This is a genomic window from Corynebacterium sp. 51B (assembly GCF_008930785.1).
Lineage (GTDB): Bacteria > Actinomycetota > Actinomycetes > Mycobacteriales > Mycobacteriaceae > Corynebacterium > Corynebacterium megadyptis.
This window is the reverse complement of the sequence record NZ_PQMK01000001.1, coordinates 115,344-173,014: the sequence shown is the minus strand read 5'-3', so window position 1 is coordinate 173,014 and position 57,671 is coordinate 115,344. Positions and strand designations below refer to the sequence as shown.

The 57,671-nt window shown below is 63.8% G+C and carries 50 protein-coding genes (2 of these 50 cut by a window edge); 32 read left to right on the top strand and 18 right to left on the bottom strand.

Annotated features, from left to right (window positions below; all coding sequences use genetic code 11):
• From GBB14_RS00755 to secG, 15 genes are all read left to right on the top strand, one after another.
• On the top strand, nt 1-917 hold the 3' portion of the coding sequence (locus GBB14_RS00755; RefSeq protein WP_151528717.1) for an RsmB/NOP family class I SAM-dependent RNA methyltransferase. 670 nt of this gene lie to the left of the window's left edge; only the last 917 of its 1,587 coding nucleotides appear in the window; the start codon falls outside the window, past its left edge; it ends in the stop codon at nt 915-917.
• A gap of 20 nt (nt 918-937) precedes the next feature.
• The gene (gene rpe, locus GBB14_RS00750; RefSeq protein ID WP_151528718.1) at nt 938-1,600 is read left to right on the top strand and encodes a ribulose-phosphate 3-epimerase; all 663 of its coding nucleotides are present in this window, start codon (nt 938-940) and stop codon (nt 1,598-1,600) included.
• A gap of 12 nt (nt 1,601-1,612) precedes the next feature.
• Nucleotides 1,613-2,641: a bifunctional diaminohydroxyphosphoribosylaminopyrimidine deaminase/5-amino-6-(5-phosphoribosylamino)uracil reductase RibD gene (gene ribD / locus GBB14_RS00745; RefSeq protein WP_151528719.1), complete on the top strand. Its 1,029-nt coding sequence runs from the start codon at nt 1,613-1,615 to the stop codon at nt 2,639-2,641.
• Nucleotides 2,642-3,268: a riboflavin synthase gene (locus GBB14_RS00740; protein WP_151528720.1), complete on the top strand. Its 627-nt coding sequence runs from the start codon at nt 2,642-2,644 to the stop codon at nt 3,266-3,268.
• A complete protein-coding gene (locus GBB14_RS00735; RefSeq protein WP_151528721.1) occupies nt 3,261-4,538 on the top strand; it encodes a bifunctional 3,4-dihydroxy-2-butanone-4-phosphate synthase/GTP cyclohydrolase II in 1,278 nt (425 codons plus the stop codon). The genes GBB14_RS00740 and GBB14_RS00735 overlap by 8 nt, the downstream gene beginning before the upstream one ends.
• 3 nt (nt 4,539-4,541) lie before the next feature.
• Nucleotides 4,542-5,012 (top strand): 6,7-dimethyl-8-ribityllumazine synthase, encoded by a 471-nt coding sequence (ribH, locus tag GBB14_RS00730; RefSeq protein ID WP_151528722.1) that lies wholly within the window; start codon nt 4,542-4,544, stop codon nt 5,010-5,012.
• 137 nt (nt 5,013-5,149) lie between these two features.
• Complete coding sequence (locus tag GBB14_RS00725; protein WP_151528723.1) at nt 5,150-5,656, top strand: PH domain-containing protein; 507 nt, start codon at nt 5,150-5,152, stop codon at nt 5,654-5,656.
• A gap of 73 nt (nt 5,657-5,729) precedes the next feature.
• Nucleotides 5,730-7,784: an excinuclease ABC subunit UvrC gene (uvrC, locus tag GBB14_RS00720; RefSeq protein WP_151528724.1), complete on the top strand. Its 2,055-nt coding sequence runs from the start codon at nt 5,730-5,732 to the stop codon at nt 7,782-7,784.
• A 170-nt stretch (nt 7,785-7,954) separates the two neighbouring features.
• The gene (gene rapZ / locus GBB14_RS00715) at nt 7,955-8,821 is read left to right on the top strand and encodes an RNase adapter RapZ (protein WP_192796099.1); all 867 of its coding nucleotides are present in this window, start codon (nt 7,955-7,957) and stop codon (nt 8,819-8,821) included.
• Between the two features lie 63 nt (nt 8,822-8,884).
• Nucleotides 8,885-9,856 carry a uridine diphosphate-N-acetylglucosamine-binding protein YvcK gene (gene yvcK, locus GBB14_RS00710; RefSeq protein WP_151528726.1) on the top strand — a complete coding sequence of 324 codons (972 nt, stop codon included), beginning with the start codon at nt 8,885-8,887 and terminating at the stop codon, nt 9,854-9,856.
• A 34-nt stretch (nt 9,857-9,890) separates the two neighbouring features.
• On the top strand, nt 9,891-10,877 hold the full coding sequence (whiA, locus tag GBB14_RS00705; RefSeq protein ID WP_151528727.1) for a DNA-binding protein WhiA: 987 nt from the start codon (nt 9,891-9,893) through the stop codon (nt 10,875-10,877).
• A 482-nt stretch (nt 10,878-11,359) separates the two neighbouring features.
• Nucleotides 11,360-12,367 carry a type I glyceraldehyde-3-phosphate dehydrogenase gene (gene gap / locus GBB14_RS00700; RefSeq protein ID WP_151528728.1) on the top strand — a complete coding sequence of 336 codons (1,008 nt, stop codon included), beginning with the start codon at nt 11,360-11,362 and terminating at the stop codon, nt 12,365-12,367.
• Between the two features lie 243 nt (nt 12,368-12,610).
• On the top strand, nt 12,611-13,822 hold the full coding sequence (gene pgk / locus GBB14_RS00695) for a phosphoglycerate kinase (protein WP_151528729.1): 1,212 nt from the start codon (nt 12,611-12,613) through the stop codon (nt 13,820-13,822).
• A gap of 119 nt (nt 13,823-13,941) precedes the next feature.
• Complete coding sequence (gene tpiA, locus GBB14_RS00690; protein WP_151528730.1) at nt 13,942-14,727, top strand: triose-phosphate isomerase; 786 nt, start codon at nt 13,942-13,944, stop codon at nt 14,725-14,727.
• A 135-nt stretch (nt 14,728-14,862) separates the two neighbouring features.
• On the top strand, nt 14,863-15,099 hold the full coding sequence (gene secG, locus GBB14_RS00685) for a preprotein translocase subunit SecG (protein WP_018019764.1): 237 nt from the start codon (nt 14,863-14,865) through the stop codon (nt 15,097-15,099).
• Nucleotides 15,100-15,234: 135 nt separating this feature from the next.
• Here the strand turns inward: secG and pgl are convergent, their stop codons facing one another.
• The 5 genes from pgl to tkt all read right to left on the bottom strand — a co-directional run bounded on the left by pgl (nt 15,235) and on the right by tkt (nt 22,021).
• Entirely contained in the window at nt 15,235-15,939 is a 705-nt protein-coding gene (pgl, locus tag GBB14_RS00680; RefSeq protein ID WP_151528731.1) for a 6-phosphogluconolactonase, read from the bottom strand.
• Between the two features lie 28 nt (nt 15,940-15,967).
• Nucleotides 15,968-16,939 carry a glucose-6-phosphate dehydrogenase assembly protein OpcA gene (locus GBB14_RS00675; RefSeq protein WP_151528732.1) on the bottom strand — a complete coding sequence of 324 codons (972 nt, stop codon included), beginning with the start codon at nt 16,937-16,939 and terminating at the stop codon, nt 15,968-15,970.
• A gap of 73 nt (nt 16,940-17,012) precedes the next feature.
• Nucleotides 17,013-18,545: a glucose-6-phosphate dehydrogenase gene (gene zwf / locus GBB14_RS00670; RefSeq protein WP_151528733.1), complete on the bottom strand. Its 1,533-nt coding sequence runs from the start codon at nt 18,543-18,545 to the stop codon at nt 17,013-17,015.
• Nucleotides 18,546-18,737: 192 nt separating this feature from the next.
• Nucleotides 18,738-19,814, bottom strand: a complete 1,077-nt coding sequence (tal, locus tag GBB14_RS00665) for a transaldolase (RefSeq protein ID WP_151528734.1) — start codon at nt 19,812-19,814, stop codon at nt 18,738-18,740.
• Nucleotides 19,815-19,930: 116 nt separating this feature from the next.
• Nucleotides 19,931-22,021, bottom strand: a complete 2,091-nt coding sequence (tkt, locus tag GBB14_RS00660) for a transketolase (RefSeq protein WP_192796074.1) — start codon at nt 22,019-22,021, stop codon at nt 19,931-19,933.
• A 611-nt stretch (nt 22,022-22,632) separates the two neighbouring features.
• Between tkt and GBB14_RS00655 the strand changes: the two genes are divergently transcribed.
• Entirely contained in the window at nt 22,633-23,565 is a 933-nt protein-coding gene (locus tag GBB14_RS00655) for a heme o synthase (RefSeq protein WP_151528735.1), read from the top strand.
• A 110-nt stretch (nt 23,566-23,675) separates the two neighbouring features.
• Here GBB14_RS00655 and GBB14_RS00650 read toward each other — a convergent pair whose 3' ends face one another.
• The 5 genes from GBB14_RS00650 to mptB form a co-directional block, all read right to left on the bottom strand.
• Entirely contained in the window at nt 23,676-24,635 is a 960-nt protein-coding gene (locus tag GBB14_RS00650) for a quinone oxidoreductase (protein ID WP_151528867.1), read from the bottom strand.
• Nucleotides 24,636-24,767: 132 nt separating this feature from the next.
• The gene (locus GBB14_RS00645; RefSeq protein WP_151528868.1) at nt 24,768-25,757 is read right to left on the bottom strand and encodes a heme A synthase; all 990 of its coding nucleotides are present in this window, start codon (nt 25,755-25,757) and stop codon (nt 24,768-24,770) included.
• 130 nt (nt 25,758-25,887) lie between these two features.
• A complete protein-coding gene (locus tag GBB14_RS00640) occupies nt 25,888-26,658 on the bottom strand; it encodes an ABC transporter permease (protein ID WP_151528736.1) in 771 nt (256 codons plus the stop codon).
• A 58-nt stretch (nt 26,659-26,716) separates the two neighbouring features.
• Nucleotides 26,717-27,667, bottom strand: a complete 951-nt coding sequence (locus GBB14_RS00635; protein WP_151528737.1) for an ABC transporter ATP-binding protein — start codon at nt 27,665-27,667, stop codon at nt 26,717-26,719.
• Between the two features lie 81 nt (nt 27,668-27,748).
• Complete coding sequence (gene mptB / locus GBB14_RS00630; RefSeq protein WP_151528738.1) at nt 27,749-29,500, bottom strand: polyprenol phosphomannose-dependent alpha 1,6 mannosyltransferase MptB; 1,752 nt, start codon at nt 29,498-29,500, stop codon at nt 27,749-27,751.
• A 156-nt stretch (nt 29,501-29,656) separates the two neighbouring features.
• On the opposite strand from mptB, the gene GBB14_RS00625 reads away from it, so the two are divergent.
• From GBB14_RS00625 to GBB14_RS00595, 7 genes are all read left to right on the top strand, one after another.
• A complete protein-coding gene (locus GBB14_RS00625; protein WP_370451571.1) occupies nt 29,657-30,436 on the top strand; it encodes a helix-turn-helix transcriptional regulator in 780 nt (259 codons plus the stop codon).
• A 2-nt stretch (nt 30,437-30,438) separates the two neighbouring features.
• Complete coding sequence (sufB, locus tag GBB14_RS00620; RefSeq protein WP_151528739.1) at nt 30,439-31,872, top strand: Fe-S cluster assembly protein SufB; 1,434 nt, start codon at nt 30,439-30,441, stop codon at nt 31,870-31,872.
• A gap of 5 nt (nt 31,873-31,877) precedes the next feature.
• Nucleotides 31,878-33,074 (top strand): Fe-S cluster assembly protein SufD, encoded by a 1,197-nt coding sequence (gene sufD / locus GBB14_RS00615; protein ID WP_151528740.1) that lies wholly within the window; start codon nt 31,878-31,880, stop codon nt 33,072-33,074.
• Between the two features lie 97 nt (nt 33,075-33,171).
• The gene (sufC, locus tag GBB14_RS00610; RefSeq protein WP_151528741.1) at nt 33,172-33,930 is read left to right on the top strand and encodes a Fe-S cluster assembly ATPase SufC; all 759 of its coding nucleotides are present in this window, start codon (nt 33,172-33,174) and stop codon (nt 33,928-33,930) included.
• Between the two features lie 66 nt (nt 33,931-33,996).
• Nucleotides 33,997-35,256, top strand: coding sequence for a cysteine desulfurase (locus tag GBB14_RS00605; protein WP_151528742.1), 1,260 nt, complete (start codon nt 33,997-33,999; stop codon nt 35,254-35,256).
• A gap of 148 nt (nt 35,257-35,404) precedes the next feature.
• Entirely contained in the window at nt 35,405-35,857 is a 453-nt protein-coding gene (sufU, locus tag GBB14_RS00600; protein ID WP_151528743.1) for a Fe-S cluster assembly sulfur transfer protein SufU, read from the top strand.
• Nucleotides 35,858-35,905: 48 nt separating this feature from the next.
• Nucleotides 35,906-36,322, top strand: coding sequence for a metal-sulfur cluster assembly factor (locus tag GBB14_RS00595; protein ID WP_151528744.1), 417 nt, complete (start codon nt 35,906-35,908; stop codon nt 36,320-36,322).
• Between the two features lie 41 nt (nt 36,323-36,363).
• Here the strand turns inward: GBB14_RS00595 and GBB14_RS00590 are convergent, their stop codons facing one another.
• Complete coding sequence (locus GBB14_RS00590) at nt 36,364-37,536, bottom strand: lycopene cyclase family protein (protein WP_151528745.1); 1,173 nt, start codon at nt 37,534-37,536, stop codon at nt 36,364-36,366.
• Between the two features lie 156 nt (nt 37,537-37,692).
• Between GBB14_RS00590 and GBB14_RS00585 the strand changes: the two genes are divergently transcribed.
• Nucleotides 37,693-39,324, top strand: coding sequence for an ABC-F family ATP-binding cassette domain-containing protein (locus GBB14_RS00585; RefSeq protein ID WP_151528746.1), 1,632 nt, complete (start codon nt 37,693-37,695; stop codon nt 39,322-39,324).
• Nucleotides 39,325-39,404: 80 nt separating this feature from the next.
• Here the strand turns inward: GBB14_RS00585 and GBB14_RS00580 are convergent, their stop codons facing one another.
• From GBB14_RS00580 to GBB14_RS00570, 3 genes are all read right to left on the bottom strand, one after another.
• On the bottom strand, nt 39,405-40,778 hold the full coding sequence (locus tag GBB14_RS00580) for a PFL family protein (protein WP_151528747.1): 1,374 nt from the start codon (nt 40,776-40,778) through the stop codon (nt 39,405-39,407).
• Between the two features lie 48 nt (nt 40,779-40,826).
• Entirely contained in the window at nt 40,827-41,096 is a 270-nt protein-coding gene (locus GBB14_RS00575; protein ID WP_151528870.1) for an ACT domain-containing protein, read from the bottom strand.
• Between the two features lie 92 nt (nt 41,097-41,188).
• Entirely contained in the window at nt 41,189-41,941 is a 753-nt protein-coding gene (locus GBB14_RS00570; RefSeq protein WP_192796073.1) for a glutamine amidotransferase, read from the bottom strand.
• 75 nt (nt 41,942-42,016) lie between these two features.
• Between GBB14_RS00570 and GBB14_RS00565 the strand changes: the two genes are divergently transcribed.
• The gene (locus tag GBB14_RS00565; RefSeq protein ID WP_151528749.1) at nt 42,017-43,696 is read left to right on the top strand and encodes a formate--tetrahydrofolate ligase; all 1,680 of its coding nucleotides are present in this window, start codon (nt 42,017-42,019) and stop codon (nt 43,694-43,696) included.
• On the opposite strand, the gene GBB14_RS00560 is transcribed toward GBB14_RS00565, so the two are convergent.
• Together GBB14_RS00560 and acnA are read right to left on the bottom strand one after the other, a co-directional pair.
• Nucleotides 43,693-44,256 (bottom strand): TetR/AcrR family transcriptional regulator, encoded by a 564-nt coding sequence (locus tag GBB14_RS00560; RefSeq protein ID WP_151528750.1) that lies wholly within the window; start codon nt 44,254-44,256, stop codon nt 43,693-43,695. The genes GBB14_RS00565 and GBB14_RS00560 overlap by 4 nt on opposite strands.
• 87 nt (nt 44,257-44,343) lie before the next feature.
• On the bottom strand, nt 44,344-47,148 hold the full coding sequence (acnA, locus tag GBB14_RS00555) for an aconitate hydratase AcnA (RefSeq protein WP_151528751.1): 2,805 nt from the start codon (nt 47,146-47,148) through the stop codon (nt 44,344-44,346).
• Nucleotides 47,149-47,574: 426 nt separating this feature from the next.
• Between acnA and GBB14_RS00550 the strand changes: the two genes are divergently transcribed.
• The 6 genes from GBB14_RS00550 (at nt 47,575) to GBB14_RS00525 (ending at nt 54,399) form a co-directional block, all read left to right on the top strand.
• Nucleotides 47,575-48,096 (top strand): DUF6676 family protein, encoded by a 522-nt coding sequence (locus GBB14_RS00550; RefSeq protein WP_151528752.1) that lies wholly within the window; start codon nt 47,575-47,577, stop codon nt 48,094-48,096.
• Nucleotides 48,097-48,873: 777 nt separating this feature from the next.
• Complete coding sequence (locus GBB14_RS00545) at nt 48,874-50,586, top strand: DIP1281 family NlpC/P60 protein (RefSeq protein ID WP_225976568.1); 1,713 nt, start codon at nt 48,874-48,876, stop codon at nt 50,584-50,586.
• A 161-nt stretch (nt 50,587-50,747) separates the two neighbouring features.
• On the top strand, nt 50,748-51,860 hold the full coding sequence (locus GBB14_RS00540) for a ferrochelatase (protein WP_192796072.1): 1,113 nt from the start codon (nt 50,748-50,750) through the stop codon (nt 51,858-51,860).
• Nucleotide 51,861: 1 nt separating this feature from the next.
• Nucleotides 51,862-52,695: a DUF3097 domain-containing protein gene (locus GBB14_RS00535; RefSeq protein ID WP_151528753.1), complete on the top strand. Its 834-nt coding sequence runs from the start codon at nt 51,862-51,864 to the stop codon at nt 52,693-52,695.
• A gap of 25 nt (nt 52,696-52,720) precedes the next feature.
• A complete protein-coding gene (locus GBB14_RS00530; RefSeq protein WP_151528754.1) occupies nt 52,721-53,155 on the top strand; it encodes an NfeD family protein in 435 nt (144 codons plus the stop codon).
• Between the two features lie 8 nt (nt 53,156-53,163).
• The gene (locus GBB14_RS00525) at nt 53,164-54,399 is read left to right on the top strand and encodes an SPFH domain-containing protein (RefSeq protein WP_151528755.1); all 1,236 of its coding nucleotides are present in this window, start codon (nt 53,164-53,166) and stop codon (nt 54,397-54,399) included.
• 79 nt (nt 54,400-54,478) lie between these two features.
• Here GBB14_RS00525 and GBB14_RS00520 read toward each other — a convergent pair whose 3' ends face one another.
• Together GBB14_RS00520 and GBB14_RS00515 are read right to left on the bottom strand one after the other, a co-directional pair.
• Complete coding sequence (locus GBB14_RS00520; protein ID WP_151528756.1) at nt 54,479-55,057, bottom strand: MarR family transcriptional regulator; 579 nt, start codon at nt 55,055-55,057, stop codon at nt 54,479-54,481.
• 98 nt (nt 55,058-55,155) lie between these two features.
• Nucleotides 55,156-55,890, bottom strand: coding sequence for a TVP38/TMEM64 family protein (locus GBB14_RS00515; RefSeq protein WP_151528757.1), 735 nt, complete (start codon nt 55,888-55,890; stop codon nt 55,156-55,158).
• A gap of 521 nt (nt 55,891-56,411) precedes the next feature.
• Between GBB14_RS00515 and GBB14_RS00510 the strand changes: the two genes are divergently transcribed.
• Nucleotides 56,412-57,671, top strand: partial view of a methylmalonyl-CoA mutase family protein gene (locus tag GBB14_RS00510; RefSeq protein ID WP_370451570.1) — the 5' portion only. Its footprint extends 576 nt past the window's final position; only the first 1,260 of its 1,836 coding nucleotides appear in the window; it begins with the start codon at nt 56,412-56,414; the stop codon falls past the right edge of the window.

Below are 57,671 nucleotides of genomic sequence, written 5' to 3'. Positions count from 1 at the left end.
CCGCCTTCCGCGCCCAGCACCCCACGTGGATCGCTCGCTCTTTCGCGGCGGCGCTGGGGCTGGATGCTGAGGGCCAGGCCACGGAACTTCAGGAGGCCTTGGCGGCCAACTCGGAGCGGCCCACCGTGCACCTGGTGGCCAAGCCGGGGCTGATGAGCGCTGAGGAATTGGCTTTGATCAGCGGCGGTGAGGAGGGCGCTTATAGCCCTTATGCCGTCTACCTGCCCGGGGGTGACCCGGCGGAGTGCCCGCCGGTGCAGGAGAAATTGGCCGCCGTGCAGGACGAAGGCAGCCAGCTCATTGGCCGCGCCCTTACCGAGGCCCCGCTGCTGGGCGAGGACAGCGGCCGCTGGCTGGATCTCTGCGCCGGCCCCGGCGGCAAGGCGGCCCTCATCGCCGCGATTGCTGGTATCGATGGCGCCGCCGTGGACGCGGTGGAGCCGGCCCCGCACCGCGCGAAGCTGGTGCGCACCGCCACCGAGGGGCTGCCGGTCACTGTCCATGAGGCAGATGGCCGCTCCCCGGGGCTACGCCCTGGCTATGACCGCATCCTCGTCGACGCCCCCTGCTCGGGGCTGGGCTCTTTACGACGCCGCCCCGAAGCCCGCTGGACCAAATCGGAGAGCGATATCGCCGAGCTCACCGCCCTGCAAGCGGAGCTGCTGGATTCCGCCGCACACTTGGTTCGGGACGGGGGAGTGATCCTCTATTCCACCTGCTCTCCGGATCTGCGCGAAACCCGAGAGATCGTGGATAAGACGCTGCGGAAGCACCCAGAGCTGGAAGAGCTGGATGTACGGCCCCTGCTGGCGCCCATGGAGCAGGTGGGCGAGTACCTCTCGGCACACATGTGGCCGCACCGTCATGGCACCGACGCGATGTTCTGCGCGGTGCTGCGCAAAAAGAGTGTGTCCTAAGGGTGTCGTATGATCGAGGCATGAGTACCCCGATCATCGCCCCCTCTATTCTTGCCGCCGATTTCACCGCCCTCGGTGCGGAGATTGATCGCGTGGCCAACGCCGATTGGCTGCACGTGGACATCATGGATGGCCACTTTGTGCCCAACCTCTCCTTCGGTCCCGGTGTGACCGCCAATGTCAACGATCACACCGATACCCACCTCGATGTGCACTTGATGATCGAGCGCCCCGAGGCTTGGATCGACACCTACGTCAAGGCCGGCGCCGACTGCATTATTTTCCACGTCGAGGCCGTGGACGATCCCGTGGCCGTGGCCCGCCAGATTCGGGCCCATGGGGTCAAGGCTGGATTCTCCCTGCGACCTGGCACCCCCATTGAACCGCTGCTCAGCGAGCTTGAGCACTTCGATCTCGTGCTGGTGATGAGCGTGGAGCCCGGCTTCGGCGGCCAGTCCTTCATGCCGGAGCAGCTGGAAAAGGTGCGCGCCCTGCGGGCGGAGATCGACTCCCGCGGTCTATCCACTCTCATCGAGATCGATGGCGGTATCGGCGCCGGCACCATCGAGCAGGCCGCGGCCGCAGGCTGCGATGCCTTCGTGGCCGGCTCCGCTGTCTTTGGTGCAGAGGATCCCGGAGCAGAGGTGGATCGGCTTCGCGAGCTGGCCGCTGGCGCCCGCTAAACCACCGCGCCGATGCAGCCAGACCCGGCGGCGCTGCTGCGCCGCGCCATCGAGCTCTCCCGTGCAGTGGCCGGCACGACCGCGCCCAACCCGGCGGTGGGCTGTGTGATCACCGATGCCACCCAGCGCCGCATTCTGGGCGAGGGCGCCACGCAGCCGCCTGGCGGGGACCATGCTGAAATCCAGGCCCTGCGCGCTGCGGGCGCGCCTGCTCGGGGCGGCTGTGCCTTCGTCACTCTCGAACCCTGCAACCACGTTGGCCGCACCGGCCCCTGCGTCGAGGCGCTGCTGGAGGCAGGTATTGCCGAGCTGCACTATATTCACGCCGACCCCAATCCCGTGGCCGCAGGCGGAGTCGAGCGATTGCGCGCTCGCGGTGTGCGAGTGGTGCAGCATCCGCAGCTACGCAGCGACCCACTCGTGCCCTGGCTTCTCAGTACCCGCCTCGGCCGGGCGCACCTCACGCTGAAAACAGCGCATACCCTCGACGGGTTTAGCGCCGCCGCCGATGGCACCAGCCAGTGGATCACCGGCCCGGTCGCCCGCGCCCGAGTCCACGAGGATCGCTCCCGCCGCGATGCCATCGTGGTGGGCACCGGCACGGTGTGGGCCGATAATCCGCGGCTGAGCGCCCGCACCCCCGAGGGCCAGGAGTATTCCCACCAGCCCGAGGCGATCGTGCTCGGCACGCGCGCCCTGCCACCCGAGAGCCACCTGTACCGCCGCAGCGTCCGCCAGTGCGCCAGCATCGAGGAACTGCTGGACTACCTCCGGCAGCGCGGGCACGTGGATGTGCTCATCGAAGGTGGCGCGGCCGTGGCCGGCTCGCTGCTGCGGGCGGGGCTCGTCGACGCCCTCGAGTCCTATACCGCCCCCACGCTGCTCGGCAGCGGCCGCGGAATCAGCACCGGCGAGCTGGCCACCACTATCTCCGAACAGCGTCGTTTTGTGCTTGAATCAAGCGAAGTCCTCGATAACGACGTACTACTTATCGCACGATCCCCGCAGGCCCACCGGCTGCTCGCAACTAGGAAGGAATAAATGTTCACCGGACTCGTCGAAGAAATCGGCCAGGTAGCCGCGATCGACCATGGCAGTGACTCCGCGCGCCTCAGCATCGCCTGCCAGCGTGTGCTCGAGGACGCCACCGCCGGCGCCTCTATTGCCGTCAATGGAGTGTGCTTGACGATCACGGAGTGGAACGCCACGAGCTTCAGCGTGGACGTCATGCAGGAGACCCTAGATCGCTCCAGTATCGGACAGCTCCAAGTGGGCGATGCGGTGAATCTCGAGCGCGCCATGGCCGCCGGCGGTCGATTCGGTGGCCATATCGTGCAGGGGCATGTCGACGGCGTCGCCACGCTGCTCTCGCGCACCCCGGGCGAGCGCTGGGAGGTTGTCCGCTTCAGCCTGCCCGCCCCGTTGGCGCGCTATGTGGTGGAAAAAGGCTCCATCACCGTCAGCGGCACCTCGCTGACCGTCAGCGCCGTGGGGGAGGAGTATTTCGAGGTCTCGCTCATCCCCACCACGCTGCGCGATACCATCTTCGGCGAGCTGCAGCCTGGGGACACGGTGAACCTCGAGGTCGATGTGATCGCCAAGTATGTGGAGAAGATGACTCGCGGTGCTGCGCCCCACGAGGGAAAGGACACCCCGCAGGATGACTGATCATGCAGGCGTGCGTCTGGACTCCGTGGAGGAGGCGCTGCGCGATATCCGCGAGGGTAAAGCCGTGGTGGTCGTGGATGATGAAACCCGCGAGAACGAAGGCGATATTATCTTCGCCGCCGAAAAAGCCACACCCGAGCTCATGGCCTTTATGGTGCGCTATTCCTCCGGCTATATCTGCGCCCCGCTGCCGGCCGCCGACTGCGACCGGCTGGGTTTGCCGCCGATGACCGCGCACAACGAGGACGCCCGCGGCACCGCCTATACCGTGACTGTGGATGCCAATACCGGCACCACCGGTATTTCCGCGAGCTGCCGCGCCGAGACCGTGCGCCGGCTGGCTGATCCCTCCAGTACCCCGGATCACTTCACCCGCCCCGGCCACGTGGTGCCGCTGCGGGCGCGGGCCGGCGGGGTGTTGGTGCGCGCCGGCCACACCGAGGCAGCCGTGGATCTCGCCCGGCTGGCGGGGCTGCGGCCCGCCGGGGTGCTCTGCGAGGTGGTCTCCGAAGACGATCCCACCGATATGGCCCGGGCCCCAGAGCTGCGGCGCTTCTGCGATGAGCAGGGATTGCGCCTGATCTCCATCGAGCAGCTCATCCACTATCGCCGCCGCAAAGAAACACTCATCGAGCGAGTCACCGACACCGTGCTGCCCACCGACTATGGCACCTTCCGCGCGATCGGCTACCGCAGTCTCGTCGATGGGGCCGAGCATGTCGCACTGCTGGTGGGCGATCCCGCCAGCGAGGGCGGTGAGGATGTGCTGGTGCGCATCCACTCCGAATGCCTCACCGGCGATGCCTTCGGCTCGCGGCGCTGTGACTGCGGCCAGCAGCTGCATAGCTCGATGGCGATGGTGCAGCAACGAGGCCGCGGCGTGGTGCTCTACATGCGGGGCCATGAGGGCCGCGGTATCGGGCTGCTCGCCAAGCTCAAGGCCTATCAGCTGCAGGATGGAGGAGCAGATACCGTCGACGCCAATCTCTCCCTCGGCTATCCGGCCGATGCCCGCGAGTACGGCACGGGGGCGCAGATCCTCAAGGACTTAGGCATACGCTCGCTGAACCTCCTGAGCAACAACCCAGCCAAGCGGCATGGGATCGAGGGCCACGGGCTCACTATTGCCGAACGCACCCCCGTGCCGGTCGAGGCCCACGAGGACAATATCCGCTATCTGCGTACCAAGCGCGACCGCATGGGCCACGATCTTCCCGTGGTCGAGCAGTGGGACGCGACCCACCCCAGCACCGAGCCGAGAAGGAGCTAAAACATGGCCAAAGAAGGACTCCCCAGCACCCCGCATATCAAGGCAGAGGGCCTGACTGTGGGCATTGTGAGCGCCACCTGGAATGAGGAGATCTGCGATCAGCTGCACGCCCGCGCCATCGCCCAAGCCAAGGAGCTGGGCGCCAGGGTGATCGAGGCCCGCGTGATGGGCGCCCTCGAGCTGCCCGTGGTGGCCCAGGCGCTGGCCGAGCAGTGTGAGGCCGTCGTTGCGAATGGCTGCGTAATCCAGGGCGGAACCCCGCACTTCGACTACGTCTGCGACTCTGTCACCGAGGGGCTTACCCGCGTCGCCCTCGACGCGGGCACCCCAGTGGGCAATGGGGTGCTGACGACCCACACCGTAGAACAGGCCCGCGAGCGGGCCGGCTTCCCTGAGTCGCTCGAGGACAAGGGCGCAGAGGCCACCGTGGCGGCGCTGCACACTGCAGCAACGCTGGCGCGGCTGCGTCGCTAAGAGGCGGCGGCCGGCGCGCTCGGCTGCCGGAGTTTTTAGCCCTTGAGCATGCAGGCAGGTAAGTTTGGTCTAGTGATAGTGAAGGCGTCGGTTGCACCCCGGTGCCACGCAAAAGTAGAAAGTGGTTGGGAAAGATAGTGACTAGCTCTCGCGAAGAGAACCTTCAGACATATGTCTCGGCGGATGCGGCCACCACTACCGATAAGCCTTGGGAGCTCGTGGTGACGTCTCGGATGTTGCGCGTGATTTCGTGGGCATCCATGGCGGTGGTGCTCGCCGTCCATATCTTCATGGCCTTCGTGGTGGCTGTGGGCGATACCGGCGCCGCCGTCACCCCGATCGACCAATGGGCCTTCGTGGGCATCGGCCTCGTATTCGTGTGGCTGTGCTGGGGCATTCGCCGCCCTCGCGTGCGGGCCAACGCAGATGGGGTAGAGGTACGCAACTTCATCGGCACCCGCTTCTACCCGTGGCAGCTGATCTACGGGCTGTCCTTTCCCAAGAAAAGCCCCGCCGCGCGGCTGGAGCTACCGGACTTCGAGTTCGTTCCCATGTGGGCCTTCTTCGCTCGCGATGGGGAACAGGTGGTGCGCGCCGTCACCGATTTCCGCGAGCTCGAGTCCAGGTATATGCCCCAGGACTAGCCCAGCTCAGCAGCGCCGCTGCGTTCTCTCCTTCCCACTCCAGCAGTTACCTTAAGGTCGCGTCCACACCCCTATGGCTGATCCAGCAACCTATCGCCCCGCCCCCGGCACCATCCCTGTGGACCCGGGGGTGTATAAGTTCCGCGACGAGCATGGCCGCGTGATCTATGTGGGCAAAGCCAAATCGCTGCGCTCGCGGCTGTCCAGCTATTTTCAGGACGTGGCCAACCTGCATCCCCGCACTCGGCACATGGTCTTCGCCGGGGCGAGCGTGGAATGGACGGTGGTATCCAGCGAGGTGGAAGCGCTGCAGCTGGAATATACGTGGATCAAGAAATTCGATCCCCGCTTCAACGTCAAATACCGTGACGATAAAACCTACCCCGTCCTAGCCGTCTCCATGGGGGAGGACTATCCCCGCGCCTTCGTCTACCGCGGCCCGCGCCGCCGACACGTCCGCTACTTTGGCCCCTACTCGCACGCCTGGGCCATCCGCGAGACCCTCGATCTACTCACCCGAGTATTTCCCCTGCGCACCTGCTCCACGGGGGTATTCAAGCGCCACGAAAGCCTCGGGCGACCCTGCCTGCTCGGCTATATCGACAAATGCTGCGCCCCGTGCGTGGCGCGGGTGACCATCCCGGAGTACCGCGAGATCGTCGCCGGTTTTATCGACTTCATGTCCGGCCGCACAGATCAGGTGCTCCGCCGCATCGAAGCCGATATGTACGCCGCCTCCGAGGAGCTGGACTTTGAAAAGGCGGCGCGGCTGCGCGATGATCTCGCCGCCGTCCAGAAGGTGATGGAGCGCCAAGCCGTGGTGCTCGGCGATGGCACCGACTGCGATATCATCGCCGTTTCCACCGATCAGTTGGAGGCGGCAGTACAGCTCTTTCACGTCCGCCAGGGCCGTATCCGTGGCCAGCGTGGATGGATTGTGGAAAAAGACGCCTCGACCGCCAGCAACACCGAGTTCAACGACGCCGCCGACCCGGCCATCCCCGCGCTGCTGGGCACCTTCCTCACCCAGTTCTATGGGGATGCCGCCGAGTCCTCCGAACACGCCGAGCTCGATATGTCCGATAACCGCCGCGGGGTGGATCAGGAATCCCGGGCCACCCCGGAGCGCCAGGCGGTGATCCCCCGCGAGGTGCTGGTGCCAGTCATGCCCGAGGACGCCGAGCAGCTGCGGACCTGGCTCAGCCAGCTGCGCGGGGCGAATGTGGATCTCCGCGTGCCGCAGCGCGGCGATAAGCGCGCCCTCGCCGATACCGTGGCCCGCAATGCCGCCGAGGCCTTGAAGCAGCACAAGCTGAAAAGGATCGGCGATCTCACCGCCCGCTCTGCCGCGCTACACGACATCCAAGACGCCCTCGGGCTCGAGCAGGCGCCGCTGCGCATCGAGTGCACCGATATCTCCCACATCCAGGGCACCGATGTGGTGGCCTCCTTGGTGGTGTTCGAGGACGGCGCCCCGCGCAAGTCGGACTATCGCCGCTACAAAATCAAAGAGGCCGCCGGCGAGGGGCGCTCGGACGATGTCGCCTCCATCGCAGAGGTCACCCGCCGCCGCTTCATGCGCCACAGCACCGATAAATCCGCGGTGCCGCACGAGGAAGAATTCGACGGCTCCACCTTCAGCGATGAAAAGGTCGAGGAACAATCCGCCGAGGCCAAGCGCTTCGCCTACCCACCGCACCTATTCATCGTCGATGGTGGTCTGCCCCAAGTGAATGCTGCCCAGGCCGTCTTCGATGAGCTCGGGGTGGTGGATGTCACTCTGATCGGATTGGCCAAGCGCCTCGAGGAGATCTGGCTGCCCGGCGAGGAGGATCCGCTGATCCTGCCGCGCAACTCCCAGGGACTGTTCTTATTGCAGCAGATCCGCGATGAAGCCCACCGCTTCGCCATTACCTTCCACCGCCAGCAGCGCTCCAAGCGGCTGCGGCACTCCGCCCTAGATTCCATCCCGGGGCTGGGACCGGCCCGCCGGACGGATCTGGTGAAGCATTTTGGCTCGGTGAAAAAGCTCCGCGAGGCCAGTGTGGAGGAGATTCAGGCCGTCAAAGGCTTCGGGCCGAATCTCGCCCAAGCCGTCTATGACGGGCTACATTCCTCCACTACTTAGTGCGCGTGACGACGCCTCTTCCCCTCCTCCGCTCTGTGGCTAGAATGAAAGCCATGGATCGAGCCCCTCACTCCCCGGACCTGACAGACGATTCCCGCCCCGCCGAGGCGGCTGAGAGCCGCAGCGAGAAGGCGTCGACAAGCGCCGTGCACAAGGATGCAGAACGGCCGCTGGAGTCGAAGCCTGTGCTCATCACCGGTATGTCCGGTGCGGGGCTGAATACCGCAGCCCGTGTGCTGGAAGACCTGGGCTATCACGTGGCGCAGAATCTGCCGGCAGCAATGGTGCTGGAGTTTGTGGATCTCTGCTTGCGCGAGGGCTCGCCGGTGTCGAAGTTTGCGGTGGTCACCGATGTGCGCTCCCGCGAGTTCAAAGGCAGCCTCGATCAAACCATCGCGGAGCTGAACGAGCGCGGCAATAATCCCACCGTCTTGTTCATGGAATCCCGCGATGATGTGCTCATCCGTCGTTTCGACTCGGTGCGCCGCACCCACCCCCTGCAGGGCTCCGGCACGCTACAAACCGGCATCGAACGCGAACGCGAGATGCTCTCGGCGGTGAAGGAACAGGCCGATGTGGTCATTGACACCTCCGAGATGTCCGTGCACGATCTGCGCCGCTCCATCGAATCGAGCTTCGCCACCCTGGAACGCCGCCGCCAGCACGTGACCGTGCAATCCTTCGGCTTCAAACATGGCGCGCCCGCGGATGCCGATATCGTGCTGGATGTGCGCTTTTTGCCCAATCCCTATTGGGTGCCGGAGCTGCGGCCCTTCCGCGGCACCGACCAGGCCGTGTCCGATTATGTGCTCTCCCAGCCCGGTGCGGAGGAGTTCATCACCGCCTTTTTGGCTATGCTCACCCCGATGACCACCGGCTATCGCCGCGAGGGAAAGAACTTCATCTCGGTGGCCGTGGGCTGTACCGGCGGGCACCACCGCAGCGTGGCAGTGGCCGAGGAATTGGCGCGCCGCATCCGGAACAACTTCAGCGATGTGGATGTGTCGGTCGCGCACCGTCACTTCAGCCGCAACTAACGGCGGCTCGCCCGCTGTCCTTATACGTTCCTCGTCGTTGCAGAAACGAGTTATACACCAACTATGTCTTCCCAACCTGCTGTGATTACCAGCCTTGGCGGGGGCCACGGCCTCTTCCAGACCCTTCGTGCTGCCCGGCTGTTGGCCACCGACTCCGTCAACGCCGTGGTCACTGTGGCCGATGATGGGGGCTCCTCGGGACGCATCCGCAAGGAGCTCAACCAAGTACCGCCCGGGGATCTCCGCATGGCGCTGGCGGCGCTATCGGCCCGCACCGAACACGGCCAGCTCTGGGAGGAGCTGCTGCAGCACCGCTTCGGCGGCAATGGTGCCCTCGCCGGACATGCCGTGGGCAACCTGCTGCTGGCAGGGCTAGGGGAGATCCTCGACTCGCCGGTGGCCGCCCTCGACACGGTGGCGCAGCTCGTGGGCTGCTCGGGGCGGGTGCTGCCCATGGTGGAAGAGCCCCTCGATATCGAAGCCGACGTGGCGGGGCTGGACGATGATCCGCGGATCATGCACCCCGTGCGCGGCCAGGTGGCTGTGGCCACCACCCCCGGCACGGTGCGGCGGGTGCGCGTGATCCCGGAGGCCCCGCAGGTCAGCGAGCACGCCCGGGAGGCCATTCTGGGCGCCGATATCGTCACCCTGGGCCCGGGCTCGTGGTTTTCCAGCGTGATTCCGCACCTGCTGGTGCCCGGAATCGTCGACGCCATCGCGGAGACGAAGGCGCAACGCATCGTGGTGCTCAACCTGACCTCCGAGCCGGGCGAAACGGCGGGCTTTTCCATCGAGCGCCACATTCACATGCTCTCCCAGCACGCGCCGCGGCTGCAGGTGGATCGCATCATCATCGACGCCGATACCCCCTTCACTCACAACGAGAAAAACTATCTCATCCGCGCTGCGCAGAAGCTCTCTGCGGAGATCGACTTTGCCCCCGTGCGTGGCCGCGATGAGGCCGGCAGGTACCTTGATACCCACGATCCGCAGCGCCTCGCCACGGCTCTCGAGCACGCCTACGCCCAGCGCTAGACGCACCACCACCGCATAGAACACAGGGAGGACCATGGCCTCGCTCACCGCGCGAGTCAAAGAAGAACTCGCCGTTTCCCGTTGTACCCGGCCCCAGGCCCGCGCGGCGGAACTGGCCGCTCTCATCCGCTACGGCGGCGAGATCGGCATCGCCCAGGGCCAGCCGGTCATCGACATCGAGGTAGATACCGAGGCCATCGCGACCCGCGCCGAGACCTTCTTCCGCGAGCTTTTCGACGTCACCCCGAGCATCACCACCCCCGGTCCTAGCTCGACCTCGCGGGATGGCCGCTATGTGCTGCACCTCGACGATGGCACCACCGATATCATTCGCCGGCTGGGGTTGGTGACCCGCTCGGGGCATCTCGTGGTGGGACTGCCGCCGCATATCGTCTCAGGCACCGTAGTGGAGATCGAGGCAGCGCTGCGCGGAGCGTTCCTCGCCTCCGGGCAGCTGGCCGATCCCGCGCGCTCGACCGCGCTCGAGATTGCCGCACCCTGCACCCTGGCGGCCTCCGCGCTGGTGGGTGGGGCGCGACGGCTGAACGTCAACGCCAAGGCCAAAGAAACCCGCGGGGTAGTGAAGGTGGTGATCAAAGACGGCACCGATATCGGGGTGCTGCTCGCCCGTCTCGGCGCCCATCTCACGCGACTGCAGTGGGATGAAGAGCGTATCAAGCGCGAAGACCAAGCGTCGGCCAATCGGCTCGCCAACTTCGACGATGCCAACCTTCGTCGTTCGGTGCGGGCAGCGGTGGCCGCAGCAGCCAAGGTGGAGCGGGCCATGGAGATCCTCGGCGACGATGTGCCCGAGCATCTCGTCGAGGCCGGCACACTACGCATCAAGCATCGTCAGGAATCTCTCGAGGAACTGGGGCGCCTGGCTGATCCGCCTATGACTAAGGACGCGGTGGCCGGGCGTATACGCCGGCTGCTGACGATGGCCGATAAAAAGGCCGCCGAGATCGGGGTGCCGCCGACCAGCGAGGCAGTGGTCGAAGAGAACCTCGAGGATATCTAGCACCCTCCTGTGGCGGGTGGTGGTGTTGTGGCTGCTGGGGCGCTTTGCCCGTGCCATCCATCCGCTGTCACAGTAACTGTGAGTAATCCCACTATCCTTTCGCGAAGGTGGAGGCAGGCGTAGCAATCGCCCCCGCCGCGCGGGAGGATTTTCACATTCGGGGGTGATGAGGTGCGCATGCGGTGGGAAATCGGGCGTCGGGAGATGGCAATCGCATAAACGGACAGAGAAACCTTTTTGTTTTATTGGTTTTCGGGAGTGGATGCGGGCATGAATGGGCGTCGATAAGCGAAAAAAGTGGGGATCCGCCACTGCATAAATGTCGCTACGTCGGTAGAGTAAGTAAGCGACACCGGATGAGCCGACCGGCCCGCTGGCAAAGGTGAGTGTGGGAATCCACAACCGCCCCAGTGAGTAGGGGATTAGCCCCTGTGGGTGGCTTCATTCGGAGACAACATCCCCAATCTTCAAGGAGATCTTTCGTGACCATTCGTGTTGGTATCAATGGCTTCGGCCGCATTGGCCGTAACTTCTTCCGCGCTATTCAGTCGCGCGGCGCCGACATCGAGGTCGTCGCTTTCAACGACCTCACCGACAATAAGACTCTCTCCACTCTGCTGAAGTATGACTCCATCCTTGGCCGCCTGGGCAAGGAGGTCTCCTACGACGACGAGTCCATCACCGTTGATGGCCACCGCATGGTTGTGACCGCAGAGCGCGACCCGAAGAACCTGAAGTGGGGCGAGCTCGGCGTGGACATCGTTATCGAGTCCACCGGTTTCTTCACCGACGCTAACGCTGCCAAGGCTCACATCGAGGCTGGCGCCAAGAAGGTCATCATCTCCGCTCCGGCGAAGAACGAGGATGCCACCTTCGTCGTGGGCGTGAACCACACCGACTACGACCCGGAGAACCACCACGTGATCTCCAACGCTTCCTGCACCACCAACTGCCTCGCCCCGATGGCAAAGGTGCTGGACGAGAAGTTCGGTATCGAGCGCGGCCTCATGACCACCGTGCACGCCTACACCGGTGACCAGCGCCTGCACGACGCTCCCCACAAGGACCTGCGTCGCGCCCGCGCTGCCGCTCAGAACATCGTCCCCACCTCCACCGGCGCCGCCAAGGCTGTGGCCCTGGTTCTTCCGGAGCTCAAGGGCAAGCTGGACGGCTACGCACTGCGCGTGCCCGTGATCACCGGCTCCGCCACCGACCTCACCTTCACCGCTAAGAGCGAGGTCTCCGTCGAGGCTGTCAACGCTGCCATGAAGGAAGCTGCCGAGGGCGAGCTCAAGGGCATTCTGGCTTACTCCGACGATGAGCCGCTGGTGTCCACCGACATCGTTACCGACGCTCACGCCTCCATCTTCGACTCCGGTCTGACCAAGGTCATCGGCGACCAGGTCAAGGTTGTCTCCTGGTACGACAACGAGTGGGGCTACTCCAACCAGCTCGTCTCCCTGACCGAGTACGTTGGTGAGCGCCTCTAAGAGCCTCGGCTCTCTCCACGCCCTCCGCTGCGTCCCAGTCGTGAGACACGGCTCGGCGTAGACCCTACCTCGCGGCCCCGGGGTGTGCCTCGCGGCACACCACCGACGGGCCGCGTTTGGTTTCACTAGGCTTGACTAGCGAATAAGTGAATATCCACGGCACCACCCTTGAGCTGCGCGCTGGGGGGAGTGCCGCCCCAAGAGACACACTGTGTTGAAACATTTTTAAGGAGCTCAGCCGAGATGGCTTTGAAGAACATTCAGGATTTGATCAATGACGGCGTGGACGGCCGCTACGTCCTCGTTCGCTCGGACTTTAACGTGCCGCTGAACGAGAACCAGGAGATCACCGATCCGGGCCGCATCAAGGCCTCCCTGCCCACCCTCAAGGCCCTCACCGAGGCCGGCGCGAAGGTTGTCGTTATGGCCCACCTCGGCCGTCCCAAGGGCGAGGTCAACGCGAAGTTCTCTCTCAAGCCCGTCGCCGAGGCCCTGAGCGAGGAACTGGGTCAGTACGTGGCTCTGGCCGGCGACGTGGTGGGCGAGGATGCCCACGAGCGCGCTAATGGCCTGAACGAGGGCGATGTGCTGCTGCTGGAGAACGTGCGCTTCGACCCGCGCGAGACCTCCAAGGACGAGGCCGAGCGCGGCGAGTTCGCCGACCAGCTCGTGGCACTGGTCCCGGATGGCGCTTTCGTCTCCGATGGCTTCGGTGTGGTCCACCGCGCCCAGACCTCCGTTTATGATGTGGCCAAGCGTCTGCCACACTACGCCGGCTCCTTGGTGGAGAAGGAAGTATCCGTGCTTCAGGGCGTTGCCGAGGATCCCGCCCACCCATACATGGTGGTGCTCGGTGGTTCGAAGGTCTCCGATAAGCTCGGAGTGATCGAGGCACTGTCCTCCAAGGCGGACAAGCTAATCATCGGTGGCGGCATGTGCTACACCTTCCTCGCCGCACAGGGCCACAACGTCCAGCAGTCCCTGCTCCAAGAAGAAATGATCGACACCTGCAAGGAGCTGCTGGAGAAGTACGGCGATAAGATCGTGCTCCCCGTAGACCTCATTGCCGCCTCCGAGTTCAACAAGGATGCCGAGAGCAAGGTTGTGGATCTCGACTCTATCCCCGAAGGCTGGATGAGCCTGGACATCGGACCGGAGAGCGTCAAGCACTTCGCCGAGGTCATCGAGTCCTCCAAGACCGTGTTCTGGAACGGCCCCATGGGCGTGTTCGAGTTCGAGGCCTTCTCCGCCGGCACCAAGGGTGTTGCCCAGGCCATCATCAACGCCACCCAAAACAACGACAGCTTCACCGTTGTCGGCGGCGGCGACTCCGCAGCCTCCGTCCGCGTGCTTGGCCTGGATGAGGACGGCTTCTCCCACATCTCCACCGGCGGCGGCGCCTCCCTCGAATTCCTCGAGGGCAAGGAACTGCCCGGCGTGGCTGTGCTCGCCTAAACCCCACCACTATCACCCGCCTCAGGTCCGCGGCGCGCGACCGTGCTCCGCACCGGCCTGAGGCGGCAGGGGGCATTCCCCCGCAATCCACCACCTTTTGAGAGGACAACGAACACTTTATGGCTACCCGCACCCCGCTTATCGCCGGCAACTGGAAGATGAACATCAACCACCTCGAGGCCACCGCCGTCGTACAGAAGCTCGCCTTCGCCCTGCCGAAGGAGTACTACGAGACTGTCGACGTCGCCCTCACCGTTCCCTTCACCGACCTGCGTAGCGTGCAAACCCTCATCGAGGGCGACAAGCTGCAGATCAGCTACGGCGCCCAGGACGTCTCCCAGCACGACTCCGGCGCGTACACCGGCGAGGTCTCTGGCAGCATGCTCGCCAAGCTGGGCTGCTCCTGGGTCGTAGTGGGCCACTCCGAGCGTCGCGAGTACCACCACGAGACCGACGAGATCGTCGCCGCCAAGGCAAAGGCCGCTCTGAAGAACGGCATCAGCCCCATTGTGTGCGTCGGCGAGCAGCTCGAGGTCCGCGAGTCCGGCGAGCACGTCTCCTTCGTGGTCGAGCAGACCAAGGCCTCCCTGGCTGGTCTGGACAAGGAGGAGCTCTCCAAGACCGTCATCGCCTATGAGCCCGTCTGGGCCATCGGTACCGGCAAGGTGGCCTCCCCGGCCGACGCCCAGGAAGTCTGCGCCGCCATTCGCTCCGCCGTCGCCGAGCTGGCTTATGAGGACATCGCCGCCGGTATGCGCATCCTCTACGGTGGTTCCGTGAAGGTGGACTCCATCGCCGAGATCGTCTCCCAGGCCGATGTGGACGGCGGCCTCGTCGGTGGCGCCTCCTTGGACGGCGAAGAGTTCGCCAAGCTGGCCGCTAACGCCGCTCAGGCCGTGTCTTAAAATCCCACGCGGCACACACCTCGCGCCGTCTACCAGCCGTAGGCGGCGTTGGTGTATGCTTAGGGATCGTTCATCGGGCGGCGCGCCACCGGCGTCTGCCGCCCACGTCTTAACTGCCTAATCCAGAGGAGACACATGGTTCTCGCACTCCAAATTGTGCTGGTTGTTTCCGCACTTCTGATGACCCTGTTCATTCTTTTGCACAAGGGCAAGGGTGGCGGACTGTCCAGCCTTTTCGGTGGCGGCATGCAGTCGAATCTTTCCGGTTCGACCGTCGTTGAAAAGAACCTCGACCGTCTCACCATCCTCACCGCCTTGGTGTGGATCGGCTGCATTGTCGGTCTGAACCTGCTGCAGGCCTACGCCTCCTAGCTAGTGCCAGCCCGCGCGCACGACGTGCGGGATAGAAAATGCCGCGCCACCTTTTATCGGTGGCGCGGCCTTTGTGCTGCTGTGGGGTAGCCTGCGGAGCTCGGGCCGCTGGCGGCTAAAGCCGTGGCCTGGTCGCTATACCTCGCTCTGGCTCAGCGCATCGGTAGACACATACAGGGCTGTTTCCACTTCGCCGCGCGCCCCGCAGGCCGGCCACTCGGCGGGATCGCCGCCGTGCACCACATGGGAGACCGCCTCGGCCTTTTCCTCTCCAGACACCAAGAGCCACACATAGCGGCAGGACTGTACCCGCGGCAGAGTGAGGGTGACGCGCTCGGCGGGCGGCTTCGGGGAATCCTGCACGGCCATCACTGTGCCTTCGCTGGCGAGAGTCGCGGCGGCATGCGGGAAGAGGGAGTTGATGTGCCCCTCATGTCCCATGCCCAGCAGGTGGAGATCGATCAGCTCCGGCAGCGTCGCTGCGTAGTCTCGGGCAGCATCCTCCAAGCTGTTCTCACCTAGGCCATAGCCGTGAATGTGCGCTTCGGGGATGTCCACATGATCTAATAGCGCCGCGCGGGCCTGGCCTTCATTGGACTCCGGATCAGTGACCGGTACCGCGCGCTCATCGCCGAAATACACGTGCACCTTCTGCCAGTCCACGCTGCACTCACGCAAGGCCGCGAGGGTGCCGATACCCACCGAGCCGCCGGTGAGCACCACATGGGCCTCGCCGCGTTCCGCGATGGCCTCGGCGATGATATCGGCGATGTCGCGGGCCGTGCCCGTGCACACGGCCTCTTTGCTGTCGAATTCACGGATGGCCACAATAGATTCCATAGTGCGTGCTCCTTGCGAAAGGTAGGGGTTAGTCCGTGCCGGTTACGCTCGCTGCGCCGCCCGCCGGCTCATCAGCAGGGTGGACCCGCGAGATTCCGCGGAGGGCCTGGCCATAGGCGCGATCGGGGTCGAGGTGACGCAGCTCCTCGGCGAGACAGTCCGCGATACTGCGCCGCGACGCAGCCACCAAGGCATCGGTGGAGCCTGGCACTGAGACCCGCATGGTGCGCCGATCCACGGCCTCGACCACCAACGGCTCGGCATCCTTGCGGTGCAATACCAGCGTGAACACCGGCGAGGCGAGGCGGGCAAAGGCCACAGAGTGGCGCGCCACTGTGAGCCCCAGACGATCAGCCAGCCAGCCGCCGGCGAGCTCCACGGAGGGGGACTCCTGCGGACCGGTGATCTCCACGCCCACGATCTCGTGATGCGGCGGCCGATCCAGTGCCGAGGCCACCACACCGCGCCAGGTGGTCAGCCGCGACCACGCCAGATCGGAATCGCCGGGGGCATAGTTGCTGCGGCGGACGCAAATGGCGTCCTCGCGGGGATCAAAGAAGGAATCGGTGATGCGCCGCTGCGCGATCTTGCCGATGGGATCCTCGGCGGGAATCTCCGGCGCCCGCGAGGGCCACCAGGCCACGATCGGGGTGTCCGGCAGCAGCAGGGGAGTAACCAAAGAATCGATATGCGAGGCCAGCTCGCCGCGTACCCGCATGACCACGATCTCGGAGGCGCCGGCGTCGCCACCAATGCGAATTTCCGCGTTGAGGTTGTCCTCGCCCTCGGTGGGGTCGGGCAGCACCATGAGCACGCGGGCGGGGTGCTCGCGGGTGGCGTCGGTAGCCAATTCGATGAGTTCTGTGGTGTTGTCCTCGGTGGAGGCCACAATGATGAGAGTGAGCACGCGGCCGGTCATCACCTGGGAGCCGGTGTCGCGGATACTGACAAGCGCCTTAGAGATATCCCTAGACGTTGTGGAGGGCAGAGAAAAGATCACGGGAGACTTGTCTTTCCTTCGTTGGGGGCAGCGGACGATAGAGGGCGGGCCGTCATAGCTCGCGGTGGTCGCATTAGGGGCGACGCCAATGGCGTCCGTCGCGTTCCATCATAGTGTCGGCGGACTCTGGGCCCCACGTGCCGGCGCGATAGTCATCGGGCTGGCCGCGCTGCGCCCAAAACTCCAGAATGGGATCAAGGATCCTCCAGCTCAACTCCACCTCTTCATTGGTGGGGAAGAGGCTGGCCTCGTCGAGAAGCGCATCGAGGATGAGACGCTCATAGGCCTCCGGTGATTCCTCGGTGAAGGCCTCGCGATAGGAGAAGTCCATGTTCACGTCGCGGACCTCCATGGTGGAGCCGGGCACCTTGGAACCGAAGCGCATGAGTACGCCCTCGTCCGGCTGCACGCGAATCACCACGGCATTGGGGCCGAGGGTGCCCATGGTGGAATCCCCGAAGGGATTATGTGGCACATTCTTCAATACCACGGCGATCTCGGTGACACGACGGCCGAGCCTTTTGCCCGTACGCAGATAGAAAGGCACTCCCGCCCAGCGGCGGTTTTCGATCTCGAGGGTGCAGGCGGCGAAGGTTTCGGTATTCGAGTCAGGATCAAAGCCGTCCTCATCGCGCAGTCCAATGACCTTCTTCGAACCCTGCCAGCCGGCGGTGTACTGGCCGCGGGCGGTGGTCTTGCCGAGCGGATAGACCGGCTTCGTCGCCCGCAGCACCTTCACCTTCTCCGTCTGCAGCTCATCCGGGGAAATGGTGCGTGGCTCATCCATCGCCACCAGCGCCAGCAACTGCAGCAGGTGGTTTTGGATCACATCGCGGGCCGCACCAATGCCGTCATAATAGCCGGCGCGCCCACCCAGGCCGATGTCCTCGGCCATGGTGATCTGCACGTGATCAATAAACTGCGCATTCCAGAAGGGCTCGAAGAGTTGATTGGCAAAGCGCAGCGCCATGATGTTTTGCACAGTCTCTTTGCCGAGATAGTGATCGATACGGAAGACGGCATTCTCGGGGAAGACCGAGTTCACGATCTCATTGAGTTCCTTAGCCGACTCCAGATCGTGGCCGAAGGGCTTTTCAATAATCACGCGGCGCCAGGATTCGCCCTCGTCCTCGGCGAGACCGGATCGATCCAGCTGATGGCACACGTCGGTAAAGTGCGCCGGCGGAACCGAGAGATAAAAGGCCCAGTTACCGGCGGTGCCACGGGAAGAATCAATGGCGTCGAGCGTGTCGCGCAGCTTATCGAAGTCTTCGTCCACGTTGAGGTTACCGGTGACAAACTCCATGCCCTCGGCGAGCCGCTCCCACACGTTCTCGCGGAAGGAGGTGCGGGCGCCGTCCTTCACGGCGGTGCGGACATAGTCCTCGAAGTCCTTTTTATCCCACTCGCGACGTCCATAACCGACCAAGCTAAAACCAGCCGGCAGCAGCCCGCGATGGGCGAGATCGTACACCGCTGGCAGCAGCTTCTTGCGCGCCAGATCGCCCGTGACGCCAAAAATCACCATGCCGGAGGGGCCGGCGATACGCGGTAGGCGCTTATCGTGCGGATCCCGCAAGGGGTTCGACGGCGGCTGATAGTCCATGTCAGTCCTCTTCTGATGTGTGGATCGTTCCTGCGTTCTCACTACCCCAAATCTAGCGCGCACGCTGCAGCATTGACGACGCCGCCTTCTCGGGGTGCGAAAGCGAGCCGCTTCATTCTAGGCTGCAGGGCCATACAGCCGGAAACACCGCCTAGAGGGCAGATATTCCACTAGGCGGTGCAGGCTCGGCCGCTAGATGCGAGCGTCGATCTTTTCCAGCAGGTCATTCCAGCTGTCGACGAACTTCTCCACACCTTCGCGCTCGAGGGTGTCAAAGACGTCTTCGAAGTCCACGCCGAGCGCATCGAGCTGGCTGAACAGCTCGTCCGACTCTGCGGAGTGGCCGGTGAGGGTCTCGCCCTTGGCGCTGGCGGCAAGGGTCGCCTCGATCGTCGCCTCGGGCATGGTGTTCACCGTGTGCGGGCCCACCAGCTCGGTGACGTAGAGATCCGTGGGGTAGTCTGGGTTCTTCACCCCGGTCGAGGCCCACAGCGGGCGCTGTGCATGGGCGCCGGCAGGCAGATCGGCAGCGTCGAAGAGCTCCTGGAACACGTCATAGGCGCGGCGAGCATTGGCCACTCCCGCCTTGCCGCGCAGTGCCAGCGCGTCCTCGGAGCCGATCTTTTCCAGTCGGGCGTCCACCTCGGTGTCGAGGCGGGAGACGAAGAAGGAGGCCACCGAGTGAATAGTGGAGACATCGTGGCCGTTCTCGGCGGCGCGCTGAATGCCCTCGATATAGGCGGCAACAACCTCCCGGTAGCGGGCCACGGAGAAAATAAGGGTGACGTTGACGCTGATGCCCTCGGCCAGCGCATCGCTGATCGCCGGCAGAGACTCCTCGGTGGCTGGGATCTTGATCATCAGGTTCGGACGGTCCACGCGCTGCCACAGGTTGCGAGCCTGCACCAGCGTGGCCTCCCGCTCAGCAGAGATGCGGGGATCAACCTCGATGGAGACCCGTCCATCGACGCCCTTGGTCTGCTCATAGACCTCGGCGAAGGCATCGCAGGCGCGACGCACATCGTCGATCGCCATGGCGTAGACGGCCTCATCCGCGCCCAGACGGGAGCTGGCGAGCTCCTTGAGCTGCTCATCATAGGCGTTGCCGGTGGTCATGGCCTTGGCAAAGATCGCCGGGTTGGTGGTGACGCCCTTAATGGACGTGGAGGCGATCATCTCGGCGAGGTTGCCGGAGTCGAGGCGATCGCGCGAGAGATCATCGAGCCATGTCGAGGTTCCGAGCTCATAGATGTCATCGATAGTGCTCATAAACTGCACACTCTCCTTGAGAGCTAGTGGGGTAATGGATGCCCACCACCATAGCCCCGGTCGCGGCGGACCGGTGACGGGTATGGCGATGGGCAGAGGATGATTAATGAGGATGCTTAGCGGGAGAGGCTCTTCTTGGCGGCGGCCACCACGGCGTCGGTGGTGATACCGAACTCCTCGAATAGCTTCTCATAGGGGGCAGAGGCGCCGAAGTGCTCCAGAGACACGGCCTCGCCCTGGCTGCCCAGCCACTGGTACCACGGCATAGCCACACCGGCTTCCACGGACACACGGGCGGTCACTGCGGGAGGCAGCACCTCGTCGATATAGTCCTGGTCCTGCTCGGCGAACCAATCCATGCAGGGCATGGAGACCACGCGGGTGGCGGTACCCTCGGCCTCGAGGCGCTGGGCGGCCTCCACAGCCAGATGCACCTCGGAGCCGGTAGCCATGAGGATCACATCGGGGGTCTCAGCGGACTCTTGCACCAGTACATAGCCGCCGCGGGCCACGCCCTCGATAGCCTTATCCTTGGTGCCCTCCAGCACGGGGATGTTCTGGCGGGTCAGCGCCAATCCCTTCGGGCCCTTGCGGTACTCCAGTGCCGCCTTCCACGCGGCGGCGGTCTCATTCGCATCCGCCGGGCGCAGCATGGACATGTTCGGGATGGCGCGCAGCGAGGCCAGCTGCTCCACCGGCTGGTGGGTGGGGCCGTCCTCGCCCAGGCCGATCGAATCGTGGGTCCAGACATAGAAGGCGTCGGTACCCATGAGGGCGGCGAGACGCACAGCCGGACGCATGTAGTCGGAGAAGATGAGGAAGGTTCCGCCATAGGGGCGGGTGCCGCCATGCAGGGCGATACCGTTCATGATCGAGCCCATAGCGTGCTCGCGGATACCGAAGTGCATATTGCGGCCATAGGGGCTGGTGGACCACGTATCGGTGGTGATCTCCGTCGGGCCGAAGGAATCGGCGCCCTTGATCACGGTGTTATTGGAACCAGCCAGGTCGGCGGAGCCGCCCCACAGCTCGGGCAGGGTGGCGCCCAGGGCCTGTAGCACGGCTTCGGAGGCCTTGCGGGTGGCCACGCCCTTGGCATCGGCATCCCAGGTGGGCAGCTCATCGGCGTAGCCCTCGGGCAGCGTGTAGGCCTTGAGGCGATCGAAGAGGGCGCGGTTCTCGGGATTGGCCTCGGACCAGGCATTGAACTTCTCGGTCCATGCCGCCACGTTCTCCTTGCCGCGCTCCACGGCCTCGCGGGTGTGCGCGATCACGGCGTCGTCGACGGCGAAGTGTGCCTCGGGGTCGAAGTCGAGCTCGCGCTTAATGGCGGCCACTTCTTCCTCGCCGAGAGCAGCGCCGTGGGAGGCGCCGGTGTTCATGGCGTTCGGGGCGGGGTAGGCGATCACCGAGCGCATACGAATGAAGGTGGGGCGCGAGGTCTCAGCCTTGGCCTGGGCGATCGCCTCTTCGATGGCGGTCACATCTTCGCCGGTGACCTCGAGCACCTGCCAGCCATAGGCCTCATAGCGCTTGGCGACGTCCTCGGTGAAGGCGATGGTGGTGTCATCCTCGATAGAGATGCCGTTATCGTCCCAGAACACGATGAGGTTGCCCAGCTTTTGGGTGCCGGCCAGGGAGCACGCCTCGGCGGTCACGCCCTCCTGCACATCGCCATCGGAGGCGATGACATAGATGAAGTGATCGAAGGGGGACTCGCCGGGGGCGGCCTCGGGGTCGAAGAGACCACGCTCACGGCGGGCGGCCATAGCCATGCCCACAGAAGAAGCGAGGCCCTGGCCCAGCGGGCCAGTGGTGATTTCCACACCATCGGTGTGGCCGTACTCGGGGTGTCCCGGGGTGAGCGATCCCCAGGTGCGCAGCGCCTTGAGATCGTCCAGCTCGAGGCCGAAGCCCGCGAGATAGAGCTGGATGTACTGGGTCAGCGAGGAGTGGCCGCAGGAGAGCACGAAGCGGTCACGGCCAGCCCACGTGGGATCGTGGGGCGCGACGTTCATGACGCGGTGGTACAGGGTATAAGCCAGCGGGGCCAGGCTCATGGCGGTGCCGGGGTGGCCGGAGCCGCAGTTCTGGACGGCGTCGGCGGCGAGGACGCGCGCGGTATCCACGGCGCGAGTGTCCAACTCAGTCCACGTCTCCGGGTAGTTCCGGGTGGTGAATTCCTTCAGCTCAGGGGAAAGGGCCACTGCTTCAATCATCCTTCTTATCAGTGCTGGTTGTATGGTCGCGTCCACCGAAACTGTGAGACCCACCCGCGTTGGGGTGGGGCAGGGGCGGTGGCCGCGGCAGTGCGCGACGGGGCCACGCACAATCGTTCACCAGTGTAGTGGGTGCAGCGCCCGCGCACCCACACGCGGTAGCGGTGTTTCTCACACCCCACGAATGAGGTCGATCCCACCCTCCCACACGGTGGGAAGGTGTGGCGGTGATTCACCTTCGGCGCTGGCGCACGCTAGGATTAGGCCCTTGGTGGCTGTCATGGCCGCCGCCGCGACCCCTGGTGTGGGTTGCGGCACACTTATTCGGTAGCAGCCCGCCCCCGTAGAAGCGGGGTACGGAATTCGAGTCCGCATCAGGGATGCGCGTTGGGTTCCCGAACCACTAGGGGGCGGCGTGTGGGAACTTTTTTGCCCCGGCCACCGACTACTCTCGAGGTGGACTGCGGAATTTTTCATGCAGCGAACTGAGAGTAGACGCACCGATGCCACCGTCCTGTGCGTTGTGCACGGGCCGCGCGGCGAGCACCAGACAGCAATAACCAGCGACGAGCGATGTACACCTGTGGGAAGGCGATTTCTTGGAGACGATCAAGGCTTATTTTGCGCTGACGAAGCCCAGAGTGATCGAGCTTCTCCTCGTGGCCACTTTCCCCGCGATGCTCCAAGCCGATCGCGGCTCCATCGACCTCGTCCTCATCCTGCTTACCCTCATCGGTGGCTGGATGGGCGCGGCCGCCGCCAATACATTCAACATGGTGGCTGATGCCGATATCGATCAGGTGATGGCCCGAACTTCCACGAGGCCGCTGGTGAAATCGAGCGTCTCTACCCGCAACGCCGCCGTCTTCGCCTGGGCGCTGACCGTCGCCAGCTTCCTCTGGCTGTGGCTACTGTGTGGCTCGCTGACCGCCGCGATGTTGGTGATGGTGACCATCGCCTTCTATATCTTCGTCTACACCAAATGGCTGAAGCGTCGCACCCCGATGAACGTGGTCTGGGGCGGCGCCGCGGGCTGTATGCCCGTGCTCGTGGGCTGGGCGGTGATTACCGATAACATCCCCAACCTCGCTAATGCCCAGTGGTGGCAGGCCATTGTGCTCTTCCTCATCATCTTCTTCTGGACCCCGCCGCACACCTGGGCGCTGGGAATGAAGTATAAGAAGGACTATGCGGCCGCGGGCGTGCCCATGCTGCCGGTGGTGGCCACCGAAACGCAGGTGACCAAGCAGATCGTGGTCTACACCTGGATCACCGTGGCGACCACGCTGCTGCTCTTGCCTGCGACCGGTTGGATCTATGCCGTGGCTGCCGTGGCTGCGGGCGTGTGGTTCATCATGGAAGCCCATCGCGTGCACCGGCTCACCGCCGCCGGTGATCGTTCCAAGCCCTACCGGCTGTTTATCATCTCTAATAACTATTTGGCCGTGGTATTCGTGGCGCTCTCCGTCGACGCCGCCCTAGGGATACAGACCCTCGGCGAAGGCTTCGGTTGGGGCCAGATCCTCTTCTAATAGCGGCACCAGCCCAGCCGGTCCCCAGCGACAGCAGCACCCTCGATGCGTAAGAGTTCATCACAGGCATCGAGGGTGTCTGTAGTCTGTGCCCCGGGGCACGCAGCGTCTTAGATTTTCAGCACAATCGAGCCGGTGGTGGCACGGCTCTGCAGATCACGATGCGCCTGGGCGGCGTCGGCAAGATCATAGACACCGCCGACTCGAACGTTGAGGTTGCCGTCGATGATCTCTTGGGTGACGGCCTGGGCGCGACGGGTGAATTCGCCTTCGAGGCTGGTCCACGCGCCGATTGAGGGGCGGGTGAGATAAATGGATCCGTGGGTGTTGAGCAGCTGCGGGTCGAAGGGCTCCACCGGCCCGGAGGCGGCGCCGAAGAGACACACCACGCCCCGCGGCTTCACCACCTCGAGGGACTCGTGGAAGGTCGCTTGGCCCACGCCGTCATAGACCACATCCACGCCATGCCCGCCATTGAAGCGTCGTACCTGCTCGGCAAGGTTCTCGGAGTAACGAAAGACCTCGGTGGCGCCGGCCTCATAGGAAAGCTCGGCCTTCTTATCGGAGGAGGTAACGGTGTAGACGGTGGCCCCGCGCAGCCGCGCGAACTGGGTGGCCATCAGGCCCACACCACCCGCGCCGGCGGTGATGAGGCAGCTATCGCCCTGTTTCAGGGGATAGACGCCATCGGTGAGATAGTGGGCGGTAATGCCCTGCAAAAGCATGGAGGCCGCCACCTCGGGCTCGATGCCCTGAGGCACCGCTACGAGACGATCCCGCGGCACGGTGGCGTATTCCGCATAGGAGCCAAAGCCATCGCACCAGGCGACGAGGGTGCCGGCGGCGATCTCGTCCTGGGGGTCATAGGCCACCCGCCCAGTGCCTTCGAAGCCGATCGTCATCGGCAGCGAGGAGTGATAAATGCCCTCGCGATAGTAGGTGTCGATGTAGTTGACGCCCGCATAATCTACGGACACCAGCACCTCAGAATCGCTGGGCTCGGGAACGCTGACCTCACGTAGTTGGAGCTTCTCGACGCCACCAGGTTCCTCCACGCAGATCGCGCGCATGGTGCTGGGGACAGTGTTCTTTGATGCGGTATGTGCAGTCATAGTGTCGATACTAATGAACAACCCCAGCACCGCGCTGCGGGTTGAGCAGCGGGGTACTGGGGGAGAGGAGTTCGGGGTATCAGGAGCGCGCTAGTTCTTCGCGGCCTTGTTGCTGCGATCCTCTTGGATGATGGTTCGTTTGTCATCGCCCGCGGGAGAGCCGGTGACGAGCGCCGATCCTTGGCGGCGAGCGTAGTGGGCGTAGACCACCGCGGTCAGCGCGGTGCACACCGAGCTCATGCCGACGTGCACGGGCACGGTCCAGGCAGGAATGGACCAGTTGTACTGAATGATGCCAACAGCGCCTTGGACGACGACCATAGCCACTAACCAGAAGCCGAGCTTGACGATCTTCAGCTGGGTCTTCACCGCCACGAAGGCCACGGCCAAGCCAATGGTGAGGCCGAGGTAGAGATACATCGCGTGCGCGTGCAGATTGGCGATCTCGACGATGTCTACCTGCAGGCGATCCTCGGGGCGGATCTCAGCGTCACCGGAGTGCGTTCCGGCGCCGGTGACCATGGTGCCGGTGATCACGGTGATCAGCAGCGCCACGGCAGCGCCGGCGGCGAGCCCACGGAGAGCGGCCGGATAGTTGAAAGTGATCGTGCCGGTATCGGGCTCTTGGACGCGTACAAAGAGTATGCCGGCGAAAAATACCAGCAGGATGGAGGGGATAAAGTGCAGGGCCACCGACCACCACTGGAGGTTGATGAGCACCGAGACGCCGCCGATAATTGCCTGCAGCACGATGCCGAGAACCTGTACCCATGCGAGATTGATGATCTCCTTGCGGCGGCCAGCGGAGAGTACCGAGAGCAGCAGCATGCCGGCGAAGATAATGAGCACGAAGGTCAGCAGACGGTTGCCGAACTCGATGGCCTGTTGAATCCACGGCGCTGCCCCAGCCACCGGCACGAAGGAGCCTTCGTGACATTGTGGCCACGTATTACACCCCAATCCGGAGCCGGTGACGCGCACAATGGAGCCGGTTACGGTGATGCCGCCTTGGGCGATCAGCGTAAATAGGGCAAGCAGGCGCTGGGTGGATACTTTGGGCGACTGGCTGCGCAGACCCATGCGACGATTCTGCACGGGTTGCGGCGGCGTTGGGGTCGATGCGTGGGTACTCACAGTTGTCCTATTTTATTGTCTGACGTGGCTGAAAGAAACTTAGGCGCGCATGAGAATGCAGAGGTGTGACACGTCTCTAGTCGTGGAACTTAAACCAGCGATTCGCCGCCCACATGGCTGCCACTGCCCACAGCACCAATATGAGCGCCTGGACGAGGGGGAAGGTGCCGTTAAAGGCCCGGTCGAGGCCGATGGCCAATGCCACCGAGGGCACCGCATTCAGCAGCCCGGCGGCGTCGGGGTCGAGCATGGAAAAACCGGCGATGCCGATGAGGATGAACCAGATGAGATTGGCCAGCGCCAGCACTGCCTCGGAGGAGAGTGTGCCGCCGAGCAGCATGCCGAGCGAGGTGGTGACGCACAGCCCGATGACGAGCATGAGCGCGGCATAGGCCACCCCGAGGCCGCTGGTGTGCCAGCCGAGGAGCAGGGCGGTTCCGCCGATGAGTACCACCTGCACGATGGTGACCACCACCACGGCGCAGATCTTGCCCACGATGATGGCCCAGGCCGGTACTCCCGAGGCGCCGATGCGTTTCAGTGCCCCGTAGCGGCGATCGAAGGCCACCGCGATGGCCTGGCCGGTAAAGCCGGAACTGAGCGCCGCAATGGCGAAGGTAATGGGCACCGCGAGGGCGATGGGGTCGTCGAGATCAAAGACGTTGACCTTGCTTATGCCCAGCAGCAGGGCGATGGGAATGATCACGCTGAGCAGTTGCTGCTCGCCGTGGCGCAGGAAGAGCTTGGATTCGATCACCGCCTGCGCCCACACCATGGCCGGCACAGAGGCTCGTTCGGGATCCGCACGAAATGTGCCCGCGGGGAAGGGGGTGTGCGCGCTAGTCACTGATTATTCCTCTTTTCTCTGCTTCAAGTCCGTCATGCAACGTGGGGCGCTGGCGCTGCTAGGAGCGCATCTCGCGTCCGGTGAGATCAAGGAAAACATCCTCGAGGGTGCGATGGTTGGTGGATATGCTGCGCAGCAGCACATCATGGGTGCAGGCGGTGGTGGCCAGAGCTGCGATCAGCTCCGGGGTGGCCGCCGCCTGCACGCGATAGCTGCGGGGGTGGGTCTCCACGACATTCGCCCCCACGGCGGCGGAGAAGGCTGCGGTATCGATACCCACGCTGGTCTCAAAACTGATATCGGCGGCCTCGGCGCTTAAGGAACTGAGCTCCTCGGGCGTGCCCTCGGCCACGACGCTGCCGTGATCGATGATGACAACCCGATCGGCGAGCGCCTCGGCCTCATCCATGAGGTGGGTGGTGAGGATGACCGTCAGCCCGTCCGCCTTGAGGCTGCGGATGATCTTCCACACTTGCAGCCGCGATTGGGCATCCATGCCGGCGGTGGGCTCATCCAAAAAGACAAGTTCTGGGCGGCCGATGAGGGCACAGGCCAAGGAGACGCGCTGCTGTTGGCCGCCAGAAAGCCGCCGGTAGTTGGTTTTTACCAGCCCCTCGAGGCCGAGGGTATGCAAAAGCCAGTCCACATCGAGGGGGCGTGCCGAATAGGAGGCCACCAGTCGCAGCAGTTCTCCGACCTTGATGCCTGGGTAGGTGCCGCCGCCTTGGAGCATGATGCCGATGCGACGGCGGACCTGCTCTGGGTGGGTCGTGGGGTTGATTCCCAGCACCTCAATGCTGCCTGCGGTGGGCGTGAGGAAGCCTTCGCACATCTCGATCGTGGTGGTCTTGCCTGCGCCATTGGGGCCAAGCAGGGCCACGACCTCACCGTGGTCCACGCTGAGACTGAGCGCGGCGACGGCCCGGGTGGCCCCGAAGGATTTGCTTAGCTCTTTAAGCGCGAGGGCGGGACCTGGGGCCGCCGTTCGATCTCTGTGCTCAGTATTCACAACTCGATAGTCTATGATACCCAGCCGCCGCGTGGCATAACCTGCCCGCCGTGGCGCGCATCCTGTGCCGCTTATCGACGCTTAGTCCCAGCCAACGATCCCGCGACGGCGCAGGAAAACGTAGACCAGGGTGAGGAAAACCACGCCCAACAGGGCAGAGCCCACATAGATGGCGATCACTGTGGTGGGGGGAAGCGACAGCCCGCGCGGCATGATGAACAAACTGAGTAGGGCGCAATAGCCGGCCGCTCCGGCGCGGAAGAGCCGCCGGTTGGCCCAGGCGGCGAGGGGCAGGATTGCCCAGAGCATGTACCAGGGATGTACCACCGGAAAGAGAATCACCAGCATGAAGGTGGCCACTCCCAACCCACCAATGGGATGGATGGTGCCGCGATAGGTGGCAAAAAGCATGCGCACCATGAAGGCGGCTGCCAGCAGCAGGCCCACCCCGCGAGTGATGCTCAGCAGTGCCTCTGTGTGATCGCCGAGTTCGAGCAGCATGCCGATCCAACCGCCGATCACCCCGATGTCTGTGGTGAGGGAGAGCCAGGAGCGGATGGTGGCCGCGCCGCCTTGGCCGCTGATCCAGCCGGTGGGGATGCCCGTGAGCGCGGTGACGGCCGCCACGGAGCCGACGAGTATGGCGAGCTGCACCGCGCCCGCGCCGAGGACCGCCACGGCCGTGTGGCGCCCGCGGAGATGGATATGACGAGCGAGTGCCATACCGATGAAGCCGAGGCCGATAAAGCCGGTGACTTTCACCATGCCGGCGCTCGAGATCAGCACCCCGCTGGCCACCACCAAGCCCCACGCCTGCCAGGCCGGTCCCTTAAGGGCGCTGAGACGGTCGATGCCGCGCAGCCCCAATTCCATGCCGAGTAGTACGAGGCCCAATTGGATCGACTCATTATGAATTCCGCCCACGAGGTGCAAGATGGCTAGGGGATTGAGAATGCCCAGCCACAGCGCCGCCTGTACGGACACCCCGCAGCGGGTGGCCAGCTGGCTGAGCGCCCAGGCGGCGAGAAGCATGCCCACCAAGCTGACGATGCGATGGGCGAACACCCCGGCCGCGATCGAATCGCCGGTGATCTTCGCGATCACGGAGGCGATGCCGAGCGCCACGGGGCCATAGGGCGAGGGGGAGTGGGACCAAATCAACGGCACCGAGCGGGCCAGCACATCATCGGTGCCGAGGATGTCTACTGGGCCGGCGCTATAGGGGTCGAAACCGCGATGCACGATCGCCCCCTGCGCCAGATAGGAATAGATGTCTTGGGTAAACAGGGGAGCGGTGAAGAAGATCGGCGCCACCCAGGCCACGAAGGTGCGCGCCAGCATGGAGGTCGATACCAGCACCCGCGAGTGCCGGGGGCGGGCGATATCCGCGCCCACAAACGGGGCGATGAGCAGCCATGCAATCACCATCAACCCCGCCCCGGTGATCACCAAGATGGAGGAGGTTTGGATCATCCGCCCCATGATCGAACCGCCGGGGAAAGAGGTATAGGGATCGCCCAATACCGGCTTTGCCCCAGCGCCCAGTCCGCCGAGGGCCAACATCAGTGCCCCGAGGGTGCCCAGCCAGCGCAGCGTCGCAAAGCGAGCAAGCTGCAGTGGATCCATCCGCCGTGGGGCGCGGGAGCTGGATACAGGGAGGAGATCATGGCCGGTGGCGGCGCGCACGATCGTGGACCCATTCGCCTCTGACTCGGCGCCAATGTGCAGACTGGCCGAGCGCGAGCCAGCGTGGCCGAGACGCGGCAGGGTTGCCTTGAAATCATCTGCTGCTGCGGCCGCGCGCCGGCGGCGGGGCTGTTGGGTATCCGACACAGCTATGAGTCTAAAACACTGCCGGCACATCGTTGGAGCGCGCTGTCCGGCGAGGATCACGTTTGCGCGGCCCCGGCTAATTAAGGAACACTAGTGTTGTCTTATAATGAGACACGAGTTGTCCATCATAGTGAATTTAAGGAGGTGAACGCGCACATGACGCACTCTGTTTCCCGTCTCACCACTCCGTCCGTGCAGTCACGGGCGGCGGCTGCTTTTCGCACCGGGCTCGCTCGCGGCGAGGAGAAGAAACGCGGCGAAGTGGAAACCCGCTCAACGGATGGTGATACCCGCAAGCAGATCCTCATGACCTTGCTCAAGCAGGGGCCAATGACGGCCTCCGCATTGGGTAAGACATTAGGGCTGTCCGCAGCAGGTGTGCGGCGTCACCTCGATATTTTGGTTGACGACGCCCTCGCGGAAACGGTGGAGCCTCGCTCCTCTCGCGGGCGTGGGCGCGGTCGACCAGCCAAAGCATTCCAACTCACCGACGAAGGCCGGGCCCACTTTGGGCACGACTACGACACTCTCGCCGTGCTCGCTATCACGGCGCTGCGGGAGACCGGTGGGTCCGAGGCCGTGCGGGAGTTCGCTCGGCAGCGTGTAGCTCAGCTACTTGCGCATGTGGACCCTGCGGCGGACGATGAAGACTCGACATATAAAACAGCCCAACAGGTCGCGGATGCACTTAACGCCAGTGGCTATGCATCCGAAGTCAAAGAAGCTGGTGGGGGCGTGCAAATTTGCCACCACCATTGCCCCATCTCGCACGTGGCCTCGGAACACCCGGAGCTATGCGCTGCAGAGTATGAGGTGCTCTCCGAGCTACTCGGTCAACACGTGCAACAGCTGGCGACCATTACCGAGGGGCACGGAATTTGCACGACCAACATTCCCTTAACACCCATAGACCACACTCCTGAAGAAAGGAGCTGAACATGACTCAAGCAACACCCACTGCTCCGTCCTCCGATGACGAGATCATTGAGTCCATTGGCCCCTATAACTACGGCTGGCATGACTCTGATGAGGCTGGCGCCACCGCCAAGCGCGGCCTCTCGGAGGACATCGTTCGCGACATCTCCTCTAAGAAAGATGAGCCGGAGTGGATGCTGAACAACCGTCTCAAGGCGCTCAGCATCTTCGATAAGAAGCCCATGCCCACGTGGGGTGCGGACCTCAGCGGCATCAACTTCGACCAGATCAAGTACTTCGTGCGCTCCACCGAGGAGCAGGCACAGACGTGGGATGACCTGCCCGAGGACATCAAGAACACCTATGACAAGCTGGGCATCCCCGAGGCCGAAAAGCAGCGCCTCGTCGCCGGCGTCGCCGCGCAGTACGAGTCCGAAGTGGTCTACCACCAGATTCGCGAGGACCTCGAGGCCCAGGGTGTGATCTTCCTCGACACCGATACCGCCCTGAAGGAGCACCCCGAGCTCTTCAAGGAGCACTTCGGCTCCGTGATCCCGGCCGGCGACAATAAGTTCTCCGCGCTGAACACGGCCGTCTGGTCCGGTGGCTCCTTCATCTACGTGCCCAAGGGCGTCCACGTCGACATCCCGCTGCAGGCCTATTTCCGTATCAACACGGAGAACATGGGCCAGTTCGAGCGCACCCTCATCATCGTGGACGAGGATGCCTACGTGCACTATGTGGAGGGCTGTACCGCTCCGATCTACAAGTCGGATTCGCTGCACTCCGCCGTGGTCGAGATCATCGTGAAGAAGGGTGGTCGCTGCCGCTATACCACCATCCAGAACTGGTCCAATAACGTCTACAACCTGGTGACCAAGCGCACCAAGTGTGAAGAGGGCGCCACCATGGAATGGGTCGATGGCAACATCGGTTCCAAGGTGACGATGAAGTACCCGGCCGTGTGGATGACCGGCCCCCACGCCAAGGGCGAGGTGCTGTCTGTGGCCTTTGCTGGTGAGGGGCAGTTCCAGGACACCGGCGCCAAGATGACCCACATGGCTCCCTACACCTCCTCCAATATCGTCTCCAAGTCCGTGGCCCGCAGCGGCGGCCGTGCGGCCTACCGCGGTCTGGTGCAGATCAACAAGGACGCCCATCACTCCACCTCCAATGTGGAATGTGATGCGCTCTTGGTCGATAGCATCTCCCGCTCGGATACCTATCCCTATAACGACATTCGCAATGACCACGTGACCCTCGGCCACGAGGCCACCGTGTCGCAGGTGTCGGACGATCAGCTCTTCTACCTCATGTCCCGCGGCATTCCCGAGGACGAGGCCATGGCCATGATCGTGCGCGGCTTCGTGGAACCGATCGCCAAGGAGCTGCCGATGGAATACGCCCTCGAGCTCAACCGCTTGATCGAATTGCAGATGGAAGGATCGGTGGGTTAAGCACAATGTCAACTCCCCTCACTGAAACCGAAGCGACTATCACCCCAGTTGGGGCCGGCACCGGCCACCAAACCAAGGGCGATCGCTTCACATCGTTCTCCACCGCCGATTTCGAGGTCCCGAAGGGGCGTGACGAGGACTGGCGCTTTACCCCCATGCGTAAACTCCGCGGCCTCCACGATGGCAGCGCCGCTGCGGGGCAGCGCGCCGCGATCACCGTCTCGGGCGCGACTGAGGGCGTGAGCGTCAGCGAACTGGCGATGGACGATCCCTCGCTGGGACGCGCCGGCGCCCCCGTGGACCGTGCCGCCGCTCAGGCCTGGGAGAACTCCGAGGTAGCCGATCGGGTGAAGGTGGCCAAGAACGTCGCTCTCTCCGAGCCCGTAGTGATCACCATTAGCGGCCCCGGCGCCGATGCCGTGTCCTATGGCACTTTGTTGATCGAGCTGGAAGAGAGCGCCGAGGCCATCGTCTTCCTGCGCTATAAGGGCTGTGGCGCCCACTCCGACAATGTCGAGTTCATCATCGGCGACAATGCCCGGCTGACCACCGTGGTGCTCGAGGACTGGGAGGATGACGCCGTCCACCTGTCCAACTCCCACCTGCTGGTGGGCGCTGACGCCACCGTGCGCCACTACTACGCCGCCTTCGGTGGCGAGGTGGTGCGCGCCGTGCCGCACGTGCGCTACTCCGCTCCCGGTGGTGACGCCGAGATGCTCGGACTCTACTTCGCCGACTCCGGCCAGTATTTCGAGCAGCGCCTGTTGGTGGATCACTCCGTGAAGAACTGCCGCTCCAATGTGCTCTACAAGGGCGCGCTGCAGTCCACTGGTGAATCCAGCCGCTCCGAAGCCCGCACCGCGTGGATCGGCGATGTGCTGATCCGCCCGGAGGCCACCGGCACCGATACCTACGAGAAGAACAACAACCTGCTGCTCACCCAGGGTGCCCGCGCCGATGCGGTGCCGAACCTGGAGATTCAGACCGGAGAGATTGTCGGTGCCGGCCATGCCGCCACCGTCGGCCGCTTCGACGATGAGCACATGTTCTACCTGCAGTCTCGTGGTATCCCCGAGTCCGAGGCCAAAATGCTGATCGTGCGCGGCTTCTTCACCGACGTGATCAAGCGGATCCCCATTCAGGAGATCCGCGACAACCTGGAAGAGATGGTGGAGCAGGAACTGACCGCCACGGTGCTCTAGCGCGTCATGCGCCCGACCACCGCCCCTGCCACACCATTGCGACAAGGCGCCGCTATGCTCGGTGCCGATTCACCACAGTTAGGAATACATACCACTCATGAGCACTCTTGAGATTAAGAACCTGCACGCCCAGGTTGTGCCGGCCGACGAAAACGAGAAGCCGAAGATGATCCTGCACGGCGTGAACCTCACCATTAAGTCCGGTGAAACCCACGCCATCATGGGCCCCAATGGCTCCGGCAAGTCCACCCTGTCTTATGCCATCGCCGGCCACCCCCGTTATGAGATCACCGAGGGTGAGGTGCTTCTCGACGGCGAGAACCTGCTGGAGATGGACGTCGACGAGCGCGCCCGCGCCGGCCTCTTCCTCGCCATGCAGTACCCGACCGAGGTGCCCGGCGTCTCGATGGCGAACTTCCTGCGCAGCGCCGCCACCTCCGTGCGCGGCGAGGCTCCGAAGATTCGCGATTGGGTGAAGGAAGCCCGCACCGCGATGAATGAGCTCGACATCGATCCGGCCTTCGCCGAGCGTTCGGTGAACGAAGGCTTTTCCGGTGGCGAGAAGAAGCGCCACGAGGTGTTGCAGCTCGGCCTGCTGAAGCCGAAGTTCGCGGTGCTGGACGAGACCGACTCCGGTCTGGACGTGGACGCCCTGCGTATCGTCTCGGAGGGCATCAACCGTTATAAGGAGCGCGAGAATGGTGGCGTGCTGATGATCACCCACTACCAGCGCATCCTCAACTACGTAAAGCCCGATTATGTGCACGTCTTCGCCGCTGGTCGCGTGGTGGAGTCCGGCGGACCCGAGCTGGCCGAGCAGCTCGAGGCAGAAGGCTACGAGAAGTTCGTTAAGTAGCAGCCCAGCGCGTAGTCGCCGCCGCACCATCACCTCGACCGAGACACCCATAGAGGAGAATCACCCATGACAGAAGGGCAGAGCCCTGTCGATACCGCGCGGATTCGTACGGATTTCCCGATCCTGAGCCGCACGGTGCGCGAAGATCGCCCGCTGATCTATCTGGATTCTGGCGCTACCGCCCAGCGCCCTCGTCAGGCAGTGGATGCGGAGCGTGACTTCCTCTTCCACCACAATGCCCCCGTGCACCGCGGGGCCTATCAGCTGGCTGAGGAAGCCACCGATGACTACGAGCAGGCCCGCGAGCGTATCGCTGGCTTCGTGGGCGCATCGGTGGGGGAGATCGCCTTCACCAAAAACGCCACCGAGGCCCTCAATGAGGTCGCCTATATTCTCGGCGATGATCGCTCCGGCGAGTACGCCGTGGGCGCGGAGGATGAGATCGTGGTCTCCGAGCTGGAACACCACGCCAATCTCGTGCCTTGGCAGGAGCTGGCGCGACGTACAGGCGCCACCCTTCGCTGGTACAGCAGTACTGAGGATGGTCGAATCGACCTCGATTCCCTCGAACTCAGCCCCCGCACCAAGGTGGTGGCGCTGACCCACCAGTCCAATGTGACCGGAGCCGTGCTCGATGTCGAGGAAGCCGTCCGCCGCGCCCACGAGGTAGGGGCACTCTTCGTGCTCGACGCCTGCCAGTCTGTGCCGCATATGCCTGTAGATCTGCACCAGCTGGGTGTGGACTTCGCCGCCTTTTCTGGGCACAAGATGCTCGGTCCCACTGGGGTGGGTGCACTCTATGGCCGCCAAGAACTGCTGGATTGCCTCCCGCCCTTCCTCACGGGCGGGTCCATGATCGAGAAGGTGAACATGGACGGCTCCACCTACACGGTGGCGCCGCAACGGTATGAGGCCGGCACCCAGATGACGAGCCAAGTCGTGGGACTCGGCGCTGCGGTGGCCTATCTCGAAGAGGTGGGGATGGAGGCGATTGCCGCCCACGAGCACGAACTCACCGCTTATGCGCTGGAGCAGCTTCAGCAGATTGAGGGGCTGCGCATCATTGGCCCCACAACCGCCGAGAATCGGGGCAGTGCCGTCAGCTTCGTGGTGGAAGGTATCCATCCGCACGACCTGGGGCAGGTTGTTGACGATCACGGCGTGTGCATCCGGGTGGGCCACCACTGCGCGTGGCCGGCGCATACCACCCTGGGCGTACAGGCCACCGCGCGGGCGAGCTTCTACCTCTACAACGAGAAGTGGGAGATTGACGCCCTCGTGGAGGCCATCAAGGCCGCCCAATCCTTCTTTGGCCTGAGCCGCTGATACGTAAGGCGGCCACGGCCACTATCTCCCTGAGTGGCTAAGATCGGGGAGATAGGTTGATAGCGTGAGGCGGGCGTCTGAGTGCCTGCACCGCGGAATACCCGTGCGAAAATCCGACTTTGTATTGCAGAAGGGCTAGTCCAGGCTGATGAAGCTGGAAAACATGTATCAAGAAGTGATCTTGGATCACTATAAAAACCCCCAACACGCAGGGCTGCGCGAACCCTTCAATGCGGAAGTGCATCACGTGAACACCTCCTGCGGCGATGAGCTCACCTTGCGCGTGCGACTGTCCGAGGACAAGTCCACCGTGGAGGATGTCTCCTATGAGGCCATCGGATGCTCGATTAGCCAGGCCTCCACCTCAGTGATGGCAGAGGAGATCGTGGGCAAGTCCGTGGAGGAGGCCTTCGCGATCCTCGCCGAGTTCGAGAAGATGGTCACCTCCCGCGGCACCATCGAGGGCGATGACGAGATCATTGGCGATGGCATCGCCTTCGCCGGCGTATCGAAATACCCGGCCCGCGTGAAGTGCGCCCTGCTGGGCTGGAAAGCCTTCGAGGCCGCGACGTATGACGCCGGCGCCGACCCCGCCGCCTAGCCACACCACCGCCAGCCCGAGCAGCTACACACACCGAAGCGAGGACGCATGTCTGAAGAACACACCACGCCCGAGACCGAGGACACCACGATCGACGCGGCCGCCGAACAGCCGCAGCCGCCCGCCGAGCGCACCCCTGAGCAGCTAGCGCTCGCCGGCAAGGTAGAGGAATACCTGATGGATGTGATCGACCCCGAACTCGGCATCAACGTTGTTGATCTCGGCTTGGTCTACGACATCTGGATCGAAGGGGAGAGCACCGCCATGGTGAACATGACGCTGACCTCTCCCGCCTGCCCCCTGCAGGGGGTTATCGAAGAGCAGGCTAATACCGCTGTGCTCAGTAACCTCGAGGGTGAAATCAGCGAACTCCAGATCAACTGGGTATGGATGCCCGCCTGGGGCCCGCAGATGATCAACGAGGAAGGCCGCGAGCAGCTACGCGCGCTCGGCTTCTCCGTCTAAGCGCGAGCACCCGTCGCCTGCAGACATGGCGTCGTTGTATCTCACCGCACACCCGCGGCGATACGGCGGCGCTTTGTGCTACTACGCAGCAGTGCGGGAAGCACAATCGCCCACGGCCGCCGCCACAGCGGGCACAGAAAGGGGTGGCGCAGGCTGATGCGGCTCTGCAGCCGGACCATGGTACGCGCCACCGCCCACGGATCCTCGCCAGTGACATACGCCAACTGATCCGCCGCCGGCAAGGAGAAGAAACGCCCGAAGAAGTCCTGCAGCTGCGGCCCAGAGGCCTGGGTAATCAACTGGGCACCGATATTGCGCAGCAGATGAGCCAGCCAGCGCCGTGGCTGCGGCACGCGCAGAGCCGGCAGAACAGAGTGTTCGGCCGCGGCGAGCCGATCCAGCAGGGGATCGACGCTGCGTGCGGTGTCAGCCACCGAATAGCCAGTGGCGGGATTAATGGACCCAGCTCGCGCCCCGCACGCCCAGGCACCGGGCAGCGGCCGGCCATAGGTGCCCATCGGGATGAACACGATCTCCTCATCTTGCTGCGCGGCTGCGCCGGCGCGTGGATCCGGTAGATGGTCCGCTAAGCGGATGTTGAGCCGTTCGCGGAGAAGAGCGAGGAGATGGCGTCGTGAAGCGGCATCAGTGCAATCGATATCGGTGGCGAGGATGGTTTCCTCCCACAGCCACTGCCCCTGCACCCGCTGGGTGTAGAGGAAACTCGGCGGTAGCTGCTGCTGTGTCGTGGGCTGGCGCCAATCCATGAATACCGGCGTATCTTGCGGCGGGGCCGCGGGCAGCAGCCGGCCGACGGCGACCTGCCAGAGCGCGCGGTGCGGGTTGGCGCCACGGCAATCGATGATCGCATCGGCGCTCACATCGGCGGCGCTATGAACAGCCGCGGTGTGCACTCGGAACCGGTCTGCACGGCACAGCCGCTCCACGGCCCCGTGCACCGCGGCATTGTCCAGCATGCGATAACAGAAGGGTAGCGGCTGCAGCTGGCCGCTCGTGCCGCTGGACTGCATGGGAGTCGGCGGCCCCAGCAGCGGCTCCAGCCAGGCGGGCAGTTGGTGATCGATCAGGCCATAGGTGGCGCTCCACTGCTGCAGCCCGCGGGGGTCATAGGCGTCGATCTCCCAGCCGCGGGCCGCGGCGCGCAGCGCCACCATCGCCCCCGCCGGCCCCAGTCCGAGAATCGCTATACGCACGCTTACCTTCCGGTTGTTGTCGGTGTTCGCCGCCGTCGATGGGTGGGAGCACGCGGGCGAGGTGAGGGCGGTGGCACGCACGCTATGTGCCACCCAGTGCCGTTCGTGCCGCCTCGCCGCATCGATGCCAAGGCGCACCTGCTATCTTGGCTGTTTGTGATTGTAACCAATGATCTTGAAGTCCGAGTTGGCGCCCGCACCCTGCTCAACGCACCGGGGCAGCAGTTGCGCGTGCAGCCCGGTGATCGTATCGGTTTGGTGGGGCGCAATGGCGCAGGTAAAACCACCACCATGCGCATCCTCGCGGGGGAGGGCGAGCCCTATGGCGGTAGCGTGACCCGCAGCGGCGAGATCGGTTATCTGCCCCAGGATTCCAAGGAGGGCGATATCGAGCAGACCGCACGGGATCGCGTGCTGTCCGCTCGGGGGCTGGATCAGATCCGGCGCAGTATGGATAAGCAGCAAGAGATCATGGAATCCACGCTCTCTGATACCAAGCGGGATGCCGCGATCGGCAAGTATGCCCGGCTGGAGGAGCGCTATCACTCTCTTGGCGGCTATGAGGCCGATAGCGAGGCTGCCCGCATCTGCCATGCGCTCGGCCTCGAGGAGCGCGTCTTAGAGCAGCAACTCAAAACACTCTCCGGTGGCCAGCGTCGCCGTGTCGAGCTGGCGCAAATCCTTTTCGCGGCCACCGCCGGCTCGGGGCGCTCGGCGACCACGCTGCTGCTCGACGAGCCCACCAACCACCTCGACGCGGACTCGATTACCTGGCTGCGGGAGTTCCTCTCCAAGCACGAGGGTGGGCTGATCATGATTTCCCACGACGTCGAGCTGCTCGAGGCCGTGTGTAACAAGGTATGGTTCTTGGACGCGGTGCGCGGCGAAGCCGATGTCTACAACATGGGCTGGAAGAAGTACCTGGACGCCCGTGCCACAGATGAGGCGCGCCGCCGGCGCGAGCACGCCAATGCGGAGAAGAAGGCCGCCGCCCTCAAACAGCAGGCCGCGAAGCTCGGGGCGAAGGCCACCAAGGCCAAGGCCGCCAAGCAGATGGCTGCCCGCGCGGAGAAAATGGTGGATTCCCTCGACGAGGTGCGCGTGAGCGACCGCGTGGCCTCCATTTCTTTCCCCACCCCGGCACCCTGCGGCAAGACACCGCTCAATGCGCAGGGCCTGACCAAAATGTATGGCTCCCTCGAGGTCTTTGCTGGGGTGGATCTGGCCGTCGATAAGGGCTCGCGCGTGGTGGTGCTCGGTTTCAATGGTGCCGGTAAGACGACGCTGCTCAAACTGCTCGCCGGGGTGGAACGCACCGATGGCGAAGGCGGCATCGTCAGCGGTCATGGTCTGAAGATCGGCTATTTTGCCCAGGAGCACGACACCATCGATACCGAGGCGAGCGTATGGGAGAACGCCATCAACGCCTGCCCCGATGCCAATGAGCAGGACCTGCGTGGTCTTCTCGGCGCGTTCATGTTCTCCGGCGACCAGCTCGAGCAGCGCGCCGGCACCCTCTCTGGTGGTGAGAAAACCCGCCTGGCCTTGGCCACGCTGGTGAGCTCGCGGGCGAATGTGCTGCTGCTGGATGAGCCCACCAATAACCTCGACCCGCAATCCCGCGAGCAGGTGCTCGATGCTTTGCGCACCTACACCGGAGCGGTGGTGCTCGTCACCCACGATCCAGGCGCGGTGGAAGCCCTCGAGCCGGAGCGCGTGATCGTGCTACCCGATGGCACCGAGGATCTGTGGAACGAGTCCTATCTCGAGATTGTGGAGCTCGCCTAAAGCAGCAGGCCGCCGCGTGCAGCACGCCCCGCAGGCCCACGCACGGGGTGCCGGCGCGAGGCGCCCCGCGGCGCCGGTGCTTAGTTGCGGAAACCGTGCACGGGCGCGGGGATGAAGCCGCCGCGGTCGATGAAGGCCTGATTGCCCACAGTGTTCACGGGCATGACGGGCGCGTAGCCCAGGAGCCCGCCGAAGTCCACCTCGTCGCCGACCTGCGCGCCCGGTACCGGGATCACGCGCACGGCGGTGGTCTTATGGTTCATCACGCCAATGGCCGCCTCGTCGGCGATAAGACCGGAGATGGTCGAGGCCGGGGTGTCGCCGGGAATGGCGATCATGTCGAAGCCCACCGAGCAGATGGCGGTCATGGCCTCTAGCTTGTCGATGCTGATCGCGCCCGAGCGCACCGCATCGATCATGCCCTTGTCCTCGGAGACGGGGATGAAGGAGCCAGACAGCCCGCCGACGCGGGAGCAGGCCATCAGCCCGCCCTTCTTCACGGCATCGTTGAGCAGGGCGAGCGCCGCGGTGGTGCCGTGGGTGCCTACTTGATCGAGGCCCATGTGCTCGAGAATGTGCGCCACCGAGTCGCCCAATTCGGCGGTGGGAGCGAGGGAGAGGTCCACGATGCCGAAGTCCACTCCGAGTCGCTCGGCGGCCATGACGCCCACCAGCTGGCCGGTGCGGGTGATTTTAAATGCGGCGCGCTTAATCTCCTCGGCCACTTGGTTCAGCGAGGCGCCGGCGAGGCTGCCGACGGCGCGATCGACTACTCCGGGGCCGGAGACGCCGACGTTGATCACCACGTCTTGCTCCTCGAGGCCGTGATAGGCACCGGCCATGAAGGGGTTATCTGATACCGAGTTGGCAAACACGACCAGCTTGGCGCAGGCGATGGCCGAGCGATCCGCGGTATTCTCCGCGCACTGCTTGATGATGTGGCCCAGCGTGGCCACGGCGTCCATGTTGATTCCGGCGCGGGAGCTGGCCACATTCACCGAGCCACACACCACATCGGTGGTGCTGAGCGCCTCAGGAAGGGAAGTGATGAGCCGTTTCTCTCCGGGGGCAGCGCCCTTATCCACCAAGGCGGAATAGCCGCCGATAAAGTTCACTCCCACTTCGGCGGCCGCCCGGTCGAGGGCGCGGGCGATCTCCACGGGGTTGCCGTCCACGGCAGAGGCCAGCACGCCCACGGGGGTGATGGAGATGCGCTTATTCACGATCGGGATGCCGAGCTCGCGCTCAATCTCCTGGCACACCGGAACGAGGTTCTCGGCGGCGGAGACCACGCGCTCATAGACCGCCTCGGCGGTGGCGCTCATGGTGGAGCGAATGCATCCCATGAGGTTGATGCCCATCGTCACCGTCCGGATATCCAGGCGGTAGCGTTCGATCATCTCAATGGTTTCAAGAATGTCAAGGCTATTGCCCTGACGGTAGCGGGAATCCATGTGTCTTCTCTCTCGGATGTGGTATCGACTACGCGCGGAAGGCTCCCGCTAAATACTGTGCATGGCGGAGAAAATGGCCTCCGATTGGACGCGGATTTCCAGCTTCTCGGCGGCCTCCACATCCTTCATGGCGTTCTGCACATCGGATATGCCGCGTACGGAATCGTCGAACTCGCAGTGCAGAATCATGGTGAAGTACTTATCCATGATGGTCTGAGAGACGTTGAGGATGTTCACATCCAGCTCTGCACACTTGGTGGAGACGGCAGCAATAATGCCGGTGTGGTCCAAACCGGTGACTGTCATGATTGCGATCATGGTCTTATTAGACCACACCACCCAGACACCCTCGGGTAGCGGATGCTTATCGACGCCGCTCCGCCGCCCAGCACCGCGGCCGCGGCCAGCGCCTAGAGCGCGGGTGCGCGCAGCGCCGGCGACTGCGGAACATAGTCACGGGCGAAGGCGATGAAGTTGTGCACGATTGTGTGAGCGGGGCTGACATCGGCGGCGTCGAGTTCCGCGCAGATGCGCTCATAATCGTCCTTGGCGAAGTAGCCGTCGTTCATATAGAAGCTCATGCGACGCTTCATGCCGGCGGCATTCATCTCGGGATGGAACTGGGTGGCCCAGGAATGCTCATGGGTGCGGAGCATGTGCACGATGCCGCCGGGGCCAGTCGCGAGAACCGTGGAGCCCGGTGCGGGGGTCACGACATTTTCTTTATGGCCGGTCATGGCGCGGAAGGTGGCGGGCACACCGGCGGTCAGAGGATCGCTCGCGGCGGCGTCGCTCAGCGTCACCGTGGTCAGCCCGGCTACCTCGGGATGGGTGTGGCCGACCTCGCCGCCGCGAACGGCTTGGCTAAAGCCGGTACCGAAGCAGACGAAAAGGCTCGGCACGGGGGAGTGCAAGATGGCGTCCAATTGCTCATGAACGGCCAATTGGTGCTCGCTGTAGTGCTCATTGGTCACGTTGAAGGGGCTGCCGCCGATGAACACTCCGGCATAGCGGCTGAGATCCGGTAGTTGCGCCGTGGGGGAGTCGAGCATGTAGTGATCCATCTCGGTGGCGTCGAGTCCTGCAGTGTTGAGGAAGTCGTCAAATTCTGCGCGGGCCACCGCATGGCCCAGACGAGGGGAAACCACCAAGAAAGTACGCATGGCAGATAGTGTACATACCGCTTGGTCTATTTTGTCAATACCTGCTGTGTCCGAGCGTTCATTACGATGGATACTATGAGTTCTCGCACCCAACCCTCGGACGTTGACATTGCCCAGGCTCACACCCTTGAGCCCATCACGGATATCGCCCATCGCGCTGGATTCAGCGACGAAGAATTGATCCCCTATGGCACCCGCAAGGCCAAGGTGGATATCACCTCGAGCATCGATAAACCCGCCGACGCCAAGCTGGTGCTCGTCACCGCCATGTCGCCCACCCCCGCCGGTGAAGGAAAATCCACCGTGCTCATCGGCTTAGGCGATGCCTTGCGCACTGCAGGCCACAACACCATCGTGGCTATGCGCGAGCCCTCGCTCGGCCCCGTCATGGGAATCAAGGGCGGCGCCGCCGGCGGCGGCTATGCCCAGGTGGTGCCGATGGAAGACATCAACCTGCACTTCACCGGAGATTTCCACGCCATTTCCACCGCCACCAACACCCTGGCGGCGATGATCGACAATCACCTGCACCAAGGCAATGAGCTCGGTATCGATCCCCGCAGCATCACCTGGAAACGCTGCCTCGATGTCAATGATCGGGCGTTGCGTACCGCCGTGATCGGCTTGGGTGGCCGCGCCCACGGCGTGCCACGCGAAACCGGCTTCGATATCACTGCAGCCAGCGAGATCATGGCCATTCTCTGTCTCGCTAGCGATCTGGAGGATCTCAAGGCGCGCTTCGCCCGCATCGTTATTGGCTTCACCACTGCCGGTGAGCCCGTGACCGCCGGTGATCTCCACGCCGAGGGGGCCATGACCGCCCTCATGGTCGATGCCATTCACCCCAACCTCGTGCAGACCTTGGGCGGCACCCCCGCGCTGGTGCACGGTGGCCCCTTCGCCAATATCGCCCACGGCTGCAACTCGCTCATCGCCACCACGACCGCCATGCGACATGCCGATGTGGTGGTGACCGAGGCCGGATTCGGCTCCGATCTGGGCGCGGAGAAGTTCTTTGACATCAAGTGCCGCATGGGCGAGATGTCCGCCGATGCGGTGGTCGTGGTCGCCACCATCCGCTCCCTGAAGTACAACGGCGGGGTAGAGCGCGATGCTCTCAATGAGGAGAATCTCGATGCGCTGAATGCTGGTCTGGCGAATCTCGAGCGGCACTGCCGCAATATCGACACCATCGGGGCGCATCCCGTGGTGGCGCTCAACCGCTTCGTCTCCGATACCGATGCGGAACGGGCGGTGCTGCAGGAGTGGTCCGAGCGCACCGGCTTCGCTGTGGTGGATACCCAGGTGTGGTCCGAGGGAGGCGCCGGTGCCACCGAGCTGGCAGCAGCAGTGGCCGAGGAGATGAACTCCGGGCGCAATAACCCGGCTCCGCTCTATGATCCCGCCGAGGGCGTGGAGGCCTCCATCACCACCATTGCCACCACCATCTACGGTGCGGCAGACGTAGAGTTCACCAAGCAGGCCCGCAAGGATCTCCAGGTGCTGCGCGATCATGGCTGGGATACGCTGCCGGTGGTGATCTCCAAGACGCAGTACTCCTTCTCCGATGATCCGAGCCAGCTGGGCGCGCCTGAGGGCCACACCCTGCATGTCCGGCAGCTGATTCCCAAGATTGGTGCTGGCTTCGTCGTCGCCCTCACCGGCGATGTGATGACCATGCCGGGGCTGCCGAAAAAACCCGCTGCCAACGGCATTGATGTCGATGGCAGCGGGCGAATCTCGGGGCTGTTTTAACGGCCGCGGATGGTTTCCTCGATGAGGTTGAGAACCTGCTCCAAGTGGGCAGGTTCTTGGCCACTCACCAGCTGAGAGATGAAGCCATCCATGAAGGTCTCGAGGTAGACCATGAGCACATCCACTTCTACGTCGTCGCGCATCCGGCCACGGCTGGCATTGTCGCTGAGGCGGGAGCGCACGGCCTCGTCCAGCACCGCCTGATGTTGCTGCCAGAGCGAGCGGAAGTGGGGATCGGTGCGCAGCATGCGCGAGATCTCTAGCCGGGTGGAGAGCCAGTCATAGCGCTCGGGGTGGTGCAGCATATCGCGCATCACCTCCACCAAGCCTTCCCGAGCGGTCACTTCCGCCATGCGGGCAGCATCTTCTCGGGCGAGTGCCAAGAAGAGGTGCTCTTTATCGTTGAAGTGGTGGAAGATGGCGCCGCGGGATTTCCCCGTGGCTTCTTCCAGCCGACGCACGGTGGCGCCTTCGTAGCCGTGCTGGGCAAAGCAGGCCCGCGCCGCGTCGAGAATGCCTTGGCGGCGTCGATTGAGGTCACTCGAACTGACTCGAGGCATTGTCCCGCACCTACTTTCTTCACGACAAAGGCGGGCAGGTGGCATTGGATGCTTCCTGCCCGCCTTGTCTCACGTCTGAGCTAGGACTTAGCTCTTGACCATGTTGCGCAGCACGTACTGCAGGATGCCGCCGTGGCGGTAGTACTGGGCCTCACCGGGGGTGTCGATACGCACAACGGCGTCGAACTCGGTGGTGGAGCCGTCTTCCGCGGTGGCGGTGACGTGCACGGTCTTCGGGATGGAGTCGTTGTTGAACTCCTCGATGCCCGTGATGTCGAAGGTCTCGTGGCCGGTCAGGCCCAGAGACTCGTGGGACTCGCCCTCCGGGAACTGCAGCGGCATGACGCCCATACCGATCAGGTTGGAGCGGTGAATACGCTCGAAGGACTCGGTGATCACGGCCTTCACGCCCAGCAGCAGGGTGCCCTTGGCAGCCCAGTCGCGGGAGGAACCGGTGCCGTACTCCTTGCCGGCGAGCACGACCAGCGGGGTGCCCTCGGCCTTATAGTTCTCGCAGGCGTCGAAGATGAAGGACTGCGGAGCGTCATCCTTGGTGAAGTCCAAGGTGTAGCCGCCGGTCACATCCACCAGCTGGTTGGCGAGGCGGATGTTGGCGAAGGTACCGCGCATCATCACCTCGTGGTTACCACGGCGGGAACCCAGGGAGTTATAGTCCTGCTGCTCCACACCGTTCTCGTCCAGGTACTGCGCGGCGGGGGTGCCGGGCTTAATGGAGGAGGCGGGGGAGATGTGGTCGGTGGTGACGGAGTCGCCGAGCTTCGCAAGCACACGAGCACCGTGGATGTCCTCCACCGGAGCCGGCTCGGACTGCATGCCATCGAAGTAGGGAGCCTTGCGGATGTAGGTGGAATCCTCATCCCATGCGAAGGTCTTGCCGGTGGGGATGTCCAGGGAGCGCCACTGCTCGTCGCCCTTGAACACATCGGCGTAGTCCTCGACGTACATGTCGCGAGAGATGGACTCTGCGATGACGTCCTCGATCTCCTGGGTGGAGGGCCAGATGTCCTTGAGGAAGACATCGTTGCCGTCCTGGTCCTGGCCGAGCGGCTGGGCCTCGAAATCGAAGTCCATGGTGCCGGCGATAGCGTAGGCGATCACCATGATCGGGGAGGCCAGGTAGTTCATCTTCACATCAGGGGAGATGCGGCCCTCGAAGTTACGGTTACCGGAGAGCACGGCGGTCGCAGTGAGGTCGTGCTCGTTGATGGCGTCCGAGATCTCCTGCGGCAGCGGACCGGAGTTACCGATACAGGTGGTGCAGCCGAAGCCGGAAAGGTAGAAGCCCATGGCCTCCAAGTCCTTCCACAGATCAGCGCGCTTGTAGTAGCCGTCCACAACCTGGGAACCGGGGGCGCAAATGGTCTTCACCCACGGCTTTGCCTTCAGGCCCTTCTCCGCGGCCTTGCGGGCGATCAGGCCAGCACCGAGCATCACGGAGGGGTTGGAGGTGTTGGTACAGGAGGTGATGGAGGCAATAGCCACCATGCCGTGGTCGATGGTGAACTCGCCACCGTGCGGGGACCGCACCACGACCGGGTTGGACTGGCGGCCCTCGGCACCCTCAGCCGCGGACTCGCCGTGGCCGGAGCGGGAGGCGTTGTAGTTGGACTCGCGATCGGACTCGCCCGTCGGACCCTCGTGGTCCATACGCTTGGCGGGCTCGGAGGCGTCGACCGGCTCAGCAGAGCAGTAGTCGGGCAGATCCTTGCGGAACTGCTCCTTGGCCTCGGACTGCTTGATGCGGTCCTGCGGGCGCTTCGGGCCGGCGATGGAGGGCTCCACGGTGGACAGGTCCAGCTCGAGGTACTCGGAGTACTTGGCCTCGGGGGCGTCCTGCTCCAGCCACATGCCTTGGGCCTTGGCGTAGGCCTCGACCAGAGCAACCTGCTCCTCGGGGCGGCCGGTCAGGCGCATGTACTTGGTGGTCTCCTCGTCGATCGGGAAGATCGCACAGGTGGAACCGAACTCGGGGGACATGTTGCCGATGGTGGCGCGGTTGGCCAGCGGCACCTGCTTCACGCCATTGCCGTAGAATTCGACGAACTTCTGCACCACGCCGTGCTGGCGGAGCATATCGGTGATGGTGAGCACCACGTCGGTGGCGGTCACGCCGGCGGGGATCTCGCCGGTGAGCTTGAAGCCCACGACGCGCGGGATCAGCATGGATACGGGCTGGCCGAGCATAGCGGCCTCTGCCTCAATACCGCCGACACCCCAGCCGAGGATGCCGAGGCCGTTTTCCATGGTGGTGTGGGAGTCGGTGCCGATACAGGTATCGGGGTAGGCGAGACCCTCGTTGTCGAAGACGACGCGGGCCAGGTACTCGATGTTCACCTGGTGGACGATGCCGGTTCCCGGAGGCACCACGCGGAAGTTGGAGAAGTTCTCGGCACCCCAACGGAGGAACTTATAGCGCTCCTCATTACGCTGGTACTCGATGTCCACGTTCCGCTCCAGGGCGTCGGAACGGCCGAAGGCCTCGACGATCACGGAGTGGTCAATAACCATCTCAGCCGGGTTCAGGGGGTTCACCTGATCAGGGTTGCCGCCCAGGCTGGACACGGCCTCACGCATGGTGGCCAAGTCCACCACACAGGGCACACCGGTGAAGTCCTGCATGAGCACGCGGGCCGGGGTGAACTGAATCTCGGTGTCCGGCTCAGCCTCCGGATCCCAGTTGGCGAGTGCCTTGATGTGGTCGGCGGTGGTGTTGAGCCCGTCCTCGGTACGCAGAAGGTTCTCAGCGAGAACCTTCAGAGAGTAGGGCAGCTTCTCCATGCCATCGACAGCATCGAGGGCAAAGTAGTCATAAGACTTATCGCCGACCTCGAGCGTCTTCTTCGCATCGAAGGAGTTATTGCTTTCAGTCACGTAAAGCTCCGTTTCCTAGAAAATATGAGTGAACTGCTGCGAGGGGCGGTTCGTCTTAGGCTGACTCCTCCCTCGCGGCGCCCCGAATCCGTGCCACTCACATGCATGGGCACTGGTATCCGGTGCGAACCCAAACCAGCATAACAGTACGCCCGTTATGTTTAATAAAGATTGGGCGGGCAACGCGGTGCAGCCAGCGCTTCCACCCCATCGCGGGGGTGAAAACGGCGGCGTGCGTCACGCCGCACCTATCTATCCATGGTAGCCGGAATGCCGTGGAGATGGAGGAGATTAGGGCACGTGTGAGCAAAGAATTGGGCAATATATATGCCCTCCGCGCGGCAGCAAGATCTGGGGGAGTGGTGCACTAGACTCAGGGGGCAATGATCCGCCCCCCTTAACGAGGGGTGTCCCGAGGGGCGGCGAGTGAGCATCGATAAGCAAGAAAGCGATACAGCATCCATGGTTCCGAGCTCTATAGATATGGCCTCCATAATTGCCCAGCTGGAAGAGGACGGGGTGGCCTTCAGCTATGAGCATGAGGGCAATGCGGCGCTCAACGCCAAGCTCGTGGAGGTCGTGGAGATGGCCGCGGGGGAGGGCTATGAGAATCCCGGGATCATCGTGTTGGGCGCGAAGCAGCCAGGGCCGGGGGACGAACGCGATATTGCGCAGGCGGCCGCCGATGCCACGGACTCCAGCTTGATGATGGTGCGCACCCCCGGTAGCGCCGCGGTGGTCTCGAGCGAGCATGCCCGCGCCGATATTGAAAGCGCGCAATATGGCCTCGCCACTACAACCGACTATGTCCTCGGGGCGCGCGAGGTTGTCGAAGAACTGCCTGGGTCAAGTGTTGGGGCTGTACCTCTTGTCGTGGGAACGCTCGCCCTCATGGCCGTCGCGACGGCCTTTAGTGTTCGCTGGAGCGCGAAGCTTCACCGCAAGTAAAGCTCTTAGACTAGACGGTGCTCAACCTACCATTCAGACGTGTTCGAAAGTCGAACACTATCCGCACCCCTTTTTGCAGCGTGACACGCCGATATCTTTGCGCAAGTGAGCAAACTCACATATCTTTTTGATAAAGCTAAGTTCGCAGGTGAGCCGCCCGCATAGTCATGGGGCAGGGCTTTACTCGTGTGACTCAAGTGGATCGTCTGGTTATTGGTAGCGATTGTGTCCTAATGTTTCCATTGTCAGCTTGTGAGTAGTGCTGGGTTCGAGAGACCGAGGTTTCTCAGCCTCTATCACCTTCAGACGCCACAGTTGTTCTACTGCGCCGCATCCAGCGGTGGGGTGATCACGAACAACGCCCTCGCCTCTGGCGCCATGCCGGCGGCGGGATATCTTCATATCGAGTTCTATTGACTGCTGGTTGCTACCCGCATTCATCACAGGAGCGTGAGTCTCGCTCAGAGTTTGAGACTCCCGACGCACTGCGATGGCGTATGGCCACATCGAAGAGCACGTGGGGAAGCTTGCTTTTACCCGTGGTCGCAGGACAGATCCAGAGCAGAATTCGAGTCGAAGACACGGCGAGCGTGATGGCGATAGCCGAGCGGTGCTTACTGGCCGATACATGGTGCGAGCGCCGCACGCCCGATTCCCGCGGGCGAGGCTGCGGTTGCTGCACCCCTATCTTGACCGTGGGTCGTCTGCGTGAGGCGGCCCAGGGCGCGGGATAGGAGTAGGTCTGATCTAGTTTTCGATAGCGCCTAAGGAGAATTTGTGGCCACGTCTACCGAGCACCGAGGTCGTTTCCCTCGGCGGCGCGCACGCCGTGCACTGATGACGCTTGTTTCCTCCTCGCTTGTGTGCGTGCTGGCTTCGACGTCCGTCCACGCCGCGCCGAGTAATCCATCCGATGAGGCCATCCGGGACGCCATTAGTGCTGTGGATTCCTCCTCGCAGAATGTCGCCCAGTTGGCGAACACCGTGGCGGATGCCGCCGAGTCCATCGCTGCGATCGAAAACGAGATGGGTGCTCTCCGCGAAGCCGTGAATAAGGCCTTGGTGGATCTGCAGGATGCCCGCGCGGTGGCCGAGCTATCGCGCCAGCAAGCCCAGACAGCCCGCGAGGAGCTGGATGCGAGCCAAGCGGATATCGCTGGGGCCCAGGAACTGCTGAATGAGATCGCCCGTTCGGCCTATCGCCGCTCGGCATCTCCCTCCTCCCTCAATGATCTCGTCGGATCCTCCACGTCCGACGATGCGTTGGACCGCTTGACCTATCTGCGGCAGCGGGCGGAGGAGCAAAAAGACGCCATCCGGAACCTGGATTCGCTGCGCACCTCTAAAGCCAATGCCGAGTCCTTGCTGCGCCAGGCCCGCCAGAAGGCCGATGAGCAGCTCAGCGCCGCCGAGGACGCGGAACAAGACGCCCGTAACCAGATTGACGAGAGCTCTCGCCAGCTGGAAGAGGCGGAAGCCCGTCGCTCCGAGCTGGTGCGCGAGCAGGCCGAGGCCCAAGCGCAGCTCGACGCCGCTCGCGGCCACGCGGATGAGCTGAACTCCCAGCGCAGCGAGTACGAGGAGTACCAGCGCGCGGAAGAAGAGCGCAAGCGCAAGGCGGAGGAAGAGCGCAAGGCCGCCGAGGAGCGTCGCGCCAAGCAGGAGCGGGAAGAACAGGCCCGCAAGGAGGCCGAAGCCGCCGCCAAGGCTGCGGAGGAAGCCGAGAAGGCTCGTGCCGAAGAGCGCGAGAAGGCCCGCAAGGAGGCCGAGGCGAAGCGTGCAGAGGCGGAAGCCGCCCAGCGCGAGGCCGAGAAGGCTGCCGAGGATGAGGAGAAGGCTCAGGCCGCCCGCGAGGAAGCCCAGCGCGCCTCCCAAGAAGCCGCCGAGGCCGTGGTCGCTGCCAATGAGCCGGACCACACCGCCTTGGACAATCCCTATCCCACCGATGAGGACGCCGAGGCAACCACGGTGGCAGCCGTGTCGGGGGAGAACACCACCGAGGCAACGTCGAACACCACCACCGATGAGGATGTGAGCGAGCAGGCCACCGAGGTGGTCTCAGGTACTCGCCAGCAAAAGATCGAGACCGTGATCGCGCGGGCCGAAAGCCAGCTGGGCGTGCCCTACGCGTGGGGCGGCGGCAATGCCTACGGCCCGACGAAGGGTATCCGCGATGGCGGCGTGGCTGACTCGTATGGCGACTACAACAAGATCGGCTTCGACTGCTCCGGGTTGACGCTCTACGCCTTTGCCGGCGTGGGCATCTCCCTGCCGCACTATTCCGGCTATCAGTATCAGCGTGGCACTAAGGTGAGCCCCTCGCAAATGCAGCGCGGTGACCTCATCTTCTACGGCACCCACGCGCAGCACCACGTGACCATCTACTTGGGCAATGGGATGATGATCGAGGCGCCGCAGTCCGGCTCCTATGTGAAGAAGTCCCCGGTCCGCTGGGCCGGCATGAGCCCCTATGTGGTTCGCCTGATCTAGTAACAGCACTCTGGCGCTTATCGACGCCGCCCTCCTGACTTTTCTCCCCGCGAGAAAAGAGCCACGGAGAGCGGCGTCGTTGTCGTCTATCAGCCGCAGGTGACACACTCGGGCGCCGCCGCGTGAAGGAGCCGGGGATGAAGTTGGTAGTGTGTCTATCTATGACGTCGCCTCGTTCTGCTGCTTCAACTCCTGTGGACTCGGTCCCGGAGGCAGATGCACTGCTCGTTCTTTCCTTCGGCGGCCCGGAAGGCCCCGATGATGTATTGCCCTTTTTGCGCAATGTCACCCGCGGTCGCGGTATCCCCGATGAGCGGCTCGTGGAGGTGGGCGAGCACTACGCCCATTTTGATGGGGTGAGCCCGCTCAATGAGCAGAACCGTGAGATCATTTCCGATCTGCAGCAGCGCCTTGCCGCCCATGGCTGGGATCTGCCGGTGTATTTCGGCAACCGCAACTGGCATCCCTTCGCCGAGGAGACGGTCGAGCGCATGGCTGCTGCTGGGGTGCGCTCTGCCTATGTCTTCGCCACCAGCGCCTGGGCAGGATACTCCGGCTGCAAGCAATACCATGAGGATATTGCGCGGATGCGCCGCCACCTCGCCGAAAAGGGGCTGCCGGAGATCGAATTCACCAAGTTGCGGCAGTTCTTCGATCACCCCACGTTTATCCAGGCCGCCGTGGACGAGGTGGCGCCGCTTATCGCTGAGCACCCGCAGGCGCGCATGGTATTTACGGCCCACTCCATCCCCACTGCGGCCGATGCTTCCTCCGGCCGCCCCGAGGACGGGGCGCTGTATTCTCACCAGATCGCCGAGGCGGCGCGTCTGGTTGCGGAAAAGATCGGGATCAGCGACTGGGATGTGGTGTGGCAGTCGCGCTCCGGTGCTCCACATATCCCGTGGTTGGAACCCGACATTGTGGACCATATGGAGGCCTTGGCCGATGAGGGAGTGCGCGAGCTCATCGTGTTCCCCATTGGCTTTGTCTCCGACCACATCGAGGTGATTTGGGATCTCGATACCGAGCTGGTGGCTGCCGCCAACAAGCGCGATGTCTCCGTCTATCGCGCTGCCTCGGTGGGACACAACCCCCGCTTCGTGCAGATGATCATGGAGCTGATCCTCGAGGCCCGTGGGCTAGTGAGCCCGCAGCGCCTGGGGCATGAGCCCAGCTATGGCTGCGGGGTCAACGGATCTCCCTGTTCTCCGGAATGCTGTCCTTCGGCACGGCCCACCCGGCCGGCTGCCCGACCCGCTACTGAAGAGGGCTGATATGTCGCGCTACTCTACTGATATTTTCTCCGGTCACGCCTCCCGCTCCGCGCCCCGCTATCCGCAGCTGGCGCTGCCCCCAGGCGAGGTTGTGGAGGTGCTGGCCACCGGATTCGTCGGCGCCATCGTGGGCTATGAAAAGGCTGTCGAGGGCGATGTGGTGCGGCTAGAAGATCGCCGCGGTACCCGCCGAGTATTCGTGCTGCGACCGGGCGCTTTCCTCGTGGAGGGCAAGCGGGTCACACTGCAGCGCTATGTGGCACCAAGTGGCCCGCAGCGCTCCAATTCCGGCTCCCGCAAGGTAGCCAATGTGCAGGCGAAAGTCGCCGCCCCCTCGCGCATTTGGGTGGAAGGTATCCATGATGCCGCGATCGTGGAAAAGGTGTGGGGCCACGATCTTCGCGTCGAAGGCGTGGTGGTGGAATATCTGGAGGGCTTGGATAATCTCGAGCAGCGACTGGCCGAGTTCCAGCCTGGCCCCGGCCGGCGTATCGGGGTGCTGGCCGATCACCTCGTGCGCGGTTCCAAGGAGACCCGCTTAACCGAGCGCCTCGGCCCCGATGTGTTCGTCACCGGCCACCCCTATGTGGATATATGGGCGGCGGTCAAGCCCGAGCGCCTCGGACTCAAAGCATGGCCGGAGGTGCCCTATGGCGAAGACTGGAAGGAAGGGATCTGCCGCCGGGTGGGCTGGTCCGACCCGCGCGAAGGATGGAACCGGGTGTATAACGCCGTGCACAGCTTCCGTGATCTCGATTCCACGCTCATCGGGGCGGTGGAACGGCTCGTGGATTTCGTCACCGTTCCCGAGCTAACTAAGGAAGACCTCACTTAGTACTTTTTCACGTATTCTGGACAGCGTGAGTGCACTAATTTGGTTCATTGCAGGCATAGCGCTCGTCGGTGCAGAAATGTTCGTCGGCGAGCTCACCTTTCTCATGCTCGGAACAGGGGCCCTCGCTGGGGCTGGTTCCGCGTTGCTCAGCGATTCCTTGTGGGTGCAGCTCATCGTGTTCGCAGTGGTATCAGTGAGCATGATCTTCTTCGTCAAACCAGTTCTTCGAAAGAAGATGCTCTCGTCTACCTCTGATCGAGGTAGCTCCCTCGCAGCGCTTGCTGGCCGCTCCGCCGTGGTGGTGGAGCCGGTGGATGAGCACCGCGGTTTGATTCGCCTCGATGGCGATCTGTGGTCGGCTCGTGCAGTTGATCCTGCCGAGTCCTATCAACCGGACGATACCGTTCATGTCCTCAGAATTGACGGCGCCACCGCCGTCGTGTGGAAAGAGAGCTCATAACCATAGCCATGGAATTTCTTCCTCTCGCATTATTTGCGCTAGTGATCGTGTTTGTCGCGGTCGCTATCGCACGCTCTATTGTGATCGTTCCCCAGGGCTCTGCCGCCGTGGTGGAGCGCCTGGGTAAATACACCCAGACCATCGCCCCCGGTATTGGCTTCCTCATCCCCTTCGTGGATAAGGTGCGCGCCAAGGTCGACACCCGTGAGCGGGTGGTGTCCTTCCCGCCGCAGGCCGTGATCACCCAAGACAACCTCACTGTCGCTATCGACACGGTGGTGACCTTCCAAATCAACGAACCCGATCGCGCCATCTATGGTGTGGACAATTACATCGTGGGCGTGGAACAGATCTCTGTGGCCACGCTGCGTGATGTGGTCGGTGGCATGACCTTGGAGGAAACCCTCACCAGCCGCGAGGTGATTAACCGTCGTCTCCGCGGCGAGCTCGACAATGCCACCACGAAGTGGGGTCTGCGCATCTCCCGTGTGGAGCTGAAGGCTATTGATCCGCCATCCTCCATTCAGGCCTCCATGGAGAAGCAGATGAAGGCCGAGCGGGAAAAGCGCGCTATGATCCTCACGGCCGAGGGCCAGCGCGAGGCGGACATCAAGACCGCCGAGGGTGAGAAGCAGGCTCGTATCCTCGGGGCGGAGGGTGAAAAGCACGCCTCGATTCTCGCCGCCGAGGCCGAGCGCCAGGCCATGATGCTCAAGGCTGAGGGTGAACGCGCCGCTATCTATCTGCGCGCCCAAGGCGAGGCCCGCGCTATTCAGAAGGTGAATGCCGCGGTCAAAGCCTCCAAGCTCACCCCGGAGGTGCTGGCCTATCAGTACCTGGAGAAGCTGCCGAAGATCGCCGAGGGCGAGGGCAACACCACGTGGATGATCCCATCCCAATTCGGTGACTCTCTGGAGCGCTTCGCCAAGTCCTTCGCCAAGAAGGACGAGGAGGGGGTGTTCCGCTACGAGCCCAGCGGCGTGGATGAGGAAACCAAGCGCGTCGCCGAGGTGGATGAGGACGAGGATTGGTTCAATACCGAATCCGCCCCCGAGATCGCCGCAGCAGTGGCCGCCGCTAATGCCGTCGCCAATAAGCCGGTGGACGAGTCCGATCCGGCCCGCTCGATCGAGGCCTCAGTACCAGACGGCACGGCTACACCGCAGCACTCTGCGCTCGATACAGCACCCAGCCCGCTACCGGATACTCCGGCGGCACCCGCACCGCAGCAGTCCGCAGACTAAGGACTGCACTCGCGGCCCCGCCCCTGGCTTCTTGTGCTGGGGACGGGGCCGCTCGCCTGTGCGGGGTGGCGTATCCGAGCTAGGCGAGCGAGTCCGCCCGCTGTAGAAGGTGTACGGCCAGTTGCCAGCCGGCGGATTCCGCCAGCCAGCCCGCCGCCTGCAGCCGCTGCGACATCGCCTGTTTCGAGATGCCCAGTTCCTCGGCGGCTTCATTCTGATTCAATCCCTGGCGCACCAAGGCGGTGGCCTCGCGGCCCTCGTGGGTGCGCTTGGAGAACACATGATTGAGCAGGGCGAATACGGCAATAATGTCTTCGGTGATATCCGCCGTATCCACCCCAGGAGCGGAGATCTGTGCCTTAACCGTGCCCGCGCGCACGCGCTGCGGCATCGCTGCCGTAGCGATGGCCCGCACCCGCTCGGGGTCATTGGACAGGGGAGTCACCCCGATGGATACCGCCCACTCGCCGGCGCTCAGCAGCGCCATCGCGGTATCAGTAGTGGCACGGGCGGAGTCGATGGCCGCACAGATATCCTCCACCCCTAAGACGTCGAAAGTCCCGACACCATCGAGGGTGGACAGCGCCTCGGCGGAGCGTGCCACCAGCTCGGCGCGGTGGGTGGAACGGCCCCGATAGCGGGCGTGTACTGCAAACATCTAGACCCCTTTTTCACCTGGCACTCATGGGGACGGGACGCCACTGGGCCTGGATACTGGCCGAGAGGGCGTCCCTTAAGTCAAGTCCTAAACGTAGACTATACCGAAGGCTGGGGCGTGTGTGGGGAGGCTGGGCGAAGCGGCAGGAGAGCGTCGATAAGCATCCCCATGGCGCCCATGATGAGCAGGGCGATGGTGATGAGAACAAGGCGTGCATCGCCGCCGTGGCTCAATGCGGATCCCAGCACCACGGTGGCGATGGTGCCCGGTGCTGAGCCGATGAGGGTGGCGAGGGTGAACCAGCGACGCGGCACCTCTGAGATCGCGGCCACGTAGTTGAGAATGGAAAAGGGCACCCCGGCGATCATGCGCAGGCTGGTGACGGCCAGCCAGCCGCGGCGGCGCAGATGGGTGTTGATGGTCTCCACCGCTGGGTGGGTGAGATGGGGGCGGATCCAGTCGCTGAGGAATGCCCGCACCACGCTCAAAGAGATCCATGCCGAGACAGTCGTACAGCTCAGCGCCAGCACAATGCCGATGAGTGGGCCGAAAAGCACGCCGCTGGCGAGAGTGAAGACGGTGCGCGGAATAGGGAACTGGGTGGCCACGATATAGATGGCGGCAAACGCCAGCACAAACCCCGGGCCCAGCGCCTCACTCCAGGCGCGCCACTGCTCCATGCTGGGAATATCCACCAGCAGCGGCACCGCGATCACCGCCAGGACGCACCCCACGATAGCCACCTGGCGCAGCCGCGACTGTGCCCGGAAACCGCGGGCGATTCCACGCAGCGAGCGAGCTACGCGGCGCGCGGCGGCGGAGAGTCTGTGCATGGGCTCTGAGCATAGCGCCCCTGCCCGTATCCGCCCATATGGCCACGAACTGCGGACACACTCTGTGGACAAACCAACAGGGTGGTGTTGCTTTATTACCCACATTGGTGAGTATGAATCTATGCACTTCCGCAGCTATGCGCGGGCAGGGCCGGCGACGGCGGCGTCAATCTTCACATGAAGCGGGGGCTTGGCACTACACTGATGAGGTGAATGTGACCGTTTCCGAATACGGCGGCTCGGTGTGAGCACATCGCCTCGCACGGAGATGCCGCCGTGGAAGAAACGGAGCCCGCACTGCGACAGGGAATGGGTGCTCGACGCACCGCCCTGCGGGACCATTTCTTGCGCTGGAAGAGGTCACGATTCGAAGAGAATATTTCTGCGACAAATCAAGCTAGAGAGTCGGTCTCTGCCCTGGCTCGGGCGTCGCGCGGCCGCACCGGATGGTGGGGCATGCGCTGTATGCGTGGCGCCTGCACGCGAGGTAGGGGACGGCTCGACAAGGGAGAAGGTTCACTGTGACTGATACACAGTCCGGTACCCCCAACGCTGATCTTCCCGAGAACTACTCGGAGATGGAGAACGCGTGGCACAAGGCAGTAGCCAAAGTGTTCGCACGGGTACAGAAGAAAGATGTCGCCGACGCTCCACTCGATGTGTGGAAGAAGTTGGTGAAGGCCACCTATAACGATGTAGACATCAAGCCGCTCTACAACCGGGCCGATGAGCTCGCGGAGGCAGCTGCTCCCGGACACTTCCCGTACCTGCGCGGTGACAAGACTGCTCACGCTCGTGAGGGCTGGGGAGTGGCCGAGTCCTTCGAAGGCGAGACCGCCAATAAGGACATCCTGCACGCCCTGCGTGTGGGCACCACTCACCTCATCATCGACGGCACCGATCTGGAGAAAACCCTCGACGGGGTGCTGCTGGATCTCGCCCCGATCCGCCTCAACGCCGGAGCTACGGTCGCTGCCGCGGCCGATGCGCTCTACCAGCTGATCGACGAGGCCGGCGAGGAGGTAGCCGAGGGCGTGAACATCGATCTCGGCGCCGCCCCGCTCACCGCCGTCTATGACGGCTCCGAGACCATCAGCCTCGACGAGGCCGTGGAACTGGCTGTGGCCGCCGCCAAGCGCCCCGGTACGGTGCGCGCCATCCTCGTGGATACCGTGCCGCTGTCCAACCAGGGCGCGAGCGATATCCAGGAGATTGGCTACGGTATTGCCGCTGGCGTCGAGTACCTGCGGGCGCTTGTCGACGCCGGGCTCTCGGCCGAGGAAGCGCTTGGCCAGATCGCTTTCCGGGTTGCCGTCACCGATGAGCAATTCGCGCAGATCGCCAAGCTGCGTGCCCTACGCAGCCTGTGGGCTCGCGTTGCTGAGGTCATCGGCGTGCCCGAGGCCGGTTCGGCTGTGGTGCACGCGACCACTGCGCCGGTGATGTTCTCGCAGCGTGATCCGTGGGTGAACATGCTGCGCGTGACCGTGGCCGCCTTCGCCGGCGGTGTCGGTGGCGCCCAGGACATCGAGGTGCTGCCTTTCGACGCGGCTGTGCCCGGCGGTATGCCCACCGCCTCCCGTAACTTCACTCACCGCATCGCCCGCAACACCAACCTGTTGCTGCTGGAGGAGTCGCACCTGGGTCACGTGATCGACCCGGCCGGCGGTTCCTTCTACGTGGAGTCGCTGACCGCCCAGGTCGCCGACAACGCATGGGAGATCTTCACCTCCATCGAGGGCGAGGGTGGCTTTAGCTCCAGCACCGAGACCGTGCAGGCT

Bases quoted from the DNA above. Each gene is read 5' to 3' on its own strand.
- GBB14_RS00520 (WP_151528756.1), bottom strand. From the start codon at position 55,057: ATGTTTGCAGTACACGCCCGCTATCGGGGCCGTTCCACCCACCGCGCC.
- pgk (WP_151528729.1), top strand. From the start codon at position 12,611: ATGGCTTTGAAGAACATTCAGGATTTGATCAATGACGGCGTGGACGGC.
- GBB14_RS00595 (WP_151528744.1), top strand. From the start codon at position 35,906: ATGTCTGAAGAACACACCACGCCCGAGACCGAGGACACCACGATCGAC.
- pgl (WP_151528731.1), bottom strand. From the start codon at position 15,939: ATGGAATCTATTGTGGCCATCCGTGAATTCGACAGCAAAGAGGCCGTG.
- ribH (WP_151528722.1), top strand. From the start codon at position 4,542: ATGGCCAAAGAAGGACTCCCCAGCACCCCGCATATCAAGGCAGAGGGC.
- GBB14_RS00625 (WP_370451571.1), top strand. From the start codon at position 29,657: ATGACGCACTCTGTTTCCCGTCTCACCACTCCGTCCGTGCAGTCACGG.
- yvcK (WP_151528726.1), top strand. From the start codon at position 8,885: ATGTCTTCCCAACCTGCTGTGATTACCAGCCTTGGCGGGGGCCACGGC.
- tpiA (WP_151528730.1), top strand. From the start codon at position 13,942: ATGGCTACCCGCACCCCGCTTATCGCCGGCAACTGGAAGATGAACATC.
- sufC (WP_151528741.1), top strand. From the start codon at position 33,172: ATGAGCACTCTTGAGATTAAGAACCTGCACGCCCAGGTTGTGCCGGCC.
- uvrC (WP_151528724.1), top strand. From the start codon at position 5,730: ATGGCTGATCCAGCAACCTATCGCCCCGCCCCCGGCACCATCCCTGTG.
- GBB14_RS00580 (WP_151528747.1), bottom strand. From the start codon at position 40,778: ATGGATTCCCGCTACCGTCAGGGCAATAGCCTTGACATTCTTGAAACC.
- sufU (WP_151528743.1), top strand. From the start codon at position 35,405: ATGAAGCTGGAAAACATGTATCAAGAAGTGATCTTGGATCACTATAAA.
- GBB14_RS00565 (WP_151528749.1), top strand. From the start codon at position 42,017: ATGAGTTCTCGCACCCAACCCTCGGACGTTGACATTGCCCAGGCTCAC.
- whiA (WP_151528727.1), top strand. From the start codon at position 9,891: ATGGCCTCGCTCACCGCGCGAGTCAAAGAAGAACTCGCCGTTTCCCGT.
- GBB14_RS00650 (WP_151528867.1), bottom strand. From the start codon at position 24,635: ATGCGCGCGATCTGCGTGGAGGAACCTGGTGGCGTCGAGAAGCTCCAA.
- GBB14_RS00535 (WP_151528753.1), top strand. From the start codon at position 51,862: ATGTCGCGCTACTCTACTGATATTTTCTCCGGTCACGCCTCCCGCTCC.
- sufB (WP_151528739.1), top strand. From the start codon at position 30,439: ATGACTCAAGCAACACCCACTGCTCCGTCCTCCGATGACGAGATCATT.
- GBB14_RS00570 (WP_192796073.1), bottom strand. From the start codon at position 41,941: ATGCGTACTTTCTTGGTGGTTTCCCCTCGTCTGGGCCATGCGGTGGCC.
- tal (WP_151528734.1), bottom strand. From the start codon at position 19,814: ATGAGCACTATCGATGACATCTATGAGCTCGGAACCTCGACATGGCTC.
- GBB14_RS00605 (WP_151528742.1), top strand. From the start codon at position 33,997: ATGACAGAAGGGCAGAGCCCTGTCGATACCGCGCGGATTCGTACGGAT.
- ribD (WP_151528719.1), top strand. From the start codon at position 1,613: ATGCAGCCAGACCCGGCGGCGCTGCTGCGCCGCGCCATCGAGCTCTCC.
- GBB14_RS00575 (WP_151528870.1), bottom strand. From the start codon at position 41,096: ATGATCGCAATCATGACAGTCACCGGTTTGGACCACACCGGCATTATT.
- rpe (WP_151528718.1), top strand. From the start codon at position 938: ATGAGTACCCCGATCATCGCCCCCTCTATTCTTGCCGCCGATTTCACC.
- GBB14_RS00740 (WP_151528720.1), top strand. From the start codon at position 2,642: ATGTTCACCGGACTCGTCGAAGAAATCGGCCAGGTAGCCGCGATCGAC.
- GBB14_RS00540 (WP_192796072.1), top strand. From the start codon at position 50,748: ATGACGTCGCCTCGTTCTGCTGCTTCAACTCCTGTGGACTCGGTCCCG.
- sufD (WP_151528740.1), top strand. From the start codon at position 31,878: ATGTCAACTCCCCTCACTGAAACCGAAGCGACTATCACCCCAGTTGGG.
- GBB14_RS00515 (WP_151528757.1), bottom strand. From the start codon at position 55,890: ATGCACAGACTCTCCGCCGCCGCGCGCCGCGTAGCTCGCTCGCTGCGT.
- zwf (WP_151528733.1), bottom strand. From the start codon at position 18,545: ATGGACTATCAGCCGCCGTCGAACCCCTTGCGGGATCCGCACGATAAG.
- GBB14_RS00645 (WP_151528868.1), bottom strand. From the start codon at position 25,757: ATGGGTCTGCGCAGCCAGTCGCCCAAAGTATCCACCCAGCGCCTGCTT.
- GBB14_RS00560 (WP_151528750.1), bottom strand. From the start codon at position 44,256: ATGCCTCGAGTCAGTTCGAGTGACCTCAATCGACGCCGCCAAGGCATT.
- GBB14_RS00735 (WP_151528721.1), top strand. From the start codon at position 3,261: ATGACTGATCATGCAGGCGTGCGTCTGGACTCCGTGGAGGAGGCGCTG.
- secG (WP_018019764.1), top strand. From the start codon at position 14,863: ATGGTTCTCGCACTCCAAATTGTGCTGGTTGTTTCCGCACTTCTGATG.
- GBB14_RS00525 (WP_151528755.1), top strand. From the start codon at position 53,164: ATGGAATTTCTTCCTCTCGCATTATTTGCGCTAGTGATCGTGTTTGTC.